Source organism: Enterobacter sp. V89_11 (assembly GCF_029967775.1).
GTDB lineage: Bacteria > Pseudomonadota > Gammaproteobacteria > Enterobacterales > Enterobacteriaceae > Enterobacter > Enterobacter ludwigii.
The window spans coordinates 57,672-98,701 of record NZ_JASCAN010000016.1; the positions used below are offsets into that span (position 1 = coordinate 57,672).

At 53.9% G+C, this 41,030-nt stretch carries 42 protein-coding genes and 2 tRNA genes (1 of these 44 only partly in view); 11 read left to right on the top strand and 33 right to left on the bottom strand.

Annotated features, from left to right (window positions below; genetic code table 11):
* Nucleotides 1-451, bottom strand: partial view of a LysR family transcriptional regulator gene (locus QLG09_RS13830; protein WP_032677673.1) — the 5' portion only. It extends 449 nt beyond the left edge of the window; only the first 451 of its 900 coding nucleotides appear in the window; it begins with the start codon at nt 449-451; its stop codon lies off the left edge, out of view.
* 638 nt (nt 452-1,089) lie between these two features.
* On the opposite strand from QLG09_RS13830, the gene ahpC reads away from it, so the two are divergent.
* The gene (ahpC, locus tag QLG09_RS13835; RefSeq protein WP_008501015.1) at nt 1,090-1,653 is read left to right on the top strand and encodes an alkyl hydroperoxide reductase subunit C; all 564 of its coding nucleotides are present in this window, start codon (nt 1,090-1,092) and stop codon (nt 1,651-1,653) included.
* A 175-nt stretch (nt 1,654-1,828) separates the two neighbouring features.
* Nucleotides 1,829-3,394, top strand: coding sequence for an alkyl hydroperoxide reductase subunit F (gene ahpF / locus QLG09_RS13840; protein ID WP_049023518.1), 1,566 nt, complete (start codon nt 1,829-1,831; stop codon nt 3,392-3,394).
* A gap of 58 nt (nt 3,395-3,452) precedes the next feature.
* Here the strand turns inward: ahpF and uspG are convergent, their stop codons facing one another.
* Nucleotides 3,453-3,881, bottom strand: coding sequence for a universal stress protein UspG (gene uspG / locus QLG09_RS13845; protein WP_020885008.1), 429 nt, complete (start codon nt 3,879-3,881; stop codon nt 3,453-3,455).
* A gap of 180 nt (nt 3,882-4,061) precedes the next feature.
* Between uspG and QLG09_RS13850 the strand changes: the two genes are divergently transcribed.
* On the top strand, nt 4,062-5,300 hold the full coding sequence (locus QLG09_RS13850; RefSeq protein WP_049023519.1) for a zinc-dependent alcohol dehydrogenase: 1,239 nt from the start codon (nt 4,062-4,064) through the stop codon (nt 5,298-5,300).
* 9 nt (nt 5,301-5,309) lie between these two features.
* Here QLG09_RS13850 and yldA read toward each other — a convergent pair whose 3' ends face one another.
* On the bottom strand, nt 5,310-5,399 hold the full coding sequence (gene yldA / locus QLG09_RS13855) for a small membrane protein YldA (RefSeq protein ID WP_271661446.1): 90 nt from the start codon (nt 5,397-5,399) through the stop codon (nt 5,310-5,312).
* A gap of 137 nt (nt 5,400-5,536) precedes the next feature.
* The gene (gene rnk, locus QLG09_RS13860; RefSeq protein WP_014169101.1) at nt 5,537-5,947 is read right to left on the bottom strand and encodes a nucleoside diphosphate kinase regulator; all 411 of its coding nucleotides are present in this window, start codon (nt 5,945-5,947) and stop codon (nt 5,537-5,539) included.
* Nucleotides 5,948-6,201: 254 nt separating this feature from the next.
* Between rnk and QLG09_RS13865 the strand changes: the two genes are divergently transcribed.
* Complete coding sequence (locus QLG09_RS13865) at nt 6,202-7,032, top strand: alpha/beta hydrolase (protein WP_041162487.1); 831 nt, start codon at nt 6,202-6,204, stop codon at nt 7,030-7,032.
* Nucleotides 7,033-7,121: 89 nt separating this feature from the next.
* Nucleotides 7,122-7,739 carry a flavin reductase family protein gene (locus QLG09_RS13870; RefSeq protein WP_025204679.1) on the top strand — a complete coding sequence of 206 codons (618 nt, stop codon included), beginning with the start codon at nt 7,122-7,124 and terminating at the stop codon, nt 7,737-7,739.
* Here QLG09_RS13870 and rna read toward each other — a convergent pair.
* Together rna and dcuC are read right to left on the bottom strand one after the other, a co-directional pair.
* Nucleotides 7,733-8,542 carry a ribonuclease I gene (rna, locus tag QLG09_RS13875; RefSeq protein ID WP_020885004.1) on the bottom strand — a complete coding sequence of 270 codons (810 nt, stop codon included), beginning with the start codon at nt 8,540-8,542 and terminating at the stop codon, nt 7,733-7,735. The genes QLG09_RS13870 and rna overlap by 7 nt on opposite strands.
* A 94-nt stretch (nt 8,543-8,636) precedes the next feature.
* A complete protein-coding gene (gene dcuC, locus QLG09_RS13880; RefSeq protein WP_025204678.1) occupies nt 8,637-10,004 on the bottom strand; it encodes an anaerobic C4-dicarboxylate transporter DcuC in 1,368 nt (455 codons plus the stop codon).
* A gap of 537 nt (nt 10,005-10,541) precedes the next feature.
* On the opposite strand from dcuC, the gene pagP reads away from it, so the two are divergent.
* Together pagP and cspE are read left to right on the top strand one after the other, a co-directional pair.
* Nucleotides 10,542-11,117 carry a lipid IV(A) palmitoyltransferase PagP gene (pagP, locus tag QLG09_RS13885; protein WP_032670625.1) on the top strand — a complete coding sequence of 192 codons (576 nt, stop codon included), beginning with the start codon at nt 10,542-10,544 and terminating at the stop codon, nt 11,115-11,117.
* Nucleotides 11,118-11,307: 190 nt separating this feature from the next.
* A complete protein-coding gene (cspE, locus tag QLG09_RS13890; RefSeq protein WP_002439184.1) occupies nt 11,308-11,517 on the top strand; it encodes a transcription antiterminator/RNA stability regulator CspE in 210 nt (69 codons plus the stop codon).
* Nucleotides 11,518-11,737: 220 nt separating this feature from the next.
* Here the strand turns inward: cspE and crcB are convergent, their stop codons facing one another.
* Nucleotides 11,738-12,121, bottom strand: a complete 384-nt coding sequence (gene crcB, locus QLG09_RS13895; RefSeq protein WP_014169110.1) for a fluoride efflux transporter CrcB — start codon at nt 12,119-12,121, stop codon at nt 11,738-11,740.
* 67 nt (nt 12,122-12,188) lie between these two features.
* Here crcB and QLG09_RS13900 point away from each other — a divergent pair, with 67 nt between their 5' ends.
* Nucleotides 12,189-12,977, top strand: coding sequence for a deaminated glutathione amidase (locus QLG09_RS13900; RefSeq protein ID WP_040016923.1), 789 nt, complete (start codon nt 12,189-12,191; stop codon nt 12,975-12,977).
* Between the two features lie 126 nt (nt 12,978-13,103).
* Nucleotides 13,104-13,307, top strand: coding sequence for a twin-arginine translocase subunit TatE (gene tatE, locus QLG09_RS13905; protein ID WP_014169112.1), 204 nt, complete (start codon nt 13,104-13,106; stop codon nt 13,305-13,307).
* An 81-nt stretch (nt 13,308-13,388) separates the two neighbouring features.
* Here the strand turns inward: tatE and lipA are convergent, their stop codons facing one another.
* The 14 genes from lipA to leuS form a co-directional block, all read right to left on the bottom strand.
* Nucleotides 13,389-14,354 (bottom strand): lipoyl synthase, encoded by a 966-nt coding sequence (lipA, locus tag QLG09_RS13910; RefSeq protein WP_014169113.1) that lies wholly within the window; start codon nt 14,352-14,354, stop codon nt 13,389-13,391.
* A 207-nt stretch (nt 14,355-14,561) separates the two neighbouring features.
* A complete protein-coding gene (locus QLG09_RS13915) occupies nt 14,562-15,515 on the bottom strand; it encodes a YbeF family transcriptional regulator (protein WP_049023520.1) in 954 nt (317 codons plus the stop codon).
* A gap of 291 nt (nt 15,516-15,806) precedes the next feature.
* The gene (lipB, locus tag QLG09_RS13920) at nt 15,807-16,448 is read right to left on the bottom strand and encodes a lipoyl(octanoyl) transferase LipB (protein WP_020885000.1); all 642 of its coding nucleotides are present in this window, start codon (nt 16,446-16,448) and stop codon (nt 15,807-15,809) included.
* A gap of 95 nt (nt 16,449-16,543) precedes the next feature.
* The gene (gene ybeD, locus QLG09_RS13925; RefSeq protein WP_003858718.1) at nt 16,544-16,807 is read right to left on the bottom strand and encodes a DUF493 family protein YbeD; all 264 of its coding nucleotides are present in this window, start codon (nt 16,805-16,807) and stop codon (nt 16,544-16,546) included.
* Nucleotides 16,808-16,912: 105 nt separating this feature from the next.
* The gene (dacA, locus tag QLG09_RS13930; protein WP_014169116.1) at nt 16,913-18,124 is read right to left on the bottom strand and encodes a D-alanyl-D-alanine carboxypeptidase DacA; all 1,212 of its coding nucleotides are present in this window, start codon (nt 18,122-18,124) and stop codon (nt 16,913-16,915) included.
* A gap of 139 nt (nt 18,125-18,263) precedes the next feature.
* On the bottom strand, nt 18,264-19,376 hold the full coding sequence (rlpA, locus tag QLG09_RS13935; RefSeq protein WP_282488991.1) for an endolytic peptidoglycan transglycosylase RlpA: 1,113 nt from the start codon (nt 19,374-19,376) through the stop codon (nt 18,264-18,266).
* Nucleotides 19,377-19,392: 16 nt separating this feature from the next.
* Entirely contained in the window at nt 19,393-20,505 is a 1,113-nt protein-coding gene (gene mrdB, locus QLG09_RS13940; protein ID WP_014169118.1) for a peptidoglycan glycosyltransferase MrdB, read from the bottom strand.
* Between the two features lie 2 nt (nt 20,506-20,507).
* The gene (gene mrdA / locus QLG09_RS13945) at nt 20,508-22,409 is read right to left on the bottom strand and encodes a peptidoglycan DD-transpeptidase MrdA (RefSeq protein WP_014169119.1); all 1,902 of its coding nucleotides are present in this window, start codon (nt 22,407-22,409) and stop codon (nt 20,508-20,510) included.
* Between the two features lie 28 nt (nt 22,410-22,437).
* On the bottom strand, nt 22,438-22,905 hold the full coding sequence (gene rlmH / locus QLG09_RS13950; protein WP_003858701.1) for a 23S rRNA (pseudouridine(1915)-N(3))-methyltransferase RlmH: 468 nt from the start codon (nt 22,903-22,905) through the stop codon (nt 22,438-22,440).
* A 3-nt stretch (nt 22,906-22,908) separates the two neighbouring features.
* Complete coding sequence (rsfS, locus tag QLG09_RS13955; protein ID WP_003858696.1) at nt 22,909-23,226, bottom strand: ribosome silencing factor; 318 nt, start codon at nt 23,224-23,226, stop codon at nt 22,909-22,911.
* Nucleotides 23,227-23,496: 270 nt separating this feature from the next.
* On the bottom strand, nt 23,497-24,162 hold the full coding sequence (gene nadD / locus QLG09_RS13960; RefSeq protein WP_049023577.1) for a nicotinate-nucleotide adenylyltransferase: 666 nt from the start codon (nt 24,160-24,162) through the stop codon (nt 23,497-23,499).
* Entirely contained in the window at nt 24,155-25,186 is a 1,032-nt protein-coding gene (gene holA, locus QLG09_RS13965; RefSeq protein ID WP_049023575.1) for a DNA polymerase III subunit delta, read from the bottom strand. Before holA ends, nadD begins: the two co-directional genes overlap by 8 nt.
* On the bottom strand, nt 25,186-25,755 hold the full coding sequence (lptE, locus tag QLG09_RS13970) for an LPS assembly lipoprotein LptE (protein ID WP_282488993.1): 570 nt from the start codon (nt 25,753-25,755) through the stop codon (nt 25,186-25,188). The genes holA and lptE overlap by 1 nt, the downstream gene beginning before the upstream one ends.
* Nucleotides 25,756-25,769: 14 nt before the next feature.
* A complete protein-coding gene (gene leuS / locus QLG09_RS13975) occupies nt 25,770-28,352 on the bottom strand; it encodes a leucine--tRNA ligase (protein WP_049023572.1) in 2,583 nt (860 codons plus the stop codon).
* 214 nt (nt 28,353-28,566) lie between these two features.
* On the opposite strand from leuS, the gene QLG09_RS13980 reads away from it, so the two are divergent.
* Entirely contained in the window at nt 28,567-29,049 is a 483-nt protein-coding gene (locus tag QLG09_RS13980; protein ID WP_025204671.1) for a zinc ribbon-containing protein, read from the top strand.
* 79 nt (nt 29,050-29,128) lie between these two features.
* On the opposite strand, the gene rihA is transcribed toward QLG09_RS13980, so the two are convergent.
* The 10 genes from rihA to miaB all read right to left on the bottom strand — a co-directional run bounded on the left by rihA (nt 29,129) and on the right by miaB (nt 39,337).
* Nucleotides 29,129-30,073 (bottom strand): pyrimidine-specific ribonucleoside hydrolase RihA, encoded by a 945-nt coding sequence (rihA, locus tag QLG09_RS13985; RefSeq protein WP_049023571.1) that lies wholly within the window; start codon nt 30,071-30,073, stop codon nt 29,129-29,131.
* 120 nt (nt 30,074-30,193) lie between these two features.
* A complete protein-coding gene (locus QLG09_RS13990) occupies nt 30,194-30,919 on the bottom strand; it encodes an amino acid ABC transporter ATP-binding protein (RefSeq protein WP_014169127.1) in 726 nt (241 codons plus the stop codon).
* Nucleotides 30,919-31,593: a glutamate/aspartate ABC transporter permease GltK gene (gltK, locus tag QLG09_RS13995; protein ID WP_014169128.1), complete on the bottom strand. Its 675-nt coding sequence runs from the start codon at nt 31,591-31,593 to the stop codon at nt 30,919-30,921. The genes QLG09_RS13990 and gltK overlap by 1 nt, the downstream gene beginning before the upstream one ends.
* Entirely contained in the window at nt 31,593-32,333 is a 741-nt protein-coding gene (locus QLG09_RS14000; RefSeq protein ID WP_020884992.1) for an amino acid ABC transporter permease, read from the bottom strand. The genes gltK and QLG09_RS14000 overlap by 1 nt, the downstream gene beginning before the upstream one ends.
* Nucleotides 32,334-32,488: 155 nt before the next feature.
* Nucleotides 32,489-33,394: an amino acid ABC transporter substrate-binding protein gene (locus tag QLG09_RS14005; protein ID WP_020884991.1), complete on the bottom strand. Its 906-nt coding sequence runs from the start codon at nt 33,392-33,394 to the stop codon at nt 32,489-32,491.
* A 331-nt stretch (nt 33,395-33,725) separates the two neighbouring features.
* Nucleotides 33,726-35,264 (bottom strand): apolipoprotein N-acyltransferase, encoded by a 1,539-nt coding sequence (lnt, locus tag QLG09_RS14010; protein WP_049023570.1) that lies wholly within the window; start codon nt 35,262-35,264, stop codon nt 33,726-33,728.
* Nucleotides 35,265-35,269: 5 nt separating this feature from the next.
* A complete protein-coding gene (gene corC, locus QLG09_RS14015; RefSeq protein ID WP_020884989.1) occupies nt 35,270-36,148 on the bottom strand; it encodes a CNNM family magnesium/cobalt transport protein CorC in 879 nt (292 codons plus the stop codon).
* 89 nt (nt 36,149-36,237) lie between these two features.
* Nucleotides 36,238-36,705: an rRNA maturation RNase YbeY gene (gene ybeY, locus QLG09_RS14020; protein ID WP_040016936.1), complete on the bottom strand. Its 468-nt coding sequence runs from the start codon at nt 36,703-36,705 to the stop codon at nt 36,238-36,240.
* The gene (locus QLG09_RS14025; protein ID WP_049023569.1) at nt 36,702-37,748 is read right to left on the bottom strand and encodes a PhoH family protein; all 1,047 of its coding nucleotides are present in this window, start codon (nt 37,746-37,748) and stop codon (nt 36,702-36,704) included. Before QLG09_RS14025 ends, ybeY begins: the two co-directional genes overlap by 4 nt.
* A gap of 164 nt (nt 37,749-37,912) precedes the next feature.
* Complete coding sequence (miaB, locus tag QLG09_RS14030; protein WP_020884986.1) at nt 37,913-39,337, bottom strand: tRNA (N6-isopentenyl adenosine(37)-C2)-methylthiotransferase MiaB; 1,425 nt, start codon at nt 39,335-39,337, stop codon at nt 37,913-37,915.
* Between the two features lie 136 nt (nt 39,338-39,473).
* On the opposite strand from miaB, the gene ubiF reads away from it, so the two are divergent.
* Nucleotides 39,474-40,649 (top strand): 3-demethoxyubiquinol 3-hydroxylase, encoded by a 1,176-nt coding sequence (gene ubiF, locus QLG09_RS14035; protein ID WP_047357105.1) that lies wholly within the window; start codon nt 39,474-39,476, stop codon nt 40,647-40,649.
* Nucleotides 40,650-40,745: 96 nt separating this feature from the next.
* Here ubiF and QLG09_RS14040 read toward each other — a convergent pair.
* Both QLG09_RS14040 and QLG09_RS14045 read right to left on the bottom strand, forming a co-directional pair.
* A tRNA-Gln gene (locus tag QLG09_RS14040) sits at nt 40,746-40,820 on the bottom strand.
* Nucleotides 40,821-40,856: 36 nt separating this feature from the next.
* A tRNA-Gln gene (locus QLG09_RS14045) sits at nt 40,857-40,931 on the bottom strand.
* Nucleotides 40,932-41,030: the final 99 nt, after the last annotated feature.

Genomic DNA, 41,030 nt, shown 5'->3' on the forward strand with positions numbered 1-41,030 from the left:
AGTCTGCCTTACGGTATGCCAGCAGATCTTCTGCGGAGTCAGCAGAGAGCAGCATGTCATGCAGTTCAATCTCGTAATTGTGCTCTCGCATCAATAATTTAAGCGGGCCCAGCAGGTTTTCTGTGGTCAGGATTTGCGGGCTGTACACCACAAAATTCTTTTTTAGCGTTGAGCCATGCATGATGTTAATCGTCTGCTCAAGCTGGTTGAGGTTTTGCTCAAGATGATGGTGCAGGTTCACGCCTACCGTGGTGGGCGTAATCCCTTTCCCGGAACGAATGAACAGGGGATCGTTGAGCTGATTACGCAACCTTTGCAGCGACTGGCTGACCGCCGAGGGCGTAATATAGAGCGTTTCTGCTGCCTTGCTGATGCTTAAGTGCTGATAAATACACTCGAAAATTACCAGCAGATTAAGATCAAATTTTTTTAGATCGTAGAGATTAGCCATGTTTCATCCTGAGTGGACTGCGTTGCGTTAACACATCACTGATAACTATAGAAGGAAGTTAATCATTTACCATCCATGCAATTAACTTACTTAATTAGAGTTGTATGTTGACTTAATATATCACGATGGCAGATTTATAAAATAGAGCTTCAATGAATATTAAGATATTTTTATCTCTAAAACTGCGAGGCTGTTTGCATTAAAATAGTCTCAATTATATATAGACAAATAATTATCATTCATTTTTATTAATCCTCGCAGGCGCGTCTTCACTCCTGCGCGATAAACCGTGTTCGATGAAACCTATCACAGCCATAGATACGATTGGCGCTCATGTGCATTGCCCTCGCGCTGTGCGGGTGTTGTAATCAAGGCGCTGTTACGGCCTTGATATGAGGTATGTAGAGCGCAACGCAACGCCAGCAATGCTGGCACTGAAAGTTCCTGTGGAAAGTTCAGGTATCAGGGCCGCCCACCAGGGCGGCCTTTTTACTTTTGGCTTTTCGTTAATTCAGTTCATCACGTTGTCTTGTTCGGGTTGTTAGGTATGGCTGATTGATTTGATAAAGCAAACGCATTAGCCCACCCGGCGAAAGTTGGTTACCTTACATCTCAACGAAAACACGGAGGAAGTACAGATGTCTTTGATTAATACCAAAATTAAACCTTTCAAAAACCAGGCGTTCAAAAACGGTGAATTCATTGAAGTGACCGAGAAAGATACCGAAGGCCGCTGGAGCGTCTTCTTCTTCTATCCGGCTGACTTCACCTTCGTTTGCCCGACCGAACTGGGTGACGTTGCAGACCATTACGACGAACTGCAGAAGCTGGGCGTAGACGTTTACTCTGTTTCTACCGACACCCACTTCACCCACAAAGCATGGCACAGCAGCTCTGAAACCATCGCGAAAATCAAATATGCGATGATCGGCGACCCGACTGGCGCCCTGACCCGTAACTTCGACAACATGCGTGAAGATGAAGGCCTGGCTGACCGTGCTACCTTCGTTGTTGACCCGCAGGGCATTATCCAGGCAATCGAAGTTACCGCTGAAGGTATCGGCCGTGATGCTTCTGACCTGCTGCGTAAAGTGAAAGCGGCGCAGTACGTAGCTTCTCACCCAGGCGAAGTTTGCCCGGCGAAATGGAAAGAAGGCGAAGCGACTCTGGCACCGTCTTTAGACCTGGTTGGCAAAATCTAAGTTTCCCGCCGTCTTTCGCGCAGAGCATCGCCTGCTCTGACGCGACAGGCTCCGGAAATGACAGTCGTAATGGGCGCGCCCGCGCCCATTTTATTCCAGCACCATGATGCAAGTTGCATTCAGGCCGCCCGAATAAGGCAGCTTGCATGATGACGTTTTTAGAGAGGGAAGAACAATGCTCGACACCAATATGAAAACCCAGCTCAAGGCCTACCTTGAGAAACTGACCAAACCTGTTGAGCTGATTGCCACGCTGGACGACAGCGCTAAATCGGCAGAGATCAAGGAACTGCTGGCAGAGATCGCCGAACTGTCACCGAACGTGACCTTCAAAGAAGATAACGATCTGGCGGTGCGCAAGCCCTCCTTCCTGATCACCAATCCGGGTTCTGACCAGGGGCCGCGTTTTGCCGGTTCTCCACTGGGCCACGAATTTACCTCGCTGGTGCTGGCACTGCTGTGGACCGGTGGTCATCCGTCAAAAGAGGCGCAGGCGCTGCTCGAGCAGATCCGCGACATTGACGGCGATTTTGAGTTTGAAACCTATTACTCACTCTCCTGCCATAACTGCCCGGACGTGGTGCAGGCGCTGAACCTGATGTCGGTGCTGAACCCGCGCATTAAGCACACGGCGATTGACGGCGGTACGTTCCAGAACGAAATCACCGACCGTAACGTCATGGGCGTTCCGGCGGTCTTTATGAACGGTCAGGAGTTTGGCCAGGGCCGTATGACGCTGACCGAAATCGTTGCCAAAGTGGACACGGGTGCCGAAAAACGTGCGGCAGAAGCGCTGAACAAACGTGACGCGTATGATGTTCTGATTGTCGGCTCCGGCCCGGCGGGCGCGGCGGCGGCGGTTTACTCCGCCCGTAAAGGCATTCGTACCGGACTGATGGGCGAACGCTTCGGTGGCCAGGTGCTCGACACCGTGGATATCGAAAACTACATCTCTGTGCCGAAGACCGAAGGCCAGAAACTGGCTGGCGCACTGAAGGCGCACGTCAGCGATTATGAAGTGGATGTGATCGACAGCCAGAGCGCCAGCAAGCTGGTTCCGGCCGCGGTTGAAGGGGGGTTACACCAGATTGAAACCGCCTCCGGCGCGGTGCTGAAAGCGCGCAGCATTATCATTGCCACCGGCGCCAAATGGCGCAACATGAACGTCCCGGGTGAAGATCAGTATCGCACCAAAGGCGTCACCTACTGCCCGCACTGCGACGGCCCGCTGTTTAAAGGTAAACGCGTGGCGGTGATCGGCGGCGGTAACTCCGGTGTGGAAGCGGCGATTGACCTGGCGGGTATCGTTGAACACGTCACCCTGCTGGAGTTCGCCCCAGAGATGAAAGCGGACCAGGTGCTGCAGGACAAAGTGCGTAGCCTGAAAAACGTCGATATCGTGCTGAATGCGCAGACCACGGAAGTGAAAGGTGACGGCAGCAAAGTGACCGGTCTGGAATACCGCGACCGCGTGAGCGGTGACGTGCATAGCGTGGCGCTGGCGGGGATCTTCGTACAGATTGGTCTGTTGCCAAACACCACCTGGCTGGACGGCGCGATTGAGCGCAACCGCATGGGCGAAATTATTATCGATGCGAAATGCGAAACCAGCGTGAAAGGGGTGTTCGCGGCAGGGGACTGCACCACGGTTCCGTACAAACAGATCATCATTGCCACCGGTGAAGGGGCGAAAGCGTCTCTGAGCTCGTTCGATTATCTGATTCGCACCAAAACGGCATAAAAAGAAAGCAAGACTACACCTGCAACAGCAAGAGGCCACCGAAAGGTGGCCTCTTTTTTTACCTGACGACCATCACCGGAATGTGAGTGTGGCGGATCACGCTCGACGCGTTAGAGCCCAGCAGGTGGGTGGTAATGGAAGGATTACGGGAACCGATCACCACGACGTCTGCTTTCAGTTCATTGGCCAGTTCATTAACGGCATCCCGCACGCTGCCGAACCTGACGTGAGTTTTGATACGTGAAGGGTCGATGCTGAAATGCCCGACCATGGTTTGTAGACGATTTTCAGCTTCGTGCTGAAGATGCTCTTCGAAGCGACGTACATCGGCGGCAAAGCGGTGCAGACTCAGGCTGGCGGAACCCGGTAACACGTGTAAAAGATGAATGATCCCGTCCTGCTGCGCCAGGAACTCCGCGTGGCGTACGGCCTTGTCGCTCAGCTCCATCTCGAAAACATCAACCGGCATAATGATTGTCTGATACATACCCGTTTCTCCTTGTTTATAAACGCTGAATTCATTCAACCACAAAATATGAATGGTTTCTGTAAGCGCGGCGCCACTTTTTGATCTCGCCAGGAAAAATCTCAAAAGATCCGTCATCACGGGCAAGTCTTCTGGGGTAGCTACCCTTTATACACTGTCCTGGATCCTTTCGGAGGTTGCATGAAAGCACTCACGTATCACGGCCCACATCATGTTCGCGTCGAGAATGTCCCCGATCCCATCATTGAACAGCCAGACGATATTATTCTGCGGGTCACGGCTACGGCGATTTGCGGGTCCGATCTGCATCTCTATCGCGGCAAAATCCCGAAGGTGCAGCACGGCGATATTTTTGGTCATGAATTTATGGGGGAAATCGTTGAGTGTGGCAGGGAGGTGAAGAATTTACAGAAAGGCGATCGCGTGGTTATCCCGTTTGTGATTGCCTGCGGTGACTGTTTCTTCTGCCGTCTGCAGCAATACGCGGCCTGCGAGACGACCAACGCCGGGCAGGGCGCCGCGCTGAACAAAAAGCAAATTCCCGCGCCGGCCGCGCTGTTTGGCTATAGCCATCTCTACGGCGGCGTGCCGGGAGGCCAGGCGGAATATGTTCGCGTACCGAAGGGGAACGTTGGGCCGTTCAAGGTGCCGCGGCTGTTGTCCGATGACAAAGCGCTGTTCCTGTCAGATATTTTACCCACCGCCTGGCAGGCGGCAAAAAATGCGCAGATCGAAAAAGGATCGAGCGTGGCCGTTTTCGGCGCCGGGCCGGTGGGGTTGCTGACCATTGCCTGCGCGCGACTGCTCGGGGCGGAACAGATCTTCGTTATTGACCATCACCCGTATCGCCTGCGATTTGCTCAGGCGCGCTACGGCGCAATCCCGGTCAACTTTGATGATGATAACGATGCCGCCGAAAAAATCATTGAGCAAACTGCCGGCCAGCGTGGTGTCGATGCGGTGATTGATGCCGTCGGGTTCGAAGCCAAAGGCAGCACCACGGAAACAATCCTCAGCAACCTTAAAATTGAAGGCAGCAGCGGCAAAGCGCTGCGTCAGTGTATCGCGGCTGTCCGGCGCGGCGGCGTTGTCAGCGTCCCTGGCGTTTACGCCGGGTTTATTCACGGCTTCCTGTTTGGCGATGCCTTCGATAAAGGGCTGAGTTTCAGGATGGGGCAGACACACGTCCACGCCTGGCTGGGCGAGTTGCTGCCGCTTATCGAAAAAGGGCTGCTTACGCCGGAGGAGATTGTGACCCACTATCTGCCGCTGGCGGATGCGGAACGCGCCTACAAGATTTTCGAAAAACGGGAGGAGGAGTGCCGCAAGGTCATTCTGGTGCCGGGAGCGGAAACGCCTGACGCGGCGGCACAGCAGGTGAAAGGCCTGGTCAATGCTTTCCCGGGTGGGGTGGCGTGAGATTATCGCTTACCGATGACGCTCAAGATAAAGCACCGCCATGACGATGATCGCCAGAATAATGAGAAAAATAAGTGTGATAACCACTATCTCACTCATGACCGTCCCCGCGGCACCCAAACAGATTAAGCGTGGGTTAAGGGGTTTTCGGGCGATATAGGATAATCGGGTGAATTTGCGGAAAGAGGATGCGGGTGCATCCTCTGTGCAACGCGGGAGCGTTTGTTCAGATGGGGTTAACGCAGGTAGTCGCCCGCGGCTTCTGGCTGGTAGAGCAGCTCCAGCACTTCCAGATGCGCCGCGGCACCGCCTGGCAACGCCCAGTTGATGGTGTCTCCCGTACGCAGACCAAGAAGCGCGGCACCCACAGGGGCAAGGACCGAAAGCTGTGCACTGCTGTCGGTCATCTGCGCTGGGTAGACCAGCGTTCGGGTCAGCTCTTCACCGGTGGCCAGGTTACGGAATTTAACCCGGCTGTTCATGGTGACCACGTCGTGCGGCATGGATTCAGGCGTGCACATCTGCGCCCGGTCAAGCTCTTCATTCAGGGCGTCAGCCACCGGAAGCGAAGCGAATTCTGCTTTTTCCAGCAGTCTGTCAATACGTTCTGCGTCAAGCTCATTGATGATGATGGTGGGTCTGGACATTTTTTACTCCATGTCGTTAATGCTGCGTGTAACGCAGAAACCAATCCAAAAGAAAACCCTCGCCGTCTGGCAGCGAGGGTTTAACTCTTCTGATGATACTGGCTGAGCGCACAACTTTGAAGTGATACAGGTCACATTCATGGGTCATATGAATTTTCGGTGAAAAACGTGCTCCCTTGCCAATTTGCATTATTCTTTTTAAGCGCCCCCTGCGGGCGACTATCCGCATTCAGTGTTTCTTCTCAGGAGATCTCATGAGCGATTACGACAAAATTACGTTGAAAGACGGCAGTTATTTATATTTTAAAGACTGGGGAAGCGGGCAACCCGTGGTGTTTAGCCACGGCTGGCCGCTGACGGCGGATGCCTTTGAAGACCAAATGTTATACCTGGGATCAAAAGGATTTCGCGTAATTGCACATGACCGCCGCGGACATGGCCGCTCAGCGCAGCCGTGGGATGGGCACAATATGGATCAGTACGCCGACGACCTGGCTGAGCTGACGGCGCGTCTGAATCTGAAAGACGCTGTTCACGTGGGGCATTCAACCGGCGGTGGCGAAGTGGCGCGCTATATTGGTCGCCACGGTACGGATCGCGTGGCGAAAGCGGTACTTATTGGTGCCGTGACACCGATTATGATCAAAACCGATTTCAACCCGAACGGTGTGCCGAAAGAGGTGTTTGATGGTATTCGGGAAGGCGTGATTAACGATCGCGCAGCTTTCTTCTATGCGCTGACCGAGGCGTTTTATGGCTATAACCGCCCGGGGGCAAAAGAGTCCAAAGCGGTGCGGGAGAGCTTCGTTGAGCAGGGGCTTCAGGGGTCGATCAAGGCGCTGTATGACTGCGTCAAAGCGTTCTCTGAAACCGATCTGCGTGAAGATCTGAAAAAGATGACTATCCCGACGCTGGTGATCCACGGCGACGACGACCAGATAGTCCCGATCGAGACCTGTGGTCGGGTGGCTGCAGAGCTCCTGCCGAACGCTGAGCTGAAGGTCTATGCCGGGGGTTCTCACGGCATATGCACCACGCATAAGCACCAGATCAACGACGATTTGCTGAAATTTATTCAGTCTTAATTCCTGGCGGATTGCGTTACGCTGAGTGTCCTGATCCAGGGTACTGAGCGAAACGCAATTCGTGTCTGCCCCACCATTAAGAGAGCACTATGTATTTCTATCAACCTTCTCTGGGACACGGCCTGCCGCATGACCCACTGAACGCGATTATTGGCCCACGCCCGATTGGCTGGATCTCCTCGTGCGACAACGCCGGTCAGCTGAATCTCGCGCCGTATAGCTTCTTTAACTGCTTTAACTATCGTCCGCCTATCATCGGTTTTTCCAGCAACGGCTGGAAAGACAGCGTGCGTAATATTACCGAAACCGGCGAGTTTGTCTGGAACCTGGCGACGCGCGATCTGGCTGAAGCGATGAATGCGACCTCGGCTATGCTTCCCCACGATGAAAATGAATTTACCTTTGCGGGATTAACGCCAGCGGCCAGCCAGCTGGTGAACGCCCCGCGGGTGGCAGAAAGCCCGGTTAACTTTGAGTGTCGCCTGTCGCAGTGTATTCAGCTTACCGGGGCCGACGGCACACCGGTTGATACCTGGCTGGTGCTCGGCGAAGTGGTGGGTATTCACATCGCCGAAACGTTGCTGGAAGAGGGGATTTATCAGACGGCGAAAGCGCAGCCCATCCTGCGTGCGGGTGGGCCGACGGCTTACTATGGCATCAGTGACGAGCACCGGTTTGACATGACCCGACCGATCGTCAATCAGTGACCGGCTTTATCAATGACGAATTGTTTTCCGCAGTTACCCGGATGTGGCTGCGGAGCAAATGAGGTCGCAGAAAGCGGGTTATTAATGGTGTCTGCCTTCAGTGAGATCTGCATTTCGGTCAGGTAGGACGGGTTGCCATTACAGGTAAGCTTGAACGCTTTGACATTCTCCTTGCCCCAGCCTTTGGCCACGGCGCTGTCAAAGTCGCTGCGGCTTACGGTTTTTCCGTAGTTATCGGCGAGGAACTTGCCGACCGCGCTGTTTTTTATCTCCTGATTCATGCGCACCATCGTGCCGAAATACGCGTCAGGATCAAAACCAAAGCACACGCCGTGTTTGGCATATTCGTAGCGTTCCAGGCAGGAGTTACCGCCAGCACCTGGCATAACGCTGTTCAGCTTCGCAGCACCTGAAAGCGACAGTCCGGTTTCGGCTGCAGCGCATTTGCGGCTGGCCTTCACCTCCGGCATGTTCGGGATTGGACGGGTCGCGCAGCCAAAACGCATCCAGCGACGTTCATCCACACCCCGTGCGGCAACAGATTTTGGCAGCCCCGGCCATAATCCGTGCACGGTCAGAAAATCGGTTTTGTTATCACTCTCTTTTTGTAAACGGCACTCTTCGGGCTCGTTGCGGTTACGGTCGGCCATGCTCTGGCAGAACCCGGTTTGCCAGGAAAGAGCCAGAACGTAGCGATCGAAATCGCCATACTGCGTTGCCTTGAGTGGGTCGGCCTGTGCGGAGAATACACAGAGTGCCAGCGCGATTGCGCCAGACGGAATAACGATATCCTTCCTGAACATGTGATTTCCTGATCGAATGAGCATGAATAATTTCTGGAAATTATTAAAGCACAAAAAGCGCCCGCAGGCGCTTTCTGGATATCAGGAATTTAGCTTAAGCTGCGCCGGGTACCAGCACCTGCGTGGCAATAATCACGATAACCAGCCCTACAATCACGGGGACGGAGGTGCGTTTGATCACTTCGAAAGGTGAGATTTTTGCCATCCCGGCAACGGCTACAACCACACCCGATACCGGCGAAATGGTGCGACCGAGGTTTGACGCCTGCAGCATGGGGATGGAGAGATAGGCCGGGTTAATGCCTGAGGAGTGAGCCAGTTTCGGGATCATCTCAACGAAGGCGTAGAACGGCGCGTTACCTGAACCGGTAGTCATGGCGGCCAGCATGGTCAGCACTACCAGAACCAGCATCAGGATAATACTGGCCGAGCCGAACGAGGTGGCGATGGAAATCAGGCTCTGAATAAAGCCGATGGTGCTCAGGCCCTGAGCGAAGACGCCTGCTGCAACCAGCAGCATAACGACCCCTGCAAACGCATCCGCCATACCGCGATAGGCCACTTCCAGACCCGAGAAGACTTTCTGCGTGTTAAACCCACGCACAAACTCCAGCAGGGCGGCCAGCAGCATGCAGATCACCAGAATGGTGATGATGTGCAGCTGCGGGCCCCATTTACCGTCAAAAATAAGCACGCCAATAATAGGTGTGAACGGCAGAATGGCATAAAACGCTGGCGCGGTGGTGGTGATTTCACTCACGTCCAGCATCTCGTGGCTGATGTTCTCTTTCTTATCGAGATAACGCTGCCAGAAGAAGTGTGCGATGCCCATGCCGACAATGGCGACGATAGAAATGGGCAGCGTGGTTTTGAACGCAAAGTCGATAAGCGACATCTCAGCGGCTTTGGCTGCGAGCACGACATCACCGGAGGTGGGGGAAAGAATAATGGCGGCCGGCGAGGCGCAAATCGCGGCGGCCGCGCCGCGGCTGATACCGACGTTAACCATAATCGGGAACAGGGTGGCCATTAACAGTACGCCCAGACCGGTGGCGGACGACACGGCAAGGGACATCAGGCAGGCAAGGAAATAGGCTGCGACCATCAGCAGATAGGGGGAGTTAATGTACTGCAGCGGTTTGGACGCCAGTTTAACCACCATATCATTCGCGCCGATATGGGTCATGTACGCCGCAAAACCGCACAGCATCATGATCATCATACCCAGGTCGCCACCGCGGCTCATGAGCAGGATTTTAATGTATTCAACAATGTCTGTGGCGGTGTAGCCCGTACTGTCTGCGCTGGCCGGTAACACCTGATGGCCCATGATGGCGCTGATAATGAGCAGGGTTAGCCCGCCGACAAATAACACCCCTGTGGCCGAGTAACCTTTAATGATGTAGCGCGCTACACCGACAATGACGACGACTCCGATAAGGAGCTCGATAAACGTAAGCATGGTTTCCCCTGTGTCCTTGCTGCCCGAGAGCACAAATAATCAATAAAAAAGAAGGATGAAATGTGCCGAATTAATGTTCTGTCCTTGCTGATTAAAATCAATAAACAGACTACTAAAGAAGATAATAACGGTATTTTTGCCATCGCCCCGGCATTTATCTCATGCGCATATTGACCGGTAGAAATATCACTATATGTCAATTAAATGATAATGGGTTGTTAAATATTTTGTGGGTTTAAATTCGCCGCAGAAAGAAAAGGCAAAAACCCTTTGGGAACTGGGTTTTTAATGGCTTCTGGCAGCCCTCCGGGACGGGCCCTGGAGACCGTCATTGCTGGCGTTGGTTGGGTTGTCCAGCGTATTAAAGCCTAATAAAGGCTTACTTTTATTGTGCTTATTATAGCGTGAAAGTATGTTCCTCTCAGAATATTCCCAGGAAGACGCTGATTAATTAGGAATAACGCTGATGCTGTTAAGCTTTGATTAAACTATTTTATGGTAAACTTTGCCTCGAATACTAAGAATGGTAATTGCATTGTGATTGTACGTAATAAATTTTTCCTCATTTTGTTGTTTATTTTTGGGCAGTTAGCATTGTCGTCTGTTGCACACGCCGAGAGCAATGCAACCGATAAAGGCTGGTTCTCCACCTTCACTGATAATGTGTCGCAGACCTGGACTGCGCCAGAGCATTATGACCTGTATGTTCCGGCAATAACGTGGCATGCGCGTTTTGCCTATGACAAAGAAAAGACTGACAAATATAACGAGCGCCCGTGGGGGGCTGGTTTTGGTCAGTCGCGTTGGGACGAAAAAGGGAACTGGCATGGCATCTATCTGATGGCCTTTAAAGATTCCTTTAACAAGTGGGAACCAATCGGGGGTTATGGCTGGGAGAAAACCTGGCGTCCGTTAGCCGATGAAAACTTCCATGTGGGGCTGGGCTACACCGCCGGTGTGACCGCACGCGACAACTGGAACTACATTCCGATTCCGGTGCTGCTGCCTCTGGCCTCTATCGGCTATGGTCCGGCAACGTTCCAGATGACCTATATCCCGGGGACATACAACAACGGTAACGTTTACTTCGCCTGGATGCGTTTTCAGTTTTAACTGAAAAAACGTCACGTACTGGTGAAAAAGTGTGCACCCGTTGATTCCGTTGAGATAAAAAACCGTCAGCAGAAATTAACGCGACTTTAGTCACTTTTTATCAAAGAACCGCTGGACAAAAGGTCCCACAATTGATGTACTGGTACCCGACACAGCATTTGTGTCGTTTTTTAATGTAAAGGTAATTTTGATGTCTAAGATTAAAGGTAACGTTAAGTGGTTTAATGAGTCCAAAGGATTCGGTTTCATTACTCCTGAAGATGGCAGCAAAGACGTGTTCGTACACTTCTCTGCAATCCAGTCTAATGGTTTCAAAACTCTGGCTGAAGGTCAGCGTGTAGAGTTCGAAATCACTAACGGTGCCAAAGGCCCTTCTGCTGCTAACGTAATCGCTCTGTAATTCAGACGCGTCAGCAAGAATTTCAAAACCCGCTCACTGAGCGGGTTTTTTTTCGCGTTGAATCAGCTAAGCAGATACATTTTGAGGAAGCTGGCAACGATCAGCACGCTCAACAACACCACACCTGCGCTCATCAGGTTCTGTTTCATTCTGTCACCCTCGTTCTGTATTGCGTTCAGAGTGACAGAGAAAAATTAAGCCAACATTAACGCAGCGTCTGTTAGTGCGTCGTGGCGGAAGAAAATAGCCAGAATGCGATCCCCGTCATCGCAAAGGAGCCGAGCATATTAATCGCAATGTTCATCAGCGCCCAGCCGACACGCCCTTCCTGAAACAGGAAAACCACTTCCGCCGAGAACGTTGAGAAGGTGGTTAAACCGCCGCAAAAGCCGGTGGTAATCAATAGCTTCCACACGGGATCGATATGCGTCATACGGTTAAACCAGGCCAGCCCCACGCCAATAATGAAAGCACCTATCAGGTTAGCCGCCAGCGTACCCATTGGAATAGCCTGATGCAGGGGATTAAAACGCATACTCAAAAACCACCGCGCAACGCTACCCGTACCCCCACCAATAAAAACGGCTAAAAGTAGTTGTAACACTGTAAATACCTGCTATTTGATGTGTAAGAGTGGCGAGTTTAACGCGGTTTTTGCTGAGGGGACAAATATGTATGTTGCGGTAGGACAGTTTGCGGTTACGCCTGACTGGCAAGAGAATGCAGATAAATGTGTCTCTCTGATGAGGCAGGCCCGCCTGAAAGAAGCATCCTTGCTGGTGCTGCCGGAGGCGCTGCTGGCAAGAGATGACAACGACCCGGACCTGTCGGTGAAGTCTGCCCAGCCCCTGGACGGCGGATTTTTACAGCACCTGCTGGCGGAAAGCGCGGGCAATGGTTTGACCACCCTCTTTACGGTGCATGTCCCCTCGACGGCGGGACGGGCGGTAAATACGCTCGTGGCCATCCGTGACGGCGCGATCGTTGCGCGCTATGCCAAACTCCATCTTTATGATGCCTTCAGCATTCAGGAGTCACGGCGGGTGGATCCGGGAGACAGCATCCCACCGCTTCTTGATGTCGATGGCTTTAAGATTGGGTTGATGACCTGCTACGACCTGCGTTTTCCTGAGCTGGCACTTACGCTCGCGTTAAAAGGGGCTGACGTGCTGGTAGTGCCTGCCGCGTGGGTCAAGGGGCCGCTTAAAGAGCAGCACTGGGCAACGCTCCTTACAGCGCGTGCGCTGGATACTACCTGTTATGTTGTGGCCTCGGGGGAGTGCGGCAATAAGAACATTGGGCAGAGCAGGGTGGTGGATCCGCTGGGAGTTACGATAGCCGCTGCGGCGGAGGCCCCGGTTTTGCTGATGACAGAGTTACAGCGGGAGAGGATTACGCTTGCACGGCAGCAATTACCGGTTCTTCGCAACCGTCGGTTTGCGCCACCGCAATTATTGTGATGTTTTTTTCAACAATGCTTGATTCACCTTGTTACAGATTGCTATTGTGTGCACGCGTCAAATGACCGTTAATACAATCAGGTTTTTGGCGCTGAATGCAGCCTGGTTTATGTAAAGAAGGTATCTATGGGTGAGATTAGTATTACCAAACTGCTGGTGGTTGCCGCACTGGTCGTTCTGCTGTTTGGTACCAAGAAGTTACGCACGCTGGGTGGTGACCTGGGTGCCGCCATCAAAGGCTTTAAGAAAGCGATGAACGACGATGATGCGGCTGCGAAGAAAAGCGCCGAGGGTGACATCCCGGCAGAGAAGCTTTCTCACAAAGAGTAACGGCAATGCCTGAGGGCTTGCGAAAAAAAACCGGCTCAAGAGGCCGGTTTTTTTGCATTACTGTAAGTGAATATTACAGCCTTATTTCACTTCTTCGCCTTTTGCCTGCATATCGGCATGGTAAGAGGAGCGAACAAATGGGCCGCAGGCTGCGTGGGTAAAGCCCATCGCCATCGCTTCGGCTTTCATCTCATCAAACTCATCCGGGCTCACGTAGCGCTGCACGGGCAGGTGGTGGCGGCTTGGCTGCAGATACTGTCCCAGCGTCAGCATGGTCACACCGTGGCGGCGCAGATCGCGCATCACTTCGATGATCTCAGCATTCGTTTCACCGAGACCAACCATCAGGCCTGACTTGGTGGGAATATGGGGATGCGCTTCTTTAAAACGCTCCAGCAGCTTCAGAGACCAGTTATAGTCCGCACCAGGACGTACCTGACGGTAGAGACGCGGCACGTTCTCCAGGTTGTGGTTAAACACGTCTGGTGGCGTCGCGGTCAGGATGTCCAGCGCGCGATCCATACGGCCGCGGAAGTCTGGAACCAGCGTCTCAATTTTGATGTTCGGGCTTTTCTCACGAATAGCGGTAATGCAGTCAGCGAAGTGCTGAGCACCGCCATCACGCAGATCGTCACGGTCAACGGAGGTAATAACGACATAACGCAGCGCCATATCGGCGATGGTCTGCGCCAGTTTCTGAGGTTCGTTGGCGTCGGGTGCTACCGGGCGGCCATGAGCCACATCGCAGAAGGGGCAGCGGCGGGTACAGATGGCACCCAGAATCATAAACGTCGCGGTACCGTGATTGAAACATTCAGCAAGGTTCGGGCAAGAGGCTTCTTCACAGACGGAGTGAAGGCCGTTCTTGCGCATCGCCGCTTTGATCCCCTGGATACGCGAAGAGTCAGCCGGAAGTTTGATTTTCATCCATTCCGGTTTTCTTAACAGCGCTTCGCGCTCTGTAGCCACGTTTTTAACCGGGATAAGGGCCATTTTATCGGCATCGCGGTATTTAACACCGCGTTCCATCACAATGGGTTTACTCATAGCGTGCGTGTTCCAGTTGCGAATATCGAAGGAAAGCGTTTCTATTCAAGGGAATGTTGTATTTATCAACTATTTTTGAACGAACGACAGGCAGTATATCATTGAAACGGTCGGTAAAGCAGCCTGCCAGGTCGCCAATTTGTAAAATAGTTGTTGTTTTGTGCGTTTTGCCCGGCAGGGGGCAGGGGCTTGTGCTGTATCAACCTGTCAGAAGGCCTGGCGGATGACGCGGATAACGTTTTCCAGCACCGGATCGCGCAAGCTGAGTTTGTTGTAATGCAGTGAAATCTCGATAGATTCCGCATTGAGCTGGGTGAGAGGAATGCTCTCCAGCGGCCAACATTTACGCAGCAAGGTATACAGGCGCGAAGGCATGATGCAGAGCATATCGCTGCTGCCAATCAGGGAGGCAGTGGTGAACATATTGTAACTACTGAAGCTGATCTGGCGTTCCGGGAATATCTCATCGATTCGCTGACGCAGCGCATGGTTGGACTGTCCTTCGGTCATGAAAGACGAATGATCATAGTTGCGCAGATTTTCAATGGTCAACGGCCCGCTAAGGGCGGGATGCTGCTGGCGGCACACCAGCACCAGGTTATCCGCATACAGGACATGTTGTCCGAGCGCTCGGGCGCTAAAGCTGCCGCTTTCTATAATCAGGTCGGTCTGAAACTGAGCAAGCTGAATATCAGGCTCGTTGAGCGGCACATTTCGCAGCAGGAGCTGAGGAACATGCTCTTTTATCGCCTGAAAAATAGCGGGCATTACTAGCACGCCGACAGACGGGGTGCAGCCGATAGTGATGGTTCTCTGTTTGTCATAGCTGCCGGTTAAATCCAGCGCACCCAGAATCGACTCCAGCCCCTGGCTGATGTACTCATGCAGATGGGTAGCGTAGGCCGTCGGCGTAACCCCCTGGCCCTTACGAATAAATAACGGGTCGGGAAATATAGCGCGCAGTTTTTGAATTGACTGGCTTATTGCTGAAGGCGTGAGATTAAGAATTTTCGCAGCATTAACGATACCCTTATGGACATATACTGCCTCAAAAATAGTCAACAAATTGAGATCAATATTACGTAAAGTCCGAAAAATTTGTGGCTTGTCCTCACCACCTGGGTCATTCAGTCGTTTGGCTGGTAAATTATTATACTCCACGCTTTCACTCCGTATACATTCACATTATGAATGATAGTTGAATTTATTTATTATGCTTGTAGAGATTCGTAAAGTGTTGGTTTTGTTTCACTTGTTTATCAAAAACAAACAGTTGTGTGATTATCACGCAAGTTACTTACGCCCTGTATGCAGTTCTGGCTGGAGGCTAAATAATATGTAGCGGTAATATTCGGGCGCTTCGAAAATATAGAATAAGCGGATTATTGTAAAGCGTAAAAGCGGTAAATAAACAGTGGCCCGTCAAATAATCGAGCCATGATGCATGATATATTAAGCAGTGATATATTCGTAAGATGGATTGTTAAGTAGGGCTAAAACGTTCTTCAAAAGCACAGGACGAATATTCTCGGGCGTTGCGCTTTCAACCCACTGGCGCATTTGCGTCATCTCCATTCCGGCGTAGCCGCAGGGGTTTATGCGCTGGAAAGGGGTAAGATCCATATTAATATTCAGTGCCAGTCCGTGGAAGGAGCAGCCTTTGCGGATACGCAGCCCCAGTGAGCAAATCTTACTTTCTCCCACATAGACGCCCGGCGCATCGGCACGCGGATGGGCTTCAATACCGTATTCCGCCAGCGTGTTAACCACGGTTTGTTCCAGCAGGGTAACCAGTTCGCGAACGCCGAGCTTTCTGCGCTTCAGGTTCAGCAGAACGTACATCACCTGCTGCCCAGGCCCATGGTACGTGACCTGCCCACCGCGATCGCTTTGAATTACCGGGATATCACCCGTCATCAATAAATGTTCCGCTTTTCCCGCCTGTCCCTGTGTAAATACCGGCAGGTGTTCGACCAGCCAGATCTCATCAGGGGTGGTGTCATCGCGTGAATCGGTGAAATCATGCATGGCCTGGGAGACAGGCTCGTAAGGTTGCAGCCCGAGATGACGGACAAGAATTTTATCCTGATACAAAAGGACGTCTCCGAAGACGAGGGACAAAAGGTGAGGGAGAGTATATCACAAGCGGGGAGGCGGGTTACCCGGCAAACCGGGTAACCGCAGAGGGACTACAGCACCATACGAACAATTTCGATATTGCCGAGCTCTTCGTACAGCGTCTCAACCTGCTCAATGTGGGTTGCGGTAATGGTAATGGATACCGAGTGGTAGTTGCCCTTGCTGCTTGGTTTTACTGACGGAGAGTAGTCACCCGGCGCATGGCGCTGTACCACTTCAACCACCTGATCAACCAGCTCAGGTTTCGCCAGACCCATTACTTTGTAGGTAAACGGGGTAGGGAATTCAAGCAGTTCGTTAAGTTTGGTTTTCATGTCAGCTCCGGCGTAACGTCAAAAAGAATAACTCCCACGACAGGTGGGAGTTATCAGGATATCTAGTATATGGGGATCAAAATCACACTTTCAAGTGTTCAATTTTTAGCCAAACCAGTGATGGAACATCAATTTAATGTAATCAATGATTTTGCCGAAGAAATTGCCTTCCGGGATTTCTTGCAGAACAACCAGCGGTCGCTGATCGATGGTTTTACCATCCAGCTGGAAGTTGATGGTGCCCACCACCTGGTTTTTCTGCAGTGGCGCGTGCAGCTCAGTGGTGTTCAGCACGTAGCTGGCTTTCAGATCTTTCATGCGACCACGAGGAATGGTCAGGTACAGATCTTTATCCACGCCAAGGGAAGCACGGTCGTTATCACCGAACCAGACTGGCTCAGAAGCAAACTCTTTACCGGCTTTCAGCGGGTTCACGGTTTCGAAGAAACGGAAGCCCCAGGTCAGCAGTTTCTTGCTTTCCGTTTCACGACCTTTGAAGGTACGACCGCCCATCACGGCAGAGATCAGACGCATCTGACCTTCGGTGGCAGAAGCAACCAGGTTGTAGCCAGCTTTATCGGTATGGCCAGTTTTGATGCCGTCAACGTTCAGGCTGTTATCCCACAGCAGGCCGTTACGGTTGGTCTGACGGATACCGTTGAAGGTGAACTCTTTCTCTTTATAGATGGAGTATTCGTTCGGCACGTCACGGATCAGCGCCTGACCAATCAACGCCATATCACGTGCGGAGCTGTACTGACCATCTGCGTCCAGACCATGTACGGTCTGGAAATGGCTGTTTTTCAGACCCAGCGCGGTGACGTAGCTGTTCATCAGACCGACGAAGGCATCCTGGCTTCCCGCGGCGAAATCGGCCATTGCCACGCACGCATCGTTACCGGATTGCAGGTTAATACCACGGATCAGCTGAGAAACAGGAACCTGCATGCCCGGTTTCAGGAACATCAATGATGAACCTTTAAATACCGGGTTGCCGGTTGCCCACGCATCGTTACCGATGGTGACCAGATCCGTTTCTTTGAACTTCCCTGCTTTCATGGCCTGGCCGATAACGTAGCTGGTCATCATTTTGGTCAGGCTGGCCGGATCGCGGCGGGCGTCGGCATTCTGTTCAGCCAGCACTTTGCCAGAGTTGTAGTCGATCAGGATATACGATTCCGCGTCGATTTGCGGAACGCCAGGGATCATGGTCTTGATATTCAGGTCATCGGCGTGAGCTGCAGAGAGAGCAGTTGCGCAAAGGGCCGTGGTCAGCGCCATGCGCTGCACAAAACGAGCAGAAAAAGTGGTCTTCATGGTCAGAACAACGACATCCGTGATGGAATTAAAAAAAGTGCCTTACTATAGCAAATGCTATTCAGGCAGGCATCCGACTTTAAGCATGAGTTTGTGAATGTGTTTTACACAAATTGACACTTTGGATGCCGCCAGTTCATTATTTCGCTACAGCGATAAATGATTGTAGTTGGGCTTCATTTTGCAGGCGCTGCTGCAGAGACGCTGCCTGCGATTTGCTGGCAAACGGCCCCATCTGAATACGCCATACTGCGCCGTTTTGCGCAACGCGTCCCGGAACACCAAACTGCTGGCTCAGACGCTGTTGATACTGCTGCGCACGGGCCTGATCGCTTACCGCCCCAACCTGAACCACAAAGCCGCCGCTGGCCGCAGCCGGAGCCGCAACCGGTGTGTTTTGCGCCGTCGCCGGAGCCGTTACGGGCGCAGGCTCTGTGGCAGGAGCGGCAACAGGAGCCAGTGCTGGCGTAGGTTCGCTGCCTTCCAGCACGCCGGTGGCTAACGTGGTCGGCGCGCCAAGGAAGCCGCTACTCTTTACCGGCGCACCCGTCGTGTCTTCGCTCTGCAGCGTATCATTGCTGATTGGGCGCACTTCTCCTGCTGGCTGAGAAGGCTCTGCCGGAGAAGAGACGCTTCCCATGCCGCCGTCCAGGTTCGGGCGGTCGGGAAGGGCGTAAGTCTGTTTCGCCACCGTCGTACACGCGGTACCTGGCCCGGAGAGGGTGCCATCCTGCGCCACGATAATCGGGTCAATACGGACTTTGGTATTGTTCGAGGTGTTCAGGCGGTCTGCAGCCGCGCGTGACAGGGAGATCACCCGGTCGTTACCGTAGGGACCACGATCGTTAATGCGTACCACGATCATACGACCATTCGCCAGGTTGGTGATACGGGCGTAGCTCGGGACAGGCAGGGTCGGGTGAGCCGCCGTCAGTTGCATCGGATCGAACGCTTCGCCAGTCGCCGTCAGGTTGCTGCCTGGCTCGGCATCATAAATGGCGGCAAAGCCAGCCTGGCTAAAGCGGGAGGGATCCTGAACAATTTTGTAGCTTTTGCCATCGCGCTCGTAATCCTGATTCGCGCTGGCATTGAGCGGTTCATAAACGGGATCGGCACCGCTGATTTCAACGATCGGGCCATTACAAACCGCAGGCTGCGGCGGCGCGACGGTTGCCTGTTGCTGACCATCATCACTTGTGCAGGCCGCAAGTAAACTTGCCGCAATGCAGATCCCCAGCCACTGCTTACGCATTCCGATCCCCTTATTTTTATACGCTTTTTGACAACATTTTTCTGTGGGTATGGATCGACATCACGATACCAAACCCGGCCATCAACACGATCAGTGCCGAGCCTCCGTAGCTCACCAGCGGGAGCGGGACGCCAACAACCGGCAGAATACCACTCACCATACCAATATTTACGAAGACATAAACGAATAAAATCAGCATCAACCCGCCTGCCATCACGCGGCCAAAGGTGGTTTGCGCACGCGCGGCGATCCACAGCCCTCGCATGATCAACAGCACATACAGCGCCAGCAGAATCAGGATGCCAACCAGGCCCAGCTCTTCCGCCAGAACCGCAAAGATAAAGTCGGTGTGGCGTTCCGGTAAGAACTCCAGCTGGGACTGGGTGCCGTGCAGCCAGCCTTTACCGCGCAGGCCGCCGGAACCGATCGCAATCTTGGACTGAATAATATGATAGCCCGCACCCAGCGGATCGGTTTCCGGATCGAGCAGCATCATGACGCGTTGTCGCTGGTAATCATGCATCAGAAAGAACCAGAGAATCGGGATGAACGCTGCCACCAGCACGACTGCAATGCCAATCAGACGCCAGCTTAAACCCGACAGAAACAGGACAAACAGGCCGGAGAGGGCGATAAGAATCGAGGTACCGAGGTCAGGCTGCGCCGCAACCAGCAGCGTCGGCAGGAAAATCAGCACCAGCGCAATGGCGGTATTTTTCAGCGAAGGCGGGCAGACGTCACGGTTAATAAAACGCGCCACCATCAAGGGAACCGCTATTTTGGCTATTTCAGAGGGCTGGAAGCGGACAACGCCCAGATCCAGCCAGCGCTGCGCGCCTTTAGAGATAGCCCCAAAGGCATCTACCGCAACCAGCAGCACAATACAGAATATGTACAGATACGGTGCCCAGCCTTCATAGACCCGTGGCGGGATCTGCGCCATGACCACCATAATGACCAGACCCATCGCGATCTGGCCGATTTTTCGCTCCATCATGCCGATGTCCTGGCCGCTGGCGCTCCAGATAACCAGGGCGCTGTAAACCAGCAGAGCCAGCAGGATCAGCAGCATGGCTGGGTCGATATGGATTTTATCCCACAGCGATTTCTTATTTGGATTATCCGTCATGATTATTGGTCCTCCGCCGCAGCGGCGGCCGGGTTTTCAGCCGGCAGTTCGGTGTTGTTATCACCCAGCATAATGTGGTCGAGGATCTGGCGCATGATGGTCCCCACGGCCGGACCTGCGCCGCCGTTTTCCAGAATCATCGCCACCGCAACCTGCGGGTTATCATAAGGGGCAAAGGCCGTCATCAGCTTATGGTCACGCAGACGTTCAGCAATGCGGTGCGCGTTATAGGTTTCATTGGCTTTCAGACCGAAGACCTGCGCAGTACCGGATTTGGCGGCCACTTTATACGGTGTGCCGGCGAAATACTTATGTGCGGTCCCGTTCGGGCGGTTCGCCACGCCGTACATACCGTCTTTGGCAATTTCCCAGTAACCGGAATGAATGTCACCCACCGGGGCTTCATGCGGCTGGATCCACGGCACTTTTTTGCCGTCTTCAACCGTACTTTGCAGCAGGTGCGGAACTTTCACTACGCCATCGTTGATGAGGATCATCATCGCTTTGTTCATCTGAATCGGGGTCGCCGTCCAGTAGCCCTGACCGATACCCACCGGAATGGTATCACCCTGATACCACGGCTTCTTAAAGCGCTTCAGCTTCCACTCACGGGTTGGCATGTTACCGGAACGTTCTTCTGAAAGGTCAACGCCGGTGTAATGTCCGTAACCGAATTTGCTCATCCACTCTGACAGGCGGTCAATGCCCATGTCATACGCAACCTGGTAGAAGAAGGTATCCGCAGACTCTTCCAGCGATTTGGTAACGTTGAGGTGACCATGGCCCCATTTTTTCCAGTCGCGATAGCGTTTTTCAGAGCCTGGTAATTGCCACCAGCCCGGGTCAAACAGACTGGTATTGCGGTTGATGACGCCCGCGCTCAGCGCAGAGACCGCCACGTACGGTTTTACCGTTGACGCTGGCGGGTAAACTCCTTGTGTGGCGCGGTTCACCAGCGGCGTATTCGGGTCATTGAGCAGACCGGAATAGTCTTTGCTGGAGATACCATCGACAAAGAGGTTCGGGTCGTAGCTTGGCATGGACACCATCGCCAGAATGCCGCCGGAACGCGGATCGGTGACGACAACGGCAGCACGACTGCCTGCCAGTAAGGTTTCAATATACTGCTGCAGCTTGAGGTCGAGCGTCAGGTAGACGTCATGCCCCGCCTGCGGTGGCACTTCTTTGAGCTGGCGAATGACGCGGCCACGGTTGTTAACTTCAACCTCTTCATAGCCGGTCTGCCCGTGCAGGACATCTTCGTAGTAGCGTTCGATCCCCAGCTTACCGATATCGTGCGTCGCCGCGTAGTTCGCCAGTTTGCCGTCTTTATCGAGGCGTTCAACGTCTTTATCGTTGATCTTGGAAACGTAACCAATGACATGCGTCAGCGCGGAACCGTAAGGGTAGTAGCGACGCTTGTAACCTTTCACTTCCACGCCGGGAAAACGATACTGGTTCACGGCAAAGCGGGCCACCTGGACTTCCGTCAGGTTCGTTTTAACCGGGATTGAGGTGAAACGGTGGGAGCGGGCACGCTCTTTTTTGAACGCGGCGATATCATCGTCGGTCAGATCGACAACGCCTTTTAGCGCTTCAAGCGTATCCTGCACATTATCGACTTTTTCCGGCATCATTTCGATTTGATAAATGGTGCGGTTTAACGCCAGCGGAGTGCCGTTACGGTCGTAGATAATGCCGCGGCTGGGCGCGATGGGCACCAGCTTGATACGGTTTTCGTTTGAACGCGTCTGATAATCGGTAAAGCGGACAATTTGCAGATTATAGAGGTTGGCGATCAGCACGCCGGTAAGCAGCAAAATCCCCGTAAAGGCGACCAGCGCCCGGCGCACAAACAGCGCGGACTCAGCCGTATAGTCGCGAAAAGAATTCTGTAGTTTCATCCGCTGCTTAATCTACCCTGGTCAGTCACTACTCGCGGTGATATGGGTGGTTGGTAGTAATGCTCCACGCGCGATACAGGCTTTCTGCCACCAGTACCCGAACGAGCGGGTGGGGAAGCGTCAGCGCGGAGAGAGACCAACTTTGTTCTGCCGCCGCTTTGCAGGCAGGAGATAACCCTTCAGGCCCGCCAATCAACAGACTGACGTCACGACCATCCTGCTTCCAGCGCTCCAGTTCGTGCGCCAGCTGCGGCGTATCCCAGGGTTTACCTGGAATATCGAGGGTGACGATGCGGTTTTTGCCTGCGGCAGCCAGCATCAGCTCTCCCTCTTTATCGAGAATACGTTTGATATCGGCGTTCTTGCCGCGTTTCCCGGCGGGAATTTCCACCAGTTCGAACGGCATGTCTTTTGGAAAACGACGCAGATATTCAGTAAAACCGGTTTGTACCCAGTCCGGCATTTTGGTGCCGACGGCGACCAGTTGCAACTTCACGCATTAACCCCAGAGTTTTTCCAGCTCATACAGGCGACGGCTCTCTTCCTGCATGACATGGACAATCACATCGCCGAGATCGACAACCACCCAGTCAGCGGTCGCTTCACCTTCAACGCCAAGCGGTAACAGGCCTGCTGCACGCGATTCCTGAACAACGTGGTCGGCAATCGAAACAACATGACGCGTTGAAGTACCGGTGCAGATAATCATGCAGTCGGTGATGCTGGATTTACCCTTAACGTCGATAGCGATGATGTCCTGACCTTTCAGGTCATCAATTTTGTCGATAACAAAATCCTGGAGTGCTTTACCCTGCAAGTTTTCCCCCTGGGGTGAATGAGATTGTATAACTATGAATTCGTGGCCAGACAGTATACCTGAACTGACGCCAGTGTCGGGACAAATGTCTCCGGCCGGGCTTTTGAAGGCGGGTATCATCCCACCCTCCGCCTGAGATTGCATCGCCATTTTTGTAAAACAATTTCTGTAAAGCAATGATCGGCGGGAAAGTCTGGCAGCGGAGGATAACAGTATGGCTTAACCTGTCAAGGCAGGATAATCATTACGCCGCTTTTTCATGCGCCCCCGCTATGCGTCTGCGCTTTTCTGATACAACCCATGCGCGTGAATGTAGTCCAGCACAGCTGATGGCAGCAGATCGTCACAGGCTAATCCTTGCTGCAGACGCTCGCGAATGAGGGTCGCAGAAATATCGAACCACGGCGTCTCTGCCAGATAAATCTTCCCGGCAGGCTGGTTGTGCAAGTCTTCAATATTGTCTGTGAGATGCGCCTCAAGCCACTGCTGATACTGCTCTTCTCGCATGGTCAGCGGATAGCCCGGACGGCGACAGACAAGCAGGTGGCTGTTTTCCAGAATCGTTTCATACTGGTGCCAGGTGGGAAAATTGAGCAGGGAGTCCTGACCAATAATAAAGGCCAGCGGCGTGTCCGGCCCTTGCTCGGCTCGCCACTCCTGCAGCGTTTGCGACGTCCAGGACGGTGTGTTGCGGCGCAATTCTCGCTCATCAAGGCTAAAAAGCGGTTTATCCGCGATGGCCAGAGCGAGCATCTCTTTTCTCTGCTCGCTGCTCGCCTCAGGTTGCGGACGGTGTGGCGGCACATTATTGGGCATGATGATTACGCGCTGAAGGCCGATCAGATTCGCCAGAATTTCAACCGGCTTCAGATGTCCGTAATGGACCGGGTCGAAGGTACCACCGTACAGGGCCTGTAAAGAATGCATACTATCCATCGATAAATACGTCTGCCAGCGCCTTATGGCAGAGCAGCAGAGAGAGACTTTCCAGCTCCGCCCAGACCGACTGACCATAATCTTGTTTCAACGTAAGCTCAGCGCGCATCAGAAGCTGCACGGCCTGACGCAGCTGTTCATGACTCAGGCGGTTGATGGCCTCGGTGGTCATCGCCCGACGGTTTTGCCACACCCGATGTTTATCAAACAGCGAACGTAATGGCGTATGTGCAGACTGACGCTTGAGCGTAATCAGCAGTAATAATTCACGCTGAAGGGTGCGCAGCAAAATAACCGGTTCGCTACCTTCCAGACGCAGCTGTTGCAATATATGCAGGGCGCGTTTGCTTTTCGCTGCCAGCAGCGCATCCACCCAGTGGAAGGGCGTAAAGTGCGCGGCATCGTTAACGGCCTGCTCCACGCGTGGCAGTGTCAGCTTACCGTCTGGCCAGAGCAGGGAGAGCCTGTCCAGCGCCTGCGCCAGTGCCAGCAGGTTACCTTCATAGCAGTAGCAGAGAAGCTGGTTTGCGGCGTCGTCCAGCTGAAGATTGTTTTGCTTCGCTCTTGTCGCGACCCATTTTGGCAGATGGGCTTGCTCAGGCGTCTGACAGGCCACCATAACCGCATTGGCCGCGAGCTGGGTAAACCAGGCCGCGTTTTCCTGCGCTTTGGTGAGCTTGTTGCCGCGCACAATAAACAGCAGATCGCTGTGCAGCAGACCGACCAGCGTTGCCAGCTGTTCATTGATGGCCGCGTTAGGGCCATTCTCCGGCAGCAGGATCTGGATGGTCTGGCGCGATGCGAAGAGGCTCATCGCCTGGCAAAGCGAGAAGAGGGCATTCCAGTCGGTGTTGTTATCCAGTTGGACAGTGTGGTGTTCATCAAAGCCCTGCGCGGCCGCCGCCTGTCGGACGGCATCCAGGCTTTCCTGAAGTAATAGCGGATCGTTTCCGAGAAGCAGATACGCCGCGCGCAGCCCTTCATTGAGCTGCGCGCGGAGTTGTTCAGGATACAGCCTGATCATCAGTTACCCATGGAGGCAGAAACAGGAGGCGTGATGGCATCCGGTTTTTCGATGATGTCAGAACCCTGTTTCGTTGACGCGGCAACGCCCGGCAGCTTACGGATCAGCTGCTCTGCGGCCTTATCGTACATTTCGTTAATGATAATCTGCTGCTCGGCGTCTTTTGCCAGAGCCGTCTGCGGGTTATCGAAGAACGAACGGTACACTTTCGTGCTGATTGGGTAGATGTCTTTACCCAGGATCAGAACGGCGGCATTAACCGACAGGACCATCTGATACTCTGCGGTACGGCCGTCCTGGAAAATGGACGCCGTGTCTTTGGCTAAGGTTGAGCCCAGAACGCGCAGGGATGGAACATCCTGACGTAACGTCCCTTTCTCAATCAACTCAACATCATTAAGACGCAGCTGGTTTCGAATTGCCCGGCTGAGTGGACCATTCGGATCCGATGAGTCGAAAATCATCGTTTTCATTTCAGCAGGCACTGCCGTGGTATTGCGCAGATGCCAGCCACAACCAGCGGTGACAAGCACCGCCAGAGATAAGAGTATTGTTGCCAGTTGTCGCACGTTTCCTCCCGCGCTTAGCCAACGACCAGATTCAGCAATTTACCCGGTACGTAGATCACTTTACGTACGGTAACGCCCTCAAGATATTTCGCAACCAGATGTTCCTGGCCTGCGCGTTCGCGAACCTGTTCTTCGGTAGCATCGACCGCCACGGTAATTTTACCGCGAACTTTGCCGTTAACCTGGACCACAACCAGCGTGGTGTTTTCCACCATCGCGGATTCGTCAGCCACTGGCCACGGTGCGTTGTCGATATCACCTTCGCCTTTCAGCTCCTGCCAGAGGGTGAAGCTGACGTGCGGGGTGAACGGGTTCAACATGCGAACGACGGCCAGCAGCGCTTCACGCATTAAGGCACGATCCTGCTCGCCGTCCTGCGGGGCTTTTGCCAGCTTGTTCATCAGTTCCATAATAGCCGCAATTGCGGTATTGAAGGTCTGACGACGACCAATATCATCGGTCACTTTTGCAATCGTTTTATGAACATCACGACGCAGCGCCTGCTGATCTTCAGTCAGTGCCGCGACGTTCACTGCCGGAGCATCACCCTGAGAGGTGTGCTCGTAAACCAGTTTCCAGACACGCTTCAGGAAGCGGTTAGCCCCTTCAACGCCCGATTCCTGCCATTCCAGGGTCATGTCAGCCGGAGAGGCAAACATCATAAACAGACGCACGGTATCTGCGCCGTAACGCTCAACCATCACCTGAGGGTCGATGCCGTTGTTTTTAGACTTCGACATCTTGCTCATGCCGGTATAAACCAGTTCATGACCTTCGGCGTCTTTCGCCTTCACGATACGGCCTTTCTCGTCGCGCTCAACGATCGCGTCAACCGGAGACACCCAGTTACGCTCGCCGTTCGCCCCGACGTAGTAGAAGGCATCGGCCAGCACCATTCCCTGACACAGCAGCTGTTTTGCTGGTTCGTCAGAGTTGACCATGCCTGCGTCGCGCATCAGCTTGTGGAAGAAGCGGAAGTAGAGCAGGTGCATGATGGCGTGTTCAATACCACCGATGTAGATGTCCACAGGCAGCCAGTAGTTTGCTGCATCGGAATCCAGCATGCCTTCCTGATACTGCGGGCAGGTGTAACGCGCGTAGTACCATGACGATTCCATAAAGGTATCAAAGGTGTCAGTTTCACGCAGCGCTGGCTGGCCGTTAACGGTCGTTTTTGCCCACTCAGGATCGGCTTTGATTGGGCTGGTGATACCGTCCATGATCACATCTTCCGGCAGGATCACCGGGAGTTGATCTTCTGGCGTTGGCATCACGGTACCATCTTCCAGCGTCACCATTGGGATAGGTGCTCCCCAGTAGCGCTGGCGAGAGACACCCCAGTCGCGCAGGCGGTAGTTGACTTTACGCTCACCGACGCCCAGCGACGCTAACTTGTCGGCAATCGCGTTGAAGCCATCTTCAAAGCTCAGACCGCTGAATTCACCCGAGTTGAACAGGGTGCCTTTTTCGGTCAGGGCTTGTGCGGAGAGGTCTGGCTCAGAACCGTCAGCCGCGAGGATGACAGGCTTGATGGTCAGGCCATATTTGGTGGCAAATTCGAAGTCACGCTGATCGTGGCCTGGAACGGCCATGACGGCGCCCGTACCGTACTCCATCAGCACGAAGTTGGCTGCCCACACAGGGATTGCTTCGCCCGTCAGGGGATGGATAGCCTTAAAGCCGGTATCAACGCCTTTCTTCTCCATCGTCGCCATGTCGGCTTCGGCCACTTTGGTGTTGCGGCACTCGTCGATGAAGGCCGCCAGCTCCGGGTTGTTTTCCGCGGCTTTCTGCGCCAGCGGGTGACCAGCGGCCACGGCCAGATAGGTCGCACCCATGAAGGTGTCCGGACGGGTAGTGTAGACGGTCAGGGTCCGATCGTCGTTCTCAACATTGAAGGTGATCTCCACGCCTTCTGAACGGCCGATCCAGTTACGCTGCATAGTCTTGACGGTATCAGGCCAGTGATCCAGATTATCCAGATCGTTCAGCAGCTCGTCAGCGTAGGCGGTGATTTTGATAAACCACTGTGGGATCTCTTTACGCTCAACTTTGGTATCACAACGCCAGCAGCAGCCGTCGATAACCTGCTCGTTCGCCAGTACGGTCTGGTCGTTCGGGCACCAGTTAACGGCAGAGGTCTTCTTGTACACCAGGCCTTTTTTGTACAGCTCGGTGAAGAATTTCTGCTCCCAGCGGTAGTATTCCGGGGTGCAGGTCGCCAGCTCGCGGCTCCAGTCATAGCCAAAGCCCAGCATTTTGAGCTGGTTTTTCATGTACGCGATGTTGTCGTACGTCCACGGGGCAGGTGCCGTGTTGTTTTTGACCGCCGCGCCTTCTGCAGGCAGACCAAACGCATCCCAGCCGATTGGCTGCAGGACGTTTTTGCCGAGCATACGCTGGTAGCGGGCAATCACATCACCAATGGTGTAGTTACGCACGTGGCCCATGTGTAGTCGACCAGAAGGATAGGGAAGCATCGACAGGCAGTAATACTTCTCTTTGCTCTCGTCTTCGGTTACTTCAAAGGTGCGCTTCTCGTCCCAGTGTTGCTGGACTTTTGATTCTATCTCTTCCGGGCGGTATTGCTCTTGCATGGCAGCCAGTGGTCCTGTTTTCAATACAGCTACAAATGTAGCCAATGGATGTGGTAATTCAGATCCGCATAGCATAGCCCAAACGCCCGCGCCAAAACAGCCTTTCGCACAAATGCGCGCGTGAGGAATTTGTCGGGTCTGTGGTTCACCTGGCAAAGCGGTGGCGAAATAAGGTCTATTATTAGAGTCAGTTACTTACCCGGGAGGCAAAATGATGAACAAGGTTGCTCAATTTTACCGAGAACTGGTGACAACACTGACGGAACGGCTGCGTAACGGCGAGCGTGATATCGATGCGCTGGTGGAACAGGCGCGGGCCCGCGTGACGCAAACGGGTGAGTTAACGCGAACCGAAGTGGAAGAGGTGACGCGCGCCGTACGCCGCGACCTGGAAGAGTTTGCGCGAAGCTACGAAGAGAGTCAGAACGAGGTTACCGACAGCGTTTTTATGCGGGTAATTAAAGAAAGCCTGTGGCAGGAGCTGGCGGATATCACCGATAAAACGCAGCTGGAGTGGCGTGAAGTCTTTCAGGACCTCAACCACCACGGGGTCTATCACAGCGGAGAAGTGGTCGGGCTGGGGAATCTGGTGTGCGAGAAATGCCATCACCACATTGCGGTCTATACGCCGGATGTGTTGCCGCTGTGTCCAAAGTGTGGACACGATCAGTTCCAGCGTCGGCCGTTTGAGCCTTAAGTAAAAGCCGCCCTCTGCCTTCAGGTCAGAGGGAGGGCATCAGGCCACAGAGCAGTCTACAATGCCCGGTAGCCATCGCTTACCGGGTCTGACTGTAATAGTTGAGTCTTTCCGCCAGCAAATCCACGAACGCTTCCCGGTCGATATCCACCATCAGCGTGGTGTTGGGTTGATTGCCCGTCAGCGAATAGTAGTCCACCACCGTCATACCCTGAGTGTATTTCCCCTGGGTTTCCACGCCTACCCACCGTTCTACCGTGGTAAACATCTCCGGTTTGAGCAGCCAGGCAATGGTGCACGGATCGTGCAGCGGCGCGCCGTGAAAACCCCATTTCTCGGCTTTGTGATACGCCATAAAGAAGTCCAGCAATTCTGCGACGGTTGTCGCCACCGGGTTGCCAATGGCACGAAAGCGCGCAATGTCGTGCGCCATTATTTGTGCGCGATGGGTAACGTCCAGGCCGGCCATGACAATCGGCAGGCCAGACTGGAAGACAATCTCTGCGGCTTCCGGATCGACAAAAATGTTGAATTCCGCCGCTGGCGTCCAGTTCCCGAGTCCCATTGCGCCGCCCATGATCACGATTCGGGCGATTTTACTGTGCAATTCCGGATGGCTGTTCAGCAGCAGCGCAACGTTGGTTTGCGGGCCGGTGGCCACCAGCGTGACCGGTTCCGCGCTTTCACGCAGCACTTTCGCCATCAGCTCTACGGCGGTGCAGGGTTGCGCTTCAAACCCCGGTTCGGGCAGTGCCGGGCCATCCAGCCCACTTTCACCGTGCACGTTGTCGGCAATGATCAGATCGCGCATAAGCGGTTTGACGGCACCACCGGCGACCGGAATATCGGTGCGTTTGAGCAACGTCAGCATACGCAGGACGTTACGCAGCGTTTTCTCCGGGGTCTGGTTTCCGGCAGAGGACGTAACGGCTTTGACGTCCAGTTCAGGGGAGGCAAGTGCAAGGACGAGGGCGATCGCGTCATCATGACCCGGGTCGCAATCGAGAAGGATAGGTTGTGCCATAGCGTGCTCCATACGTAGCATTATTTTGTGACAAGGTTAACGCTGCAATGTGACGCCGACGAGAAGAAGAGAGCTAAAGCGTGAAGCAGTGCGCAATCCGCAGATTGCGCACCGGGGAGATTAGTGCAGGATTTTGGCGAGGAAGTCTTTTGCTCGCTCGGATTTAGGATTGGCGAAGAACTCTTCTTTCGGCGAGTCTTCAACAATCTTCCCTTCGTCCATGAAGATCACGCGGTTCGCCACTTTGCGGGCAAAGCCCATTTCGTGGGTCACCACCATCATCGTCATCCCTTCGTGCGCCAGCTCAACCATTACGTCCAGCACTTCGTTGATCATCTCGGGATCGAGAGCAGAAGTCGGTTCATCAAACAGCATGGCGACCGGATCCATACACAGGGCGCGGGCAATAGCCACACGCTGCTGCTGACCGCCAGAGAGCTGCGCCGGAAATTTATCAGCATGCGCAGAGAGCCCCACGCGTTCCAGCAGTTTCAGACCTTTATCGCGCGCGAGCTTTTTATCGCGTTTCAGCACTTTTACCTGCGCCAGCGTCAGGTTCTCGATAATGGAGAGGTGCGGAAACAGCTCAAAGTGCTGGAACACCATGCCGACGTGGGAACGCAGCTGAGCAAGGTTGGTTTTCCTGTCATTGACTTTGGTGCCGTTGACGAGGATCTCTCCTTGCTGCACCGGCTCCAGGCCGTTAACGGTTTTGATCAGCGTGGATTTACCGGAGCCGGATGGCCCACATACCACCACCACGTCACCTTTTTTCACTTCGGTTGAGCAGTCGGTCAGCACCTGAAAGTGCCCATACCATTTAGAAACATTTTTCAGGGAAATCATTATACAGTCCTTTTCTTCAGCCAGCTGACCAACAGCGACGCGCTTAAACTAATCACAAAATAGACGCCACCCGCGAAGAGCACCATTTCGACCTGCGTACCGTCACGTTCACCGATGGTAGACGCGGTACGGAAGAAGTCTGCCAGGCTCAATACGTAGACCAGAGAGGTATCCTGGAACAGTACGATGCCCTGGGTCAGCAGGAGGGGAACCATGGCGCGAAACGCCTGCGGCAGAATAATGAGCTGCATGGATTGCCAGTGCGTCATCCCCAGCGCCAGCGCGGCGCTGGACTGCCCACGGGAAATACTCTGAATACCCGCTCGGATAATCTCTGAATAGTAGGCAGCCTCAAACATTGAGAACGCGACCATCGCGGAGATCAGGCGGATATCGGTTTTCGGCGACAGCCCCAGCACGTTTTGCAGAAAGCCGGGAACAATCAGGTAAAACCACAGCAGTACCATCACCAGGGGGATGGAGCGGAAAACGTTAACATAGGCCGTGGCAAACCAGGCGAACGGTTTAAAGGCCGACAGGCGCATGACCGCCAGCAGGGTGCCCCAGACGATACCCACCACAATAGCAATCACGGTGATTTTTAAGGTGATCAGCAGGCCATCCAGCAGGTAAGGCATGGATGGAACGATAGAACTCCAGTCAAATTCGTACATTATTTGCCCCCCAGATTGCCCGGCAGGCGGATTTTGCGTTCAACCAGGTTCATCACCAGCATGATGAAAGTGTTAATCAGAACATAGGCGAGTGTGATCGCCGTGAAGGATTCCCACGCGTGGGCGGAATAATCCAGCAGCTTGCCTGCCTGTGCGGCCATATCCACCAGACCAATGGTCGAGGCGATGGCCGAGTTTTTCACCAGGTTCATCATCTCAGACGTCATTGGTGGAACAATGACGCGGTAAGCGTTAGGCAGCAGTACGTAGCGGTAAGTTTGTGGCAGCGTCAGGCCCATCGCCAGCCCAGCATTTTTTTGTCCGCGCGGCAGTGACTGAATGGCGGCACGCACCTGCTCGCAAACGCGCGCGGCGGTGAAGAGCCCCAGACAGAGCATGGAGGAGACAAAGAACTGCACGTTCGGATCCAGTTCCGACTTAAACCACATACCAATATTTTCCGGCAGCAGTTCCGGGACGACCAGATACCAGGTGAAAAATTGCACAATCAGCGGAACGTTACGGAACAGTTCCACATACAGGGTGCCGAGAGATGAGAGAAAACGGTTAGGTACGGTGCGCAAAATACCGAACAGTGAACCGACAAGAAACGCGATAATCCACGCCGTGATCGATAAGGCGACGGTAACCTGAAAACCGCTCCACAGCCAGCCAAGATAGGTGGTGTTGCCGAACGGGGCTTGTTGCAGGAATATGCCCCAGTTCCAGTCTATTGACATAATAAACTCCAGAAAAAAAAGGGTAGCAGCGCTACCCTCGAAGATTGGTGAGAAGCTCATTTTTCGCGCTGAGTGGGGAACGACCACTCAACGTATAGTCTGTCCATGCTTCCCGACAATCGAGAGGGCAGGAGATCCCGCCCCTGTTGTTCTAATTAGTTAAGAGCCTTGTCGTTTGGTGATTTGAACAGCGCTTTCATGTCGTCAGACAGTTCGAAGTTCATGTTAAGATTTTTGGGTGGAATCGGGTTCTTGAACCATTTATCGAACCATTTTTCCGCTTCACCGGAGGTCTGAACCTGAGCGATGGTGTCATCGATCAGCTTCTTGAACTGCGGATCGTCTTTACGCAGCATACAGCCGTACGCTTCTTTAGATTGCGCCGTGCCGACGATATCCCAGTTGTCTGGTTTCTTCGCTTTTGCACGTTCGCCTGCCAGCAGGGCATCATCCATCATAAACGCCACAGCACGGCCACTTTCCAGGGTACGGAAAGAGTCGCCATGATCTTTCGCGCTGATGATGCGCATATCCATTTTCTTCTCGTCGTTCAGCTTGTGCAGCAGCACTTCGGAAGTGGTACCGGAGGTAACAACGACGGCTTTGCCTTTCAGGTCCGCAAAGTCTTTGATCTCGCCGCCTTTCTTGGTCAGCAGGCGGGTGCCCACGACGAAGATGGTGTCAGAGAAGGCAGCCTGTTTCTGACGCTCAAGGTTGTTGGTGGTGGAACCGCACTCAAAATCGAATGTGCCGTTTTGCAGCAGTGGAATACGGTTTTGTGAAGTGATTGGAATCAGCTTCACCTGCAGGTCAGGTTTGTTCAGCTTTTTCTTCACAGCTTCAACGATAGCGTTGGAGTAATCCTGTGAATAGCCCACGACTTTTTGCGTGTTGTCGTAGTAAGAGAACGGGACAGAAGATTCACGGTGGCCGACCACGATCACGCCGTTTTTGGCAATCTTGTCGAGAGTGCTCCCGGCAGCCGGAGCATCTTCAGCGTGAACGACGCTTGCCGACATCCCCATAACCAGCATTGCTGTGGCCAGTTTACGTAATTGCATACCCAACTCCTTTCTTATCAGCGCCAGTGACGCATTGATACCCATTGTGATGTTGTTATATCTCGCGCTATGCGAGTGCAGTGTTATGCAAGCTTGTTAACATTTAGTCTGGCTTAATGTAAAGATTTTGCTGCGTTATTGTTTATTTTTGCGAAGCGCGCCGCACCAATCAGAGGCAAATATCTCTCGTTGCACCGTTTCGGTGCTACCGGTGATCTACGCTGGTGCGACGAAGTTGCACGTTAAGCCAAACTGCGTTTACGTGGGGAAATAAAGCAAGAGACGTGCCAGAAATGCCCTCTCCCAACGGGAGAGGGGAAGGGAGGGGAAATTATCGACGACGCTGACGCAAGCTCATCAGCACCGCGCCAAATCCGAACAGCGCGGTCAGGATCCACAGCGGCCAGTTGCCGGTGCGGGCATAAGGCGTCAGGCCCGTCGCAGGCGTGACGTTGGTCGTCAGCACTTCACGGGTGAACTGCGGGATCATGGCCTGGATTTCGCCCTGCGGGCCAATCACGGCGGTAATGCCATTGTTGGTGCTACGCAGCAGCGGGCGCGCCAGCTCCAGGGAGCGCATCCGCGCCATCTGGAAGTGCTGCCACGGGCCAATCGACTTACCAAACCAGGCATCGTTGGAGATAGTCAGCAGGAAGTCAGTGTCCGGACGGAAGTTATCGCGCACCTGCTCGCCGAGGATAATTTCGTAGCAGATGGCCGCCGTCAGGGCAAAATCATGCGCATGCAGCTGGGGCTGAACGTACGGGCCACGGCTGAATGAGGACATTGGCAGGTCAAAAAACGGTGCTAACGGGCGCAGAATGGACTCCAGCGGTACAAATTCGCCAAACGGTACCAGGTGATTCTTGTTATACCGGTCAGTGGAGTTGTAGCTGTATTCGCTGTCTTTACCCAGCGTAATGATGGTGTTGTAGGTGTCGTAGCGGTTCTGCTGATTCAGACGCGCATCGACAATCCCGGTAACCAGCGTACTGCCGCGAGCGAGCAGTAGATCGTTCATCATGTTCAGGAACGGCTGCTGGTTAATTTCCAGATCCGGAATCGCCGACTCTGGCCAGATGATCAGCTGCGATTTACCCATGACCGCCTCGGTGGCGTTAGCGTAGATCTTCAGCGTGTTCAGCAGCTCTTTCTCGTCCCATTTCATTGACTGAGGGATATTCCCCTGCACCATTGAAACCTGTGTAGTGCGCTCTGGCACCAGGCTGTACCACTGGATATAACGCAGTGGGAAAGGCAGGGCAAACAACACCAGCGCCACGACCAGCGTCTTCCAGCTACGTGTGACCAGCGCCAGGACCAGCAGTCCGCTCACCACCATCAACAGGAAGTTAATCGCTTCAACGCCCATTACCGGAGCAAGCCCCTTTAGCGGGCCATCAATCTGACTGTAACCGAACTGCAGCCACGGGAAGCCGGTCAGTACCCAGCCGCGAAGGAACTCGGTAATTTGCCAGACAACCGGCGCAGCAATGGCAACGCGCAGCCAGGTGGTTTTTGGCCACAGGCGAGAAAGGATACCCGCGAACAGACCGGTATAGAGCGAGAGATAAGCGGCCAGCAGCACCACGAGGAAGACGTTAACGGGTCCTGGCATACCGCCAAACTGGGCGATGCTGACATAGACCCAGTTGATGCCGGAGCCAAACAACCCCAGTCCCCAGAAGTAGCCAATCGCTGCCGCCTGGACGGGACGACGATTCAGGGTTAAACCCTGAAGTCCCATCAGGGAGAGAATGGCTGCAGGCCAGATATCGTAAGGAGAAAAAGCCAGCGTTCCGCTGGCTCCGAGTAACAGCGCCAGCAACAAACGTACGCGCTGGCGTTCAAGTAATGGGGCAAATGCCATTTACATTAATCTTCCAGTTTTGGCACCGGTGAGTCGTCCGGCGTTCTGACATGAACCTGTATAATACGTCGGCTGTCGGCCATTGCCACTTTGAACTGGTAACCGTCGATGTCAACGGTCTCGCCGCGTGCCGGAAGGTGGCCAAAGGCCTGCATCACCAGCCCGCCAATAGTATCGACCTCTTCATCGCTGAAATGGGTACTAAAGGCGTCGTTAAAGTCCTCAATTGAGGCCAGCGCGCGAACGGTCCAGGTGTGACGGCTAAGCTGACGGAAGTCGATATCCTCTTCTTCGTCATACTCATCTTCGATTTCGCCCACGATCAGCTCAAGGATATCTTCGATCGTGACGAGACCGGAAACGCCACCAAATTCATCAATAACAATCGCCATGTGGTAGCGCTGAGAGCGAAACTCTTTCAGCATCCGATCCACACGTTTACTTTCCGGCACAACCACGGCCTGGCGTAACACTTTTTCCATGCTGAAGGCTTCGGCATCGCTGCGCATAAACGGCAGCAGATCTTTCGCCATCAAAATCCCTTCAATGTGATCTTTGTCTTCGCTGATGACCGGGAAACGCGAGTGTGCGGATTCGATGATCACATCGAGGCACTCGTCCAGAGGCTGGTTACGTTTCAGGGTGATCATCTGCGAGCGGGGGATCATGATGTCGCGAACGCGCTGGTCGGCGATGTCCATTACCCCTTCGAGCATTTCGCGCGTATCTTCATCGATAAGGTCGTTTTGCCCGGAATCACGAATCAGCTCCAGCAGTTCGTCACGGTTTTTAGGTTCGCCGTGGAAAAGCTGGTTCAGAATGAGGGAGAAAAATCCCTTTTTGGTGTTTGTCGTGTCGCTACTGTGTGAATTGTCGTCGCTCATGGCGTTTGTTAAGGGTTCTCTTGTTAGTTCAACGTTTACCGCCGCGCTATTTCCCTACGCGGCGGCATGTTAGTCAGTCGGTCGACTGACTATTCTTTCTCGGCAATGTACGGATCCTCATAGCCCAGAGCAAGCATTATCTCTGTCTCGAGGGACTCCATCTCTTCCGCTTCGTCATCTTCAATATGGTCGTAGCCGAGCAGATGCAGGCTACCGTGTACCACCATATGCGCCCAGTGGGCTTCCAGCGGTTTTTGCTGCTCTTTAGCTTCCTGTTCCACGACCTGGCGGCAGATGATCAGATCGCCCAGCAGCGGCATCTCAATTCCCGGCGGGGCTTCGAAGGGGAAAGAGAGCACGTTGGTCGGCTTATCTTTCCCGCGGTAGGTCAGGTTAAGCTCATGGCTTTCGGCTTCATCCACCAGACGAATCGTGACTTCTGATTCTTCCTGAAACGGGGGGATAACCGCATCCAGCCATGTCTGAAACTGCGCCTCTTCTGGCAAGCCGGAATTATCGTCACATGCCAGTTGTAAATCGAGGATCACCTGACTCATTTTTGTTCTTGCTCCTGCGCTTCGCGCTTACGTTCTGCGGCCAGTTCGGCCTTACGCTTCTGATCTGCTTCTTCCCATGTTTCATAAGCGTTAACGATGCGCGCCACAACCGGGTGACGGACCACGTCTTCGCTGTGGAAGAAGTTAAAGCTGATTTCGTCGACGTCGGCCAGCACTTCAATGGCATGGCGCAGACCCGATTTGGTGCTGCGCGGCAGGTCAATCTGCGTGACGTCACCGGTAATGACCGCTTTTGAGTTAAAGCCGATACGTGTCAGGAACATTTTCATCTGTTCGATGGTGGTGTTCTGGCTTTCATCAAGAATAATGAAAGCATCATTCAGCGTACGGCCGCGCATATAGGCGAGCGGGGCAACTTCAATCACGTTACGCTCAATCAGCTTCTCCACTTTCTCAAAGCCGAGCATCTCGAACAGTGCGTCGTATAACGGACGAAGGTAAGGGTCAACCTTCTGGCTCAGATCGCCTGGCAGGAAGCCCAGTTTTTCACCCGCTTCCACCGCCGGACGGGTCAGCAGGATGCGACGAATCTCCTGGCGTTCGAGCGCATCAACCGCCGCGGCAACGGCCAGATAGGTTTTACCCGTACCCGCCGGGCCCACACCGAAGGTGATGTCATGGTCGAGAATGTTGGCGATGTACTGCGCCTGGTTTGGCGTACGCGGCTTAATAACGCCACGTTTGGTCTTAATATTGATGGCCTTGCCATAGTCCGGCACACTTTCTGCGCTTTGCTCAAGCACGCGCGCCTCTTTGATCGCGAGGTGGATCTGTTCTGGCTCGATATCCTGTATTTCACCGCGCATTGGGGCGGTATCCACATACAGGCTACGCAGAATATCCGCAGCGGCGTTGACGCAGAGAGGGCGTCCTGTGAGTTTGAAATGATTATCGCGACGATTGATTTCGATACCCAGACGTCGCTCCAGTTGTTTGATGTTGTCATCAAACGGCCCGCACAGGCTCAGCAGGCGAGCGTTGTCTGCTGGCTCAAGGCTAATTTCACGCGTATCTATGTTCAAACTGTTCCTCTTTGATTGTTTAACTGACCCGGTGCCACCTGGCGTAATAAAACGGTCATTACCGAAATTATTCACGCCATAGAATAAAGGCGCAAGCGTTGCGGAAGATATTGGGGGCGATGAGAGGAAATACAAGGCCTGCCGAACCGGCAGGCCGGATGGCGTTATGGCTGGTAAATACCGACGCCAGCGTCGCTTTCTTTGCGGGTGCGGGACATGACGGATTCCGGCGACTGTGCGATGCGCAGACCCATTTCGTCTTCGGTACGGACCACTTTCGCGCGCAGGGAGTTGGTCAGTACGTCGACAATCTCCACGTCCACAAATTTACCGACCATGTCTGGCGTGCCTTCAAAGTTCACGACGCGGTTATTTTCGGTGCGTCCTGACAGCTCCATAATGCTCTTACGGGAAGTGCCTTCCACCAGAATACGCTGGACGGTGCCGACCATACGACGGCTCCAGGCGTTGGCCTGCTGGTTGATACGCTCCTGCAGAATATACAGACGCTGCTTTTTCTCTTCTTCCGGCACATCGTCGACCATATCGGCCGCAGGAGTACCTGGACGCGCTGAGAAGATAAAGCTGTAGCTGACGTCAAAATTCACTTCGCCAATAAGCTTCATCGTGCGCTCAAAGTCATCCGTGGTTTCGCCCGGGAAGCCAACGATAAAGTCGGAGCTAATCTGGATGTCAGGACGGGCTTCACGCAGCTTGCGGATGATGGATTTGTACTCCAGTACCGTATGTGGACGTCCCATCAGGTTCAGCACGCGGTCGGAACCGCACTGAATCGGCAGATGCAGGAAGCTCACCAGCTCTGGCGTATCGCGATACACATCAATGATGTCATCGGTAAATTCCATTGGGTGGCTGGTGGTGAAGCGAAGGCGGTCGATGCCGTCGATCGCGGCCACCAGGCGCAGCAGTTCTGCAAAGCTGCCGGTGGTACCGTCGTAGTTCTCGCCGCGCCAGGCGTTGACGTTCTGGCCCAGCAGGTGAATTTCACGCACACCCTGTGCCGCCAGTTGCGCCACTTCAAACAGAATGTCGTCGGTCGGACGGCTCACTTCTTCGCCGCGGGTATACGGTACGACGCAATAGGTGCAGTACTTGTTACAGCCTTCCATAATGGAGACGTAGGCTGTTGGACCATCCGCGCGTGGTTCTGGCAGACGGTCAAATTTTTCGATTTCCGGGAAGCTTACGTCAACCACCGGGCGGCGATTCTCGCGAACGGCGTTGATCATCTCCGGCAGGCGGTGCAGCGTCTGCGGGCCAAAAATAATATCAACATAGTGAGCACGCTGGCGGATCAGTTTGCCTTCCTGCGAGGCCACACAGCCACCCACGCCAATGATCACATCGGGTCTTTTGCGTTTGATAAGCTTCCAGCGGCCCAGTTGATGGAACACCTTCTCCTGCGCCTTCTCACGGATCGAACAGGTATTGAGCAGCAACACGTCCGCTTCGTTCGCGTTGTCAGTCAGTTGATACCCGTGCGTGGCATCCAGCAGATCGGCCATCTTGGATGAATCGTATTCGTTCATCTGACAGCCCCAGGTTTTTATATGGAGTTTTTTTGTCATCGACTTGCTCATGCTCAGGAATGCAGGGCGCGTATTGTAATGCTTTGCTGCGGTTGTGACCAGTATGAAGGTTGTCAACCTCAAGACCGAAAAAATCCGGTAAACTTAAGGTATATACCATTAAGGATAATTGACCATGACTCTCCAACAAACCGAAATTGCCGTTGTCGGCGGCGGTATGGTCGGCGGCGCACTCGCGCTGGGGCTGGCGCAGCAGGGATTTGAGGTGACGGTTATTGAGCAGGCTGCCCCTGTTGCGTTTGACCCGATGGCAAAGCCGGATGTGCGAATTTCAGCTATCAGCGCCGCCTCTGTCGATCTGCTGCGCGGGCTGGGCGTCTGGGATGCCGTGCTCGGGATGCGCGCGCACCCCTACAGCCGTCTCGAAACCTGGGAGTGGGAGAATGCGCATGTCGCGTTTGATGCCGCTGAACTGAAGCTGCCCCGTCTGGGCTATATGGTGGAAAACACGGTCCTCCAGCTGGCGCTCTGGCAGGCCCTGGAGGCGCATCCGAAAGTGGCGCTGCGCGTCCCGGCGTCACTTAACGCACTGCATCCCCACGAAGGCGGGTATTTGCTTGAGCTGGATAAGGGTGATGAGCTGGCCGCGAGGCTGGTTGTCGGAGCGGATGGTGCCAACTCACAGGTCAGGCAAATGGCGGGAATTGGCATTCATGCCTGGCAGTACCAGCAGGCGTGCATGCTGATCACCGTGCAGTGTGAGAATGACCCGGGTGAGAGCACCTGGCAGCACTTTACCCCGAATGGCCCGCATGCCTTTTTACCGTTGTTTGATCGCTGGGCGTCGCTGGTGTGGTATGACAAACCGGCGCGCATTCGTCAGTTGCAGGGGCTTTCAATGGAGCAGTTGCAGCGAGAGATCCATCAGCACTTCCCACGCCGTCTGGGCAACGTCATGCCGGTTGCCGCCGGGGCGTTTCCGCTTACCCGTCGCCATGCATTGCAGTATGCCCGTGCAGGGCTGGCGCTGGTGGGGGATGCGGCACACACCATTCACCCGCTGGCGGGGCAGGGCGTGAACCTGGGATACCGTGACGTTGAGGCTTTACTGGATGTGCTGGGCAATGCGCGCGCTCACGCGGAGGCCTGGGCCAGCCATCCGGTACTGAAACGTTACCAGACGCGGCGTATGGCGGATAACTTTATCATGCAGTCGGGGATGGATCTGTTTTACGCCGGGTTCAGTAACGATCTTGGTCCGGTGCGCATTCTGCGTAACATTGGGTTGATGGCGGCGGAGCGTGCCGGTGGGCTGAAACGTCAGGCACTGAAGTACGCGTTAGGCCTTTAATCTGAGTGCCTTCTCCTGCGGGAGAGGGCTTTCGGATGCGGTACATAATCCAACAAAAACAAAAAAGCCCGCAGAGCGGGCTTTTTTGTTACTAAGTGGCTGGGGTGCAGGGATTCGAACCCCGGAATGCTGGTATCAGAAACCAGAGCCTTACCGCTTGGCGACACCCCAATTGCGTTAAACAATGTGCTTAACGACTTTTTAAATTGGCTGGGGTACGAGGATTCGAACCTCGGAATGCCGGAATCAGAATCCGGTGCCTTACCGCTTGGCGATACCCCAACAATTTTTTCTCGTCTACCGAATCATTCGACAGATGACTAATTTGGTGGCTACGACGGGATTCGAACCTGTGACCCCATCATTATGAGTGATGTGCTC

What these genes read in the sequence shown, in the direction of transcription:
- nadD (WP_049023577.1), bottom strand. Translation starts at nt 24,162, where the DNA reads ATGGATAGTATGCATTCTTTACAGGCCCTGTACGGTGGTACCTTCGAC.
- ubiF (WP_047357105.1), top strand. Translation starts at nt 39,474, where the DNA reads ATGACTCTCCAACAAACCGAAATTGCCGTTGTCGGCGGCGGTATGGTC.
- QLG09_RS13870 (WP_025204679.1), top strand. Translation starts at nt 7,122, where the DNA reads ATGTATTTCTATCAACCTTCTCTGGGACACGGCCTGCCGCATGACCCA.
- rnk (WP_014169101.1), bottom strand. Translation starts at nt 5,947, where the DNA reads ATGTCCAGACCCACCATCATCATCAATGAGCTTGACGCAGAACGTATT.
- uspG (WP_020885008.1), bottom strand. Translation starts at nt 3,881, where the DNA reads ATGTATCAGACAATCATTATGCCGGTTGATGTTTTCGAGATGGAGCTG.
- QLG09_RS13990 (WP_014169127.1), bottom strand. Translation starts at nt 30,919, where the DNA reads ATGATTTCCCTGAAAAATGTTTCTAAATGGTATGGGCACTTTCAGGTG.
- QLG09_RS13865 (WP_041162487.1), top strand. Translation starts at nt 6,202, where the DNA reads ATGAGCGATTACGACAAAATTACGTTGAAAGACGGCAGTTATTTATAT.
- rna (WP_020885004.1), bottom strand. Translation starts at nt 8,542, where the DNA reads ATGTTCAGGAAGGATATCGTTATTCCGTCTGGCGCAATCGCGCTGGCA.
- ahpC (WP_008501015.1), top strand. Translation starts at nt 1,090, where the DNA reads ATGTCTTTGATTAATACCAAAATTAAACCTTTCAAAAACCAGGCGTTC.
- dcuC (WP_025204678.1), bottom strand. Translation starts at nt 10,004, where the DNA reads ATGCTTACGTTTATCGAGCTCCTTATCGGAGTCGTCGTCATTGTCGGT.
- QLG09_RS14000 (WP_020884992.1), bottom strand. Translation starts at nt 32,333, where the DNA reads ATGTCAATAGACTGGAACTGGGGCATATTCCTGCAACAAGCCCCGTTC.
- dacA (WP_014169116.1), bottom strand. Translation starts at nt 18,124, where the DNA reads ATGAAGACCACTTTTTCTGCTCGTTTTGTGCAGCGCATGGCGCTGACC.
- lipA (WP_014169113.1), bottom strand. Translation starts at nt 14,354, where the DNA reads ATGAGTAAACCCATTGTGATGGAACGCGGTGTTAAATACCGCGATGCC.
- gltK (WP_014169128.1), bottom strand. Translation starts at nt 31,593, where the DNA reads ATGTACGAATTTGACTGGAGTTCTATCGTTCCATCCATGCCTTACCTG.
- ybeY (WP_040016936.1), bottom strand. Translation starts at nt 36,705, where the DNA reads ATGAGTCAGGTGATCCTCGATTTACAACTGGCATGTGACGATAATTCC.
- ybeD (WP_003858718.1), bottom strand. Translation starts at nt 16,807, where the DNA reads ATGAAAACCAAACTTAACGAACTGCTTGAATTCCCTACCCCGTTTACC.
- ahpF (WP_049023518.1), top strand. Translation starts at nt 1,829, where the DNA reads ATGCTCGACACCAATATGAAAACCCAGCTCAAGGCCTACCTTGAGAAA.
- QLG09_RS13900 (WP_040016923.1), top strand. Translation starts at nt 12,189, where the DNA reads ATGTATGTTGCGGTAGGACAGTTTGCGGTTACGCCTGACTGGCAAGAG.
- miaB (WP_020884986.1), bottom strand. Translation starts at nt 39,337, where the DNA reads ATGACAAAAAAACTCCATATAAAAACCTGGGGCTGTCAGATGAACGAA.
- tatE (WP_014169112.1), top strand. Translation starts at nt 13,104, where the DNA reads ATGGGTGAGATTAGTATTACCAAACTGCTGGTGGTTGCCGCACTGGTC.
- QLG09_RS13980 (WP_025204671.1), top strand. Translation starts at nt 28,567, where the DNA reads ATGAACAAGGTTGCTCAATTTTACCGAGAACTGGTGACAACACTGACG.
- cspE (WP_002439184.1), top strand. Translation starts at nt 11,308, where the DNA reads ATGTCTAAGATTAAAGGTAACGTTAAGTGGTTTAATGAGTCCAAAGGA.
- rlpA (WP_282488991.1), bottom strand. Translation starts at nt 19,376, where the DNA reads ATGCGTAAGCAGTGGCTGGGGATCTGCATTGCGGCAAGTTTACTTGCG.
- holA (WP_049023575.1), bottom strand. Translation starts at nt 25,186, where the DNA reads ATGATCAGGCTGTATCCTGAACAACTCCGCGCGCAGCTCAATGAAGGG.
- lnt (WP_049023570.1), bottom strand. Translation starts at nt 35,264, where the DNA reads ATGGCATTTGCCCCATTACTTGAACGCCAGCGCGTACGTTTGTTGCTG.
- yldA (WP_271661446.1), bottom strand. Translation starts at nt 5,399, where the DNA reads ATGAGTGAGATAGTGGTTATCACACTTATTTTTCTCATTATTCTGGCG.
- leuS (WP_049023572.1), bottom strand. Translation starts at nt 28,352, where the DNA reads ATGCAAGAGCAATACCGCCCGGAAGAGATAGAATCAAAAGTCCAGCAA.
- mrdB (WP_014169118.1), bottom strand. Translation starts at nt 20,505, where the DNA reads ATGACGGATAATCCAAATAAGAAATCGCTGTGGGATAAAATCCATATC.
- QLG09_RS14005 (WP_020884991.1), bottom strand. Translation starts at nt 33,394, where the DNA reads ATGCAATTACGTAAACTGGCCACAGCAATGCTGGTTATGGGGATGTCG.
- rihA (WP_049023571.1), bottom strand. Translation starts at nt 30,073, where the DNA reads ATGGCACAACCTATCCTTCTCGATTGCGACCCGGGTCATGATGACGCG.
- corC (WP_020884989.1), bottom strand. Translation starts at nt 36,148, where the DNA reads ATGAGCGACGACAATTCACACAGTAGCGACACGACAAACACCAAAAAG.
- QLG09_RS13850 (WP_049023519.1), top strand. Translation starts at nt 4,062, where the DNA reads ATGAAAGCACTCACGTATCACGGCCCACATCATGTTCGCGTCGAGAAT.
- mrdA (WP_014169119.1), bottom strand. Translation starts at nt 22,409, where the DNA reads ATGAAACTACAGAATTCTTTTCGCGACTATACGGCTGAGTCCGCGCTG.